We start from the raw sequence: 56,517 nt of genomic DNA, 5'->3' as shown, positions 1-56,517 counted from the left end.
TCCTCCTCCGCCGCGTGCCCTGGGGCACCTGCACGGGACGGCGCGTGCCCGCGACGAAGATGTTCCAGTGGGCGGCCGCCGAGTTCGAGGGGGTGCTCCACCACGCCAACGCCGGCGTGCACAAGGGGCACCTCATCGCCACCAACACCAACCCCTTCGAGTTCCTTACCCCCGCCACCGAGCCCGAGGCCACCATCGTGAGGCGGATGAAGACGGGGTTCATGACGGGCAAGGGTGGCGGGCAGAAGCGGCGCGTCCCCGGCGGGCGGGGAGAGAAGGCGCCCGCGCCGGGCGGGTCCGAGGACGAGTTCCTCGAAGGGCTCTTCGGCGAGGGCGGCGGCGAGGGGGGGATGGGGTCGCTGGGCGAGATCGCGGGGTCCGAGGAGACCAGCCAGCTGGTGTTCGCCTTCCTGCGGCCGGACATCATCGACATCACCGCGCGCGAGCTGTACGACGTGACCACCGAGGGGCAGTCGAGCGGCCACGTGGCCAAGCTTACCGCCGACGCCGCGCTGCTCACCCGCATCACCCGCTTCCCCTGGACCGTGGGGCCCCACTTCAACACGCCTCTCCCCCTGACCAGCCCGCTGAACACCACCGAGGAGATCTGCTTCGGCGTCACCGACTTCGCCAAACGCCCCGGCGTCCTCCAGTACCGCGTGGTCAAGATCCCCCGGAAGCGCAGGAAGAAGGAAAAGGAGAAGCAGAAAGAGAAGCAGAAGCAGAAGGAGAAGGGCGGGCCGTCGGGGGGACGGAACTTCGGGCTGGGGATCGGCTTCGGCGGCTCGGGCTCGGGGAACGTGGCCGTCGGCATCTCGGTGGGCGAGGGGAAGTCGTTCGCCACCGTCAGCGGGGGCGTGGCCGTGGGCTCCGGCGGCGCCTCGGCCGCCACCGTCAGCGGCGGCGTGGCGGTGAACGCGCAGGGGGTGAGCACGCTGTCCGCCAGCGGCGGGATGGTCACCGACTCGCAGGGCGCCACCGGGCTGAGCGGCAGCCTGGGCACGGCCGAGGGCGTCACCGGGGGCTCGGTGGCCACGGCTTCGAAGGGGAGCGCGAAGGACGTCACCGGCGGTGCCGCCGGCGTGATCGCCGAGGGAGACGTGGAGGGGGTGACGGGCGGCGCGGCCGGACAGATCACCCAGGGCGACGCGAAGGACCAGACAGGAGTGTCCGCCGGCGGGCAGGACGGCGGCGTCCAGGGCGAGGAAGGCGGCGATGCCGGCGTTCCCGGCGGCGAGCAGGCCGAGGGCGGCGAGCCGGACGACGCGGGCGTCTCCGGCGGCGGCCGTGGGCGCGGCCAGCGGCGCGGCGGCGGCGAGGGCGGCGACGGCGGCGAGGGTGGGGAGGGTACGCGCGGGGGACGGCGCGGGAAGCGGGAGGAGGGCGAGGGAGAGGGTGGCGAGGGGGCGCTGCGCGGGCGCTTCCGCCGCGAGGCCGAGCAGCAGGCCGAGCTGCGCCAGGCCTTCGAGGACGCCGCCCGGATCGACGCAGTGCTGCGGACGGCCACCCCCGCGCAGCTCGACTTCCTGCAGAAGGTGGCCGCAAGGCAGCCCGACGGGGTCCTGCGCGTCGCCGGCCCCGAGTGGGTGCAGGGGCTGCTGGACAACACCGCCAGGCTGTCCGCCGACGAGCTGCAGAGGCTGGCCGCCGCCGGGTGGAGCCCCGCGCCGGACGCGACCCCCGAGGAGCTGGCCAGCTCGATGGCCGAGGCGCTCAAGCGCGCGCCCGACACGGCAACCGCTCCCGACGCCGCGCCCACGGACACCTCCACCGCGACGGCCGACACCTCCACCACGGCCGCCGACACCTCCACGACGGCCGCCACCTCCACCACGGCCGAGGGGGGCGGGCAGAATCCGGCCGCGGGGCAGAAACCAGCCGCCGGCGGCGACCAGCCGGGGAAGGGAAAGGGCGCGACGAGCGGCGCGAAGAAGGACCAGGGCGGCGCCGGCACGGGCGAGCTCCCCGGCACCACCCCACCCCCGGGCGGAGCGGTCACCGTCCGCCCGCTCTCCGAGGGCGAGGAGGCGTCGAAGGTTTCGTCGACCACGGTGAAGATCTCCGCGGTCTCCCGGGAGATCCGCCAGGGGCACGCCTTCACCCAGGGAATGGTGACTACCATCACCGTGAACTTCGAGGGGATCCCCGGCTTCCCGCCCACGAACGTGAAGCTCAGCGTGAAGGTGGTCGGGACCGATCCGCTCGCCTTCGAGGTGCTGAAGGAAAAGGTGCTGACCCGCACGCTGGAGGACGGCACGGAGCTGCGGGAGACGATCCCGGTGGGCGCGCCCATCCAGTTCCCGGAGCTCAGGCCCGCCGGCGCGAAGTGACGAGAGGGGACAGGGGACAGGGGACAGGGGACAGGGAGACGTCCCTCGCGACGCGGAGGGATCTCGTGGAAGAGGATGAAGACGACGTGACCACCAGGCTTCACATCACGCCGCACGCCCGCGACGGGCGCCGGCGCACCGGGAACCCGGGCTCGGGCCGATGACCACCTTTCCCAACTCGCCCCGCCTGCTGAAGGGCGGGATCGTGCTGATCGACCCGGAGACGTCGGCGGTGCTGCGCATCGTCGTGCTGCAGTACAACCCCGACACCCTCACCCGCCGCCTGGCGCCGCAGGCGACCGGCGCCGAGCCCAGCGCCGACCGCACCGAGGCGCTGCGCATCAAGGCCCCGCCGGTGGAGACCATCTCCCTCGAGGCCGAGATCGACGCGACCGACCAGCTCGAGTTCCCCGACCGCAATCCCACCGCGGTGCAGCTCGGCATCCATCCCCAGCTGGCCGCGCTGGAGACCATCGTCTATCCCGCGAGCGCCACGCTGATCGAGAACAACCGCCTGGCCCAGTCGGGGACGCTGGAGATCCTCCCCGTCGAGGCGCCGCTCTCCCTCTTCGTCTGGAGCAAGACGCGCGTCCTCCCCGTCCGCCTGACGGAGTTCAGCATCACCGAGGAGGCGTTCGACCCCACGCTCAACCCGATCCGCGCGAAGGTTTCGCTCTCCATGCGGGTGCTGAGCGTGAACGACCTGGGCTTCAGCCACAAGGGCGGAAGCCTGTACATGGCCTACCAGCAGCAGAAGGAGCAGCTCGCGGCCAAGGCGGGCGGTGCCTTCGGCGCATTGGGGATCGGAGGGATCCCGTGAGCAGCGACCCCGTACGCGCGCTGCTGGCGCTGGCCGGCACCGCCAGCCGCTTCCCGTCGACGAGCCGGTATTCGGGGGTGGAGACGGCGACGTATACGACGACGGACGGCAGGACGGTCGCCTATCTGCGCCGCCGCTTCGTCCCCCCGTCGGACCGCTTCGCGCTGCTGCAGGAGCACGTGGTCCGCCAGGGCGAGCGGCTGGACCAGCTGACCGCGCGCTTCCTGGGCGACCCCGAGCAGTTCTGGCGCCTGTGCGACGCGAACGCCGCGATGCGCCCCGACGAGCTGGAGGAGGAGGGGCGGACGCTGCGCATCACCCTGCCCGAGGGGCTGCCGGGGGGGCTGAATGGCTAGCCCCGTCCGCCTGTCGCTGATGATCGGCCCCGCCGTGCCCGTCCCCGTCTCCCAGGCGGTGCTCGACGCGCTGGTGCGGGTGACGGTGATGACCAGCACCGACGAGCAGGCCAGCGGCTTCGAGCTGACCTTCTCGCTGAGCAAGCGCTCGCCGCTGCAGACGCTCTTCCTCCTTTCCGGCGGCGCGGGGATCCCCCTCGTGCGCGTGGTGATCGTGGTGACGGTGAACGGCACGCCCGAGGTGCTGATGGACGGGGTGATGACGAACCACGAGCTCTCGCCCGGCGAGAGCGGCGGCCCGTCGACGCTGACCATCAAGGGGAAGGACCTGACGGCGGTGATGAACTACTTCGTCTTCAGCGGGATGCTGTACCCGGCCATGCCCCCCGAGGCGCGGGTGGCCATCATCCTGGCCAAGTACATGGCGTTCGGCGTCATCCCCGCGGTGATCCCCAGCGTGCTGATCGACATCCCCATCCCCGTGGACCGCATCCCCACGCAGGAGGGGACGGACCTGGAGTACGTGACCGCGCTGGCCGACGAGGTGGGCTACGCCTTCTACGTCTCCCCCGGCCCGGCGGTGGGAACGAGCATCGCCTACTGGGGGCCGGAGATCCGCATCGGCATCCCGCAGCCGGCGCTGAACGTGGACATGGACGCGCACACCAACGTGGAGCGGCTGAGCTTCCGCTTCGACACGGAAAGCAAGGAGCTGCCGATCCTGCTGATCCAGGAGCCGCGCAGCAAGGCGCTGATCCCCATCCCCATCCCCGACATCACGCCGCTCTCCCCGCCGCTGGGCGCGGTGCCGCCGATCCCCAAGAAGTTCTACATCATCGACGGCACGGCCAAGCTGGGCCCCATCCGCTCGGCGCTGATCGGACTGGCCAAGGCGGCGAAGAGCGCCGACGCGGTGTTCGGGAGCGGCTCGCTCGACGTCGCACGCTACGGGCGGGTGCTGAAGGCGCGGGGGCTGGTCGGGGTCCGGGGGGCGGGGACGCCGTTCGACGGGCTGTACTACGTGAAGAGCGTGACCCACACCATCCAGCGCGGCGAGTACAAGCAGGACTTCACCCTGGCTCGCAACGGGCTGGTGTCCACCCTTCCCAAAGTGCCCGCATGATCGGGAACATGATCGGGGCCATGACCGGGACGAAGCGCTTCTATGGCAAGTACCGGGGCACGGTGATCAACAACGTGGACCCGCTGCAGCAGGGGCGGATCCAGGCGATGGTCCCCGACGTCACCGGCCCCATCCCCAGCAGCTGGGCGATGGCGTGCGTGCCCATCACCGGCAAGCAGTACGGGATGTGGGTGCTGCCGCAGATCGGCACCGGGGTGTGGATCGAGTACGAGCAGGGCGACCCCGACTATCCCATCTGGAGCGGATGCTGGTGGGGCTCGGCCGCCGAGCCGCCGGCGCTGGCGCTGGCGTCGCCGCCCGGCGTGCCCAGCATCGTGCTGCAGACGCAGGCGCAGAACACCCTGATGATCAGCGACGTCCCCGGCGCGGCCGGCGGCATCCTGCTGAAGACCAACACCGGGGCGATGATCTCCATCAGCCAGACGGGGATCATCATCTCCAACGGCCAGGGCGCCAGCATCGTGATGGCCGGGCCTACGGTGACGGTGAACCAGGGGGCGCTGGTGGTGACCTGACGGTCGGGGAAGCGGGGGAGAGGCCGGCGCGGGCCGCCGGGACCCTCACCCCCCAGCCCCCCTCTCCCGACAGCAGGAGAGGGGGGAGACCTCAGCGACGGGTCTGGCGGCGGTGCGGGTGGCGGGGATCGGCGCGGCCGCGGGTGGCCCCCTCCCCCGGCCCCTCCCCCGCTACGCAGGGGAGGGGAGAACTCAGCGCGGCGGCGGAGGCGGCGCGGAGCGCGAGACAGGTGGGAGCGATTGCGTCGCACGCGAGGTGGGGGGGCGCAGACAGTCGCGCCGCGCGCGCGAAGTTACCCCCTCCGGTTATCGGGAGGGGGTACGCGGCCCCAGCCGCGGGGGGAGGGTCCCGCGGGGAGTCCGCGCGGTAGAGGGAAGGTGGAATCGAGTCAAGGAGGATCGAGATGCCGGGACCGCTGGTGCACGTCGGGGCGACGATCATGTGCCCGCACGGGGGGAGCGTGCAGGTGGTGCCCGGGAGCCCGCGCGTGATGGTGAACGGGACGCCCGTGGCCACGATGTCGGACTCGTATCCGGTCGCCGGGTGCCCGTTCCAGATCCCCGTGGGCGCGGGGACCAAGCCGCAGCCGTGCATCCGCGTGCAGTGGATCACCCCGGCCGCGCGGGTGATGGCGGGCGCGCCGGTGATCCTCCAGGCCAGCGCCGGGATGTGCTTCAGCGCCGAGGGCATTCCGCAGGGGCCGCCGACCGTCGCGGCCGTGCAGCCGCGCGTCACGGGGATGTGAGATGAACATCGACTTCCCGTTCCACACCGACAACCGCGGGCGCACCGGCGGCACCACCGCCGACGACCACGTCCGCGACCTGATCGAGCAGGTGCTGTTCACCACCCCCGGCGAGCGGGTGAATCGTCCCGACTTCGGCTGCGGCCTGCTGCAGCTGGTGTTCGCCCCGGTCAGCACCGAGCTGGCGGCGACGACGCAGTTCCTCGTGCAGGGCGCGCTGCAGCAGTGGCTCGGCGACCTGATCCAGGTCGAGGGCGTCCAGGTCGACGCCGGCGACGGCCGCATCGAGGTGACCGTGCAGTACACCATCCGCCGCACCGACGAGCGCACGCAGGCGACGTTCAGCCGCGAGGCGTGACGGGAAGTGCTGAGTGCTGAGTGCTGAGTGCTGAGTGCTGAGTGCTGAGTTGGTGGTCGGAGGATGCTGGGTCATAGGTAGACGGGCTCTCCCCCGCGCGCCACGAGCGCAGCGAGCCCGTCCCTCCCCCAGTCGGTTTTGGGGGAGGGACAGCCGCGAAGCGGCAGGGAGAGGGCCCGCGGCAGGGAGAGGGCCCCACCGGGAGAGGGCCCCGCCGGGAGAGAGCCCGGGGAAGGCAGACGGGCCCCACGCCGTCAGAAGTCCCGACCGGTTTGTCGATGAACGCGCGCGTTGAGGCTGCCGTCGCACGGACATATCCGCGGCGCCGCGGCCGAAACCACCCTCCGTTTCCGCGAACGGGCGAAGGGAGATGAAAAGCCAGCTCTACTGCCCCAGCGAAACCCGCCGCGCCCTGGTGCGCCAGGACGGCACGCTGAACGGGATCGACTTCCTCGAGGTGGTCGACCAGCAGAGCGTGCCCCCGCGCCAGCAGACGCTGCTGGTGCACACCTTCCTCGACTGCACCGCGCTCACCGCCGCCAACGTGCGCATCGAAGGCGGCGTGCGGGTGAAGGGCGTGGGCGTCTCCTGGGCCTTCCCCGCCTCGGCCGTCGACGCGGGGCAGCCCAGCGTGCAGGAGAAGAACCTTCTCCAGAACCTCATCGACGAGCTCGACGATCCCACGCGCGTGCTCATCGTCCGTACCGATCGCGCGGGCGACTTCTCCACCTACACGCTGCGGCTGGTCGACTCGGGCCCCGGCTCGGCCGACCTCCCGCCCGAGGGGTTCGATCCCCAGCTCAGCGAGGTGCGGTTCTCGTTCAAGGTCGAGTGCCCCAGCGAGTTCGACTGCCAGACCGACGACCGCTGCGCCGAGCCGGCCGCCGCCCCGCCGCCCATCGACTACCTGGCCAAGGACTACGCCTCGTTCCGGCGCCTGATGATGGACCGCATGGCCGTCACCATGCCGGGGTGGACGGAGCGCAACACGGCCGACCTGGGGATCGCGCTGGTCGAGGTGCTGGCCTACGCGGCCGACCACCTGAGCTACTACCAGGACGCCGTCGCCACGGAAGCCTACCTGGGGACGGCGCGGCGGCGCGTCTCGGTGCGCCGGCACGCGCGGCTGGTCGACTACTTCATGCACGACGGGTCCAACGCGCGCGCCTGGGTGACCTTCGAGGTAGAGCCCGGCGGCGGCGCCGACGGCGCCATCCTCGGCGCGGGGACGCAGCTGCTGACCGAGGCGTCGACCCCGCTCACCACCGACGTCACCGGCGAGGACCCGGCGCGCACGGCCGAGGACGCGGGCGCGCTGGTGTTCGAGACGCTGCACAACGTGACCCTGCGCGCCGCGCACTCGCGCATCCGGCTGCACACCTGGGGCGACGACCGCTGCTGCCTCCCCAAGGGCGCCACCCGCGCGACGCTGCTGCGGAGAAACGACGGCGGGCTGGTGGATCTCCAGCGCGGCGACGTCCTGGTCCTCGAGGAGGTGCGCTCTCCCGACACCCGCGCCGAGGCCGACGCCGATCCGCTCCACCGCCACGCCGTCCGCCTCACCTCCGTCGTCGAGACCGTCGATCCGCTCTACACCGAGCCGGGCGACAACGAGGGCGACCCCGACCAGCCGCTGCGGGTGCTGGAGGTGAGCTGGGACCAGCAGGACGCGCTCCCCTTCCCGCTCTGCCTGTGGGAGGTGGCCGACTTCGACGACCCCGACCTCGTCTTCCCCGTCTCCGTCGCGCGCGGCAACGTCGTGCTCGCCGACCACGGGCGCACCGTCGAGGCGGAGGAGCTGGAAGACCTTCCCGCCGGCGGGCCGTATCGCCCCCGGCTGCAGCTGGCGCCGCTGACCCGGCAGGCGCGCTTCACCGACGCGGCGGGGCACTCCGTGGCCGTCGACCCCGCGCAGCCCGCCATCTCCGCCCTGCAGTGGGAGATGGGCGACGTGCGCCCCCGCATCACCCTGGTCTCCGCCGAGACGCCGGGATCGACGTGGGAGCCGCGGCCGGACCTGCTGGCCAGCGACCGCTTCGCCACCGAGTTCGTGGTCGAGTCGGAGGAAGATGGGACCACGTTCCTCCGCTTCGGCGACGGCGTCTCCGGCCGCCTCCCCGTCGAGGGCTTCTTCGCCACCTACCGCGTGGGGAACGGGCGCGCGGGGAACGTGGGCGCCGAGGCCATCACCCGGCTCGTGGATGCGCCCGACGGCGTGCTGCGCGTCCGCAACCCCCTTCCCGCCTCCGGCGGCGAGGACCCGGAGCCGCTGGCCGACGTGCGGAAGTACGCGCCGACCGCCTTCCTGCGGCAGGAGCGCGCCGTCACCGAGGCCGACTACGCCGAGGTGGCCCAGCGTCATCCCGAGGTGCAGCGCGCGGCGGCGACCAGGAGATGGACGGGGAGCTGGTACACCATGTTCGTGAGCATCGACCGCCGCGGCGGGTGCGAGGTGGACGACGCCTTCCGCGAGGAGATGCGCGGCTTCATGGAGCCCTTCCGCCTGGCCGGGCACGACCTGGAGATCGACTCGCCGCGCTTCGTCCCCCTCGACGTGGTCCTCTCCGTCTGCGTGAAGCCCGGCTTCTTCCGCAGCGACGTGAAGCGCGCCCTGCTCGAGGTGTTCGGCAGCGGCACGACGGCCGACGGGCAGCGCGCCTTCTTCCATCCCGACAACCTGACCTTCGGGCAGCCCGTGTACCTCAGCCGCCTGATCGCCGCGGCCATGGCGGTGCCGGGCGTGTCGTTCGTGCAGCCGACCACCTTCCGCCGCTGGGGGCAGCCCGCGCGCGGCGAGCTGGCCGCGGGCGCCATCACCCTCGACCGGCTGGAGATCGCGCGGCTCGACAACGACCCCAGCCTTCCCGAGAACGGGAAGATCGACTTCAAGATGGAGGGTGGCCTGTGAGCGACGCCGACCCTCGCGCCGCCGACTGCGGCGCCGCCCTGGACACCTGCGGCTGCTGCGGCGACGCCACCGACGCGGCGTCGGGCGGGCAGACCGCGACGGCGATCGACAACCCGCCCGGGCTCCCCGCGCTGGCGTACCGCATCGGCACGCAGCCCGTCTTCCTCGAGCGGATGCTTCGCCGCCTCGTCTCGCAGGCGGTCACCTCCGACACGGGCGAGGAGCTGCGCCCCCTCTCCCGCCTCACCACCCGCGCGGCCGACGACCCCGCCATCGCGCTGCTCGACGCGTGGGCGACCACGGCCGACGTGCTCACCTTCTACCAGGAGCGCGTCGCGAACGAGGGCTTCCTCCGCACGGCCACGGAGCGGCGGTCGATCCTGGAGCTGGCGCGCACCATCGGCTACGAGCTGAACCCCGGCGTGGCCGCGTCCACCGAGCTGGCCTTCACGCTCGAGAGCGCCACGGTCGCGCCGCTGACCTCCGCCTCCCCCGTCCCCGCCGTCGTGGAGCTGGCGGAGGGGCTGAAGGTGCAGAGCGTGCCCGGCCCCGGCGAGACGGCGCAGACCTTCGAGACGGTGGAGACCATCGAGGCGCGCCCCGAGTGGAACCTCCTCCACGCGCGCGCCACGAAGACGCAGGGGCTGGAGCTGGGCGAGACGGCGCTCTGGCTCGACGGGATCGCCACCGGGCTGCAGGTGGGTGACGCGCTCCTCCTCGTCGGCAGGGAGCGCGAGAGATACGGCGGGAGCGAGAACTGGGACTTCCGCTTCGTGGCCGCGGTGGAGACCTATCCCGCCACGCCCACGCCGACTTCCCCGCCCGATCTCTCCGCGGGGAAGACGAAGGTGACGTGGACGGAGGGGCTGGGCTTCAGGTCCGGCACCCGCCGAGTGGAGCCGGCGGACGATCCCAAGGTCTACGCCTTCCGCGCCCGCGGCTCGTTCTTCGGCTTCAACGCGCCCGACTGGCGCGCGATGCCGGGCGTCATCAAGGCCGAGTTCGATCCGTCCGCCTCCGACCTGAACACCGCCACCGGCGCCTACTCCGGCTCGCTGACGGAGTGGCCCGGCTTCGAGGCCGAGGGCGCCGACAACGTGGTGGACCTCGACGCCGCCTATCCCAGGGTCGTCCCCGGGAGCTGGATCGTCCTCTCCAAGAGCAACTACACCGAGCTCTACCGCGTCGCCACCGCGGTCCCCGCGTCGCGCACCGACTTCACGCTCACCGCGAAGGTGACGCGGCTGACGCTGGACGCGATGGAGCACCTCTCCTGGTTCCCGCGCCGCGAGACCGTGGTCTTCCTGCAGAGCGAGGAGCTGCGGCTGACCGAGGCGCCCGACACCTCGCTGGTCGGGGGGACGACGGTGGAGCTGGAGGAGCTGGTCGACGGGCTCACCGCCGCGCGCACGCTGATCGTCTCCGGGCAGCGCCGCCGCGCGCGGGTGGACGGCCTCGCGAAGGGGCTGGTGATGACGTCGGCGGACGGGACGGCCACGAAGCTCAACCCCGGCGAGGTGCTGTGGATGACGGCGCCTTCGTCCACGTCCACCGCCGGCGCGGTCACCTGGAGCCTGGTGAACCGCTTCGGCGTGGAGGGCACCGTCACGGACGCCTCCGGCCGCATCGCCGAGGAGGACGCGGCCGCGGACGACGAGCTGCTGAGCGAGGTGGTCGCGCTCGCCGAGGCCACGGACGACGGGGTGCGCACCACGCTGCGGCTGGAGGGCACGGGGATGCAGCGCTGGTACGACCGCGGCTCCGTGCGCATCTGGGCCAACGTCGCCATGGCCACGCACGGCGAGACGGTGAGCGAGGTCCTGGGCAGCGGCGACGGCTCGCAGGCCAACCAGCAGTTCACCCTCAAGCGCCCGCCGCTCACCTACGTCTCCGCCGCGACGGCGACGGGGGTGCAGACCACGCTCGAGGTGCGGGTGAACGACCTGCTGTGGACCGAGGTCGACGCCTTCAACGAGAGTGGCCCGCAGGACGAGGTCTACACCGTCCGCCACGCCGACGACGGCACCGCCACGGTGATGTTCGGCGACGGGATCCGCGGCGCGCGCCTTCCCACCGGCTCGGCCAACGTCACCGCGACGTACCGGACGGGGATCGGCCCCGACGGCGAGGTGGGCGAGGGGACGCTGACGCTGCTGCAGAGCCGTCCCCTCGGCCTGAAGGAGGTCACCAACCCCATCGCCGCCAGCGGCGCGGGCGCGCCCGAGGAGCTGGAGGACGCCCGCGCCAACGCGCCGCGCACCGTGCTCACCCTGGGCCGCATCGTCTCGCTCAAGGACTTCGAGGACTTCGCCCGGGCGTTCGCCGGCATCGGCAAGGCGCGCGCGGTGGCGCTGTGGAGCGGCGAGCGGCAGGTGATCCACATCACCATCGCCGCGGCGACGGGGGGCGAGGTGGCGTCGGACAGCGACGTCTACACCAACCTCGTCGCCGCCATCCACACCTACCGCGAGGGGAGCGAGCGCGTGGTGGTGGACAGCTACACCCCGCGCGCCTTCACCCTCGACGCGGCGGTGATCGTCGATCCCGCCTTCATCGCCGCCGACGTGCTGGAGGCGGCCGAGGCCGCGCTGCGCGACGCGTTCTCCTTCGCCGCGCGCGACTTCGCGCAGCCCGTGACCGGCGCCGAGGTCATCGCCGTGATCCAGGCGGTGGACGGCGTGGTCGCCGTCGACCTCGACAAGCTGGACCTGGTCGGCGGCTCGTCGGGCACCACGCTACCGGCGGCGAAGGTCCTGTCGTCCCAGACCACCCGCTTCTCCGGCACGACCATCCTTCCCTCCGAGCTCCTGCTGCTGGACGACAACGGCGTCACCCTCCGCGAGGTGCCCGCATGACCGACACCGGCACGGAGCGCCTGTACGCGCTCCTTCCCGCCGTCTACCGCCTGCGCGACGCGGACGAGGGATATCCGCTGCGTGCGCTGGCGGCCGTGATGGAGGCCGAGCTGACCGCGGTCGAGGCCGACATCGCGCAGCTGTACGAGAACTGGTTCGTGGAGACCTGCCAGGAGTGGGTCGTCCCCTACCTGGGCGACCTGCTGGGCGTGCGCGGCCTGCGCAACGCGGCCGGCGGCTCGTTCACCCAGCGCGCGCGGGTGGCCAACACCATCGGCTACCGGCGGCGGAAGGGGACCGCGGCGGTGCTGGAGCAGGTGGCGCGCGACGTCACCGGGTGGCCGGCGCACGCGGTGGAGTACTTCCAGCTCCTCGCCGGCACCCAGCATCTCGCCCACGTCCGCCCGGGGATGGGGGGGACGGCCAGCCTGCGCGACTCGTCGTCGCTCGAGCTGGTGAACGGCCCCTTCGAGCAGGTGGCGCACACGGGCGAGGTGCGGCACATCGACAACGGGCGGGGGCGATACAACATCCCCGACATCGGCGTGTTCCTCTGGCGGCTGCAGAGCTATCCCGTGCTCCGCTCGCGCCCGCGGCTGGTGACGGCCGAGGCCGACGCCGGCTTCACCTTCCACCCCGTGGGGCGCGAGGCGCCGCTCTTCAACCGCGCGCGGACCGAGACGGCCATCAGCCACCTGGCCCGCGAGGAGGACGTTCCCGCGCCGCTGCGCCGCCGCGCGCTGTACGACGAGCTGCAGGCGCGCCGCGCGGCGCTCTCCGCCGGGGCCGAGGTGGTGGAGACGTACTTCGGCGACGACCCCGTGGTGCAGGTCTTCTTCGACGGCAACCTGCTCGTCCCCGAGCAGGTGATGGTGTGCAACCTGGACCCGTGGCGCCGCCCGCCGCAGCAGACCACGGTGCTGCCGGGGAAGGGCGCCACCGACACGCTCGTCTCCATCGACCCCGCGCTCGGGCGCCTGGCCGTCTGCGAGGGCGTGGACCTGCCGGCGTCGCTGGAGGTGAGCTACGCCTACGGCTTCCCGGGCGACCTGGGCGGGGGCCCGTACGACCGCCGCGAGAGCGTCGAGGCGTGGGCGAAGCTGATCGGCCGGCCGGTCACCTGGCAGGCGGGGGTGACGGCGGACGCGTCGGCCGAGCCGGGGGTGCTGTTCGAGACGCTGGTCGACGCGGTGGCCGCCTGGAACGCGCAGGGCCCGGGCACCGTCGGCGTGATCGCGATCATGGACAGCCGCAGCTACGAGGAGAACCTCACCGGCGCCGGCGGCCGCATCGACGTTCCCGAGGGGTCGCATCTCCTCATCGTCGCCGCGGGGTGGCCGGAGCCGGAAGAGGAGGGCGGCGCGCGGACGCCGGGGCGGCTGGTGCCCCAGGATCTCCGCCCCCACCTGCAGGGCGACGTGCAGGTGCGCGGCCTCATCCCCCAGGCGGTGAACCCCGACGACAGCGCCAACCCGGGGAGCCTGACCATCGACGGGCTGCTGATCGAGGGGGGGATCACGGTGGTGCAGGGGAACCTGGGGATGCTGCGCGTCTCGCACTGCACCCTGGTTCCCGGCGAGGGCGGCATCTCCTGCAACACCGGCAACGCGCGCCTGGCGGTGACGGTCACCCGCAGCATCACCGGGATCCTCGACATCCAGGGCGCCGCGCGGTCGCTCACCGTGGAGGACAGCATCGTCGACGGGGAGAACCAGCTGACCAGCCTGCGCGGCCCCGACGTGCGGCTGGACGCGGTGACGATCTTCGGCGGCGCGCGCGCGATCACCCTCGAGGCCAGCAACACCATCTTCGCCCGCACGGTGACGGTGGAGCGGCGGCAGACCGGGTGCGTGCGCTACTCCTGGGTGCCCACGCAGAGCCGCGTTCCCCGGCGCTTCGAGTGCCGCCCCACGTCGGGCGCCACCGCGCGCGCCGAGGAGCCGCAGTTCACCTCGCGCACGTACGGGCACCCCGCGTACGCGCAGCTCTCCCTCGCGTGCCCCCGCGTGATCGTGGAGGGGGCCGACGACGAGGGCGAGATGGGCGCCTTCCACTTCCTGCAGCAGACCCAGCGGATCGCCGACCTGCGCGCCGGGCTGGGTGAGCACCTCCGCGTCGGCCTGGAGGCCGGCCTCTTCTTCGCGACCTGAGGAGATCCCCCATGAAAGGCGACCTCACCCGGGCCACCTTCCGCCCCGAGCGCCACTTCGCCAGCGTGCGGATGCAGCAGGGCCGCGTGCTGCTCGACGCCGACTGGAACGAGCAGGCCGACATCGACGCGCACCGGCGGCACGTCACGGCCGGCGACCTGATCGGCCCCAGCGGCGGCCCGCTGCACGCCGCCGCGTTCGCCGTCCGGCTGGCGGCCTCGCTCTCCAGCGGCGAGACCAACGACCTGACGGCGCGCGGCATCATCGCGCCGTACACGGGCGACGTGCTGCTGGGCCCCGGGCGCTACTACGTCGACGGCATCCTGGTGGAGAACGAGCAGATCGTGTCGCTCCGCCACCAGCCCGACGTGCCGGGGACCGGCCCCGCGCTGGCCACGGGACGGCACCTCGTCTACCTGCACGTCTGGGAGCGGCACCTCACCTGGCTCGACGACCCGCTGCTGCGCGAGGTGGCGCTGAACGGCCCCGACACCGCCACCCGCTCGCGCGTCGTCTGGCAGATCGGGAGCGTCCCGGTGGCCTCGGGGACGAGCTGCCTGGCCGCGGTGCCGGACTACGAGACGCTGATCGCCCCCAGCACGGGCACGCTGCGGGCGCGCGCCGCCGCGGGAAGCAGCCAGCAGGGCCCCTGCGTGGTGTCGGCCGACGCGGGATACACGCGGCTGGAGAACCAGCTCTACCGCGTGGAGGTGCACCGCGGCGGGGCGGTGGGCACGGCGACGTTCAAGTGGAGCCGCGACAACGGCGCCGTGGTCACCTCCGTCCAGGCGGTCAACGGGCAGGACGTCACGGTCGGCGAGGTGGGGCGCGACGCGCTCCTCTCCTTCGCGCCCGGGCAGTTCGTGGAGGCGCTCGACGACGCCGACGAGCTGGCCGGAACGCCCGGCGACATGTTCGAGATCGTCTCGGTCGACGCCTCTACCGGCGTGATCCGGCTGAACGCGGCGCCCACGCTCGACCTCGCGCTCCATCCCAAGCTGCGGCGGTGGGACGGCGGCGCGGCGGCCAACATCACCACCAGCGCGTGGATCCCGCTGGGGCAGGACGGAGTGGAGATCCGCTTTTCCAGCGGCGCCACCTACCGCGCGGGCGACTACTGGACCATCCCGGCCCGGACGACAACGGGCGACGTGGAGTGGCCCGAGGACGGCACCGGCGACCCCATCGCCCGCCCGCCCGCGGGAATCGTGCACCACTGGGCGCGGCTGGCGATGGTGGACGTGAATGGCGCCGGCGTGGTCACCGCCTTCTCCGACTGCCGCAACCTCTTCCCGCCCGTCACCGAGCTCACCGACTTCGAGTACCTGGGCGGCGACGGGCAGGAGGTGATGCCGAACCTGACGCAGGCGCAGGTCGGCACCCGTGTCGCGCTCCCCTCCCCGCTCCGGGTCGGCGTCTCGAACGGGAGATGGCCGGTGGTCGGCGCGCGCGTGTTCTGGGAGGTGCTGGACGGCGACGGGCGCGTGCAGGGCTCGGCCGCGGCGGGGACCACGGCCGAGTCGTTCACCCAGAGCGACGGCACGGCCACCTGCACCTGGTCGCTGCTGCCGACCAGCGGCGTGAACCGCGTTCGCGCCACGCTGCGCGACGTGGCCAACAACCCCGTCGGCCTGCCGATCGTCTTCGGCGCCAACGTGAGCGTCGCGTCGCAGGTCGCGTACGATCCGCGCACCGTGTGCGGGGGCACCGCGCCGCCGGTGACCACCGTGCAGGCCGCGCTCGACCGGCAGATGCAGCTCCTCCGCCTCTTCTACGCCGGCGGCGACGGGCAGGAGGCGCTGCCGGCGGCCACGCTCCCGCAGCCGCTGCGCGTGTCGGTGGCCAACGCCTGCGGCGCGGTGCAGGGCGCGACCGTCACCTTCAACGTGGAGAGCGGCGGGCGGGTGGCGGCGACCTCCGCCGGGGTGCCGGCCGGGAACACCACCGTCTCCATCAACACCGACGCCAACGGGATCGCCGAGGCGTTCTGGCGGCCGGCCGACGACGCCGCGCGCCGGTCGCAGCAGGCCAACGCGGTGCTCGCGTCGGCGCCGCCGGGAAGCAACCTGCCGCTGGGGTCGCCCACCACGGTGCGCTTCAACGCGCGGGTGCTGGTGGCGGGCGACGTGGGGTACGCGCCGAGCAGCAACTGCAACCTGCCCGCGAGCGTGAACACGGTGCAGGCGGCGCTGGACCAGATCTGCTCCGGTCTGGGCGCTCCCACGCAGCGCGTGGTGGTCACCGACGTGCGCATGGCGGCGATGCAGGTGCGGCACGACGCGGTGATCCCCCCGTACGTCCTCTCCACCTCCGGCTTCGACATCCTCTGCGACCAGTCGATCTTCGTGTCGTCGTCGCGCGCGGCGCGGCTCACGGTGTACCTGCCCCCGCCGCAGTCCTTCTACGGCTACGCCAGCGACTCGGGGTACGTGCCCTTCGACGTGAACGCGAACGTCTTCACCAACGGGACTACGCTGCGCTGGCGGGCGGTGGACCCCGGCGCGGTGGCCTTCCTGAACGGGCTGTACGGCCAGTTCAACTGGCGGTACATCCCGGCCCGGCTCACGGTGTACGGGAACCTGGTACGCAGCAGTGCCGACCAGAGCGTGTACCTGGACGGCGACCTGTTCGCCGGGCCTCCGCTGGGCACCCAGTTCCCCACCGGCAACGGGGTGCGGGGGGGAAGCCTGGAGATCTTCTTCTGGCTGGCGCCGATCTGGGGGTTCTCCCTCGGCGCCGGGGAGCTCACCGCCGCGGGCACCACGCTGGGCACCATCACCCTCGACCGGCCGGCGCCCGAGGGCGGGCTGAGCCTGGCGCTGGCCAGCGAGGACCCCGAGGCCCTGTCGCTGCCGGAGACCATCGTCATCCCCGAGGGCGAAACCACCTTCCAGTTCGAGGCCAGGGTCGCGCCGCCCAGGTCGGGAACGCGCGAGCTCGTCGTCTCGTCCACGGTGTCCGGAGTCTCCTCGCCGGTCGGCACGCTTTCGCAGGGGTTCACGCTCGGGAGGGAAGCCACGACCACCACCTCCCGGCGGACCCGCCGCCAGTAGCGGCCGGCACCTCGCCCACCGCGGCCGGGGAGACGTGGTCTCCCCGGCCGCGGTGCGTATGCGCGGGACCTTTTCCCTTTCTTGCCCCTCTGCGTTTCGGCGATCCCGGGGACCTCGCCCAAACCGATGCGATGCAGTATATTGCGGTCACCGCAACCTGCTACGCCGCCCGTGGGGGCCGCTCCCCGCGCGGTGGCACGATCCTGGTTGTACGGATGGTCTCCGGCAGGCCCGCAGTCTTCCACAACCCGCACCGCAGAGACGCATGCAACGAAAGTGGTTCGCACTCGCCGCGCTGGCCGCCGCGCTGGCGCCGGGCACGGCGCGCGCGCAGGCCGCCCCGCGCGACACGGGGCTGATCCTGTCCTCCGTCGAGGCGGCGGTGAACGTGCCCGTCACGCGGATGAAGAACTTCTCGCTGACCGTGGACCTATCGGACCGCAAGCTGTACCTGATCAGCGACGGCGACGTGGTGCGGACCTTCCCGGTGTCGGTGGGGCAGGAGGGATATTCCACCCCAGCGGGCACCTACCGGATCTCGCACATGATCTGGAACCCGAGCTGGCGGCCGCCGCCGTCGGCGTGGGCGCGCGACCACCACTTCGAGCCGCCCAACTCGCGGGGGAACCCGATGGGGCGGGTGAAGATGTTCTTCCGCGAGCCCGACCTGTACATCCACGGCACGCAGCTCCCCAGCTCGCTGGGGAACGCGCGCTCGCACGGGTGCATCCGCATGCGCAACATCGACGCGGTGGAGCTGGCCAAGATCGTGATGGTGCACGGCGGCGCCGTCCGCGACCAGGAGTGGTACGACGACACCATCGACAAGGCCGACACCTCGCGCGAGGTGCGCCTCCCGCGCCCCGTGCTGCTGCGCGTCAGGAACTGATTCGCGGCAAAGGGAGATGAACAGCGGGGGCGATGCCGGTGTGCATCGCCCCCGCGCTTCGTTTGGGACAGCCTCGCGCGGTTTGCGAGGCTTCCCGTAGTGGTTGCCGCGGCTCAGCCGCCTGGCGACGGGGGTGCTGATCGCGAGCATCCCCGCGGCCGCGGCCGGCCCCCTCCCCCCGGCCCCCTCCCCCGCTTCGCAGGGGCGGGGAGAACTAAGCGCCGACACTGGTTTTCGCGCCACGCACGCGGCGGCCGTCACCCGACCTGGTACGGGAACTGGCCCTCGGGCGCGGTCGTGCCGCCGACGATCGCGGCGCCCTGCCACGGGAACTCGTTCGGCCTCGCCTCCTGCCCGCCGACGATCCAGCCACCCTGCCAGGGCCACTCGCCCGCCGCGGTGCTGCTCGAGCCGCCGAGCTGCCACGGCCACGCGCCGCTCTGCTGGCTCAGCTGCCACGGAAATTCGCCATTCGCCATCGTCCGACTCCTCGTCCGGGTGGGTCGCGGCGCCGCCACGTGCCGCGCCGCACGCGAATCGTCGCGCCGGGGCGAGGGAGATGGGAAGCGGTGCGGGGCGAGCGGCGGTGGCGGGTGACGAGGTGCGGGCGGGGGATCACGGTCCGTGCGTTCCCGTCTCCCCCCGCAGCGTGCGGATGTCGGTGATGAGCTGGGCGACGTCGTAGGGGAGCGAGCCGTCGTACACGCCGCGGATGCGCCGCCGCCCGTCCACCAGCACGAGCGTCTCGGTGTGGACGAGGGTGCCCTGCGTGTTGCCGGTGGTGTCGGAGAGCTCCACGAAGTACGACGCTTCGGCCAGGCGCCGGATCTGCGCGCGGTCGCCGGTGAGCAGATGCCAGCGGCCGCGCACGCCCCGCATCTCCGCCCAGCGCTTGAGGGTGGCGACGCTGTCGATCTCCGGCGTCACGCTGTGGGAGAGGATGGCGACGCCGCTGTCCGCCGCGAAGGCCGTCTGCACGCGCCGCAGGCCATTGCCCAGGATGGGGCAGAGCTGCTGGCAGCGGGTGAAGAAGAAGCTGGCGACGTACACCTTCCCCGCCACGTCGCGCTCGGTGATGGTGCGTCCGTCCTGGTCCGTAAGCCGGAACGGCGCGATGCGGTGGATGCGCTCCGCCGCCCGCGGCGAGATCCAGCGCGGCGTCAGGTCGCGCGAGGTGTAGAACGGCAGGCCGTCCGGCCGCGTCCCCATCCCCATCGCCCCGCCCGCCACGGCCGCGATCGCGGCGATCCCGATCACCCACGCTTTGCCGATCATCGTCTTTCTCCTCTCCCGTCGCCGTGAGGCCGGCCACGCTGATGCTCGATGCGCCTGATCTCCACAGGCCGAAGGATCGATCGCCATCTCGCCCGCCATTGTGGGGAACGCTTCATCGCTGCCGCGGTTGTCCTGCGATCGTGTGGTGCGCGCGATCGGTCCTTCGGCCTGCAATTGTTTCCTGACATCCATTGACGGTGTGGCCGGCCTCACGATGACGTCGCTGTCGTGCGCTGAGTTCTCCGCGCCTCCGCGTCTCCGCGTGAGACAGCTTCGTCAGCGTCCGCGGAGATGCCGTTGTGCTCGCCGGTGCAGCCCTTCGCGCCCATCAGCCCGTAGCGGCGGCCGTCGCGGACCACGTAGCTGGCGCGGAGCGTCCCGTCGGCGAACCACATCCGCTGGCGGCCGGCCTCCTGCCCGGCGCGGTAGCGGACCTCGCGGTACAGTCGCCCGCCGGGGAACCACTCGCGCACCGTCCCCTCCAGCCGCCCGTCGCGGAAGCGCTCGACCAGCCGCGGCCGCCCGCTCGGCCACCACGCGCGGTGCATCCCCTCCTCGCGCCCGCGGCGGAATCCCCCGCGCCAGGCCAGTCTCCCGTCCGCGTACCACCCTTGCGCGACCCCGTCGCGACGGCCGCGGAGGTATGTGGTGGAACTGCGCCGAGTCCCATCCCCATATCGCTCGATGACCTGCCCGCTGAACGGCGCGCCGCGGAAGGTGACGCGGTCGCCGTCGCGACGGAGCGCGGGGTCGGTCGCCTCGACGGCGCGGAGCGGGTCGGCCGCCGGCGCGGGGCGCGCGAGGCCGCACGCGAGCGCGACGGCGGCGACGGCCAGGACGCGACGCATCTACCGGCTCGCGGTGCCGGGCGTGCCGTAGAAGCCGGCGCCGTTGATGTACGGGGCCTCGGCGGTCGCGTGGTAGTGGTAGATGCCGTTGGGGTAGTCGGCCGTGGGGCCGGTGTGGCCGTGCAGGTCGTCGAGGTCGGCGTTGGCCAGCGTCTTCCCGTTCTCCACGGGCCCATAGACGGGGAAGCCGTCGAGCAGGAAGCCGATCAGCCCCTCGCTGCCGCCGGTGCGGGTGAGGTAGAGCGGCTCGGCGTGGTAGTGGTACGAGCCGGTCTGCTGCGGGTGGCCGTTGTACTGGTCGAAGGAGTTGATCTCCATCGTCAGCGGGCGCCCGTTTCCCGCGTACTGGTTGAAGATGGGGACGCCGTTCAGCGCCATCCCGATGGGCCCCAGCGGCGTGGGCGAGGCGCTGGCGGCCTTCTGCGGGTTGCGCGGGATGCGGATCACCAGCTGCTGCTCCTGGATGGTGAAGCCGTTGGACGCCCACTGCGGGTTGGAGCCGTTGTACGCCTCGAAGCGCGAGTCGCCCGGCGACCAGTACGGGCTCCGGTGGTTGGGGACGCCGCGCGAGCGCAGCACGATCTCGCTTCCGTCTGCGGAGATCTCCACTCCGTTGGTGAACTTCTGGAAGACGGCGGGCACGTCGCCGCTGATCGTCGAGGAATCGTCGTCCGTCCCCGCCACCGCGTTCGTCCCGCACGCCAGCGCCATCGCCGCGGCGCCCAGCAGCGCCATCTCCATCACCCGCGATCTCATCTTCATCCCCGCCTCCCTTGGTCGTCGGTCGAAGCATCAACGCCGTTCCACAATCCCCGACAACGCGACGGTGATCGGCATTCCATCGATGGAGAGAGTCTCCGGGCGATGGATGGGTGCGCCTCGACAGAATCGCGTGCCGACGCGGTTATAGATCCTTCGGCCTGCCAGCGCTTGCGCAGACGCTGATTACAGTCTGGCCGGCCTCAGGATGACGTCAGCGCGGGGGCGGCGTTGTGCGCAGCACTCAGGACTCAGGACTCAGGACTTAGGACTCAGGACTCAGGACTTAGGACTTAGGACTTAGGACTTAGGACTTAGGACTTAGGACTCAGCACTCCCCGCTTGGATGGAATCCCCGCACGACATACGTTGTCCAACGATGCGAAGGCCCGGAGCGGCGGCCGCCGCCCGGCCGCGGACCCGGAGCGCGCGGATGCACGCCGACCCCACCGACCAGGAGCTGATCGGCCGCGCGCGCACCGGCGACGAGCGCGCGTTCCGCGTCCTCGTCGAGCGCTACGAGCTGGCGGTCGCGGCGACGGTGATCGGGATGCTGGGGCCGGGCGACGACGCCGACGACGTGGGGCAGGAGACGTTCATCCGCTTCTACCGCGCGCTCGGCGACTTCCGCGGCGACGCGTCGGTGAAGACCTACCTGCGGCGCATCGCGGTGAACCTGTCGCTGAACGCGCTCAAGCGCCGGCGCCGCTTCTCGCTGCGCTTCCTGAGCCGCGACCGCGCGCGCGAGCCGCTTCCCGAGCCGCCCGCCGAGCAGCGCGACGGCGTGGAGAGCCGTGAGGCACAGGCGCGCGTGCGTGCGGCCATCGACCGGCTGGGGCCGAAGCACCGGCCGGTGGTGGTGCTGCGGATGATCGAGGGATGCTCCACGCGCGAGACGGCCGAGGTGCTGGGGCTCCCCGAGGGGACGGTGCTCTCGCGCCTCTCGCGCGCGATGGAGCAGCTGGCGGCCGAGCTCAGGCCGTACGTGCAGGATCGGGAGATGACGGAGGAAAGACGATGAGCGATCGGCTCGATGCGGAGATGCGCGGGGTGGAGGCGCTCCTGCGCGCGCAGCGGCGTGACGCGTTCGCGCCGGGGTTCGCGCACCGCGTGATGCGCCGCGTGCGCGACGAGCAGGCCGCGCCCGGCGCCGCCTTCGCCGCCGCGCTCCAGCGCCAGTTCCTGCGGCTGGCCCCGCTGGCCGCCGCCGCGGTGGTGGCGCTGGCCGCGTGGAACCTGCGCGAGGCCGACGCGCGGCAGTCGCCGGTCGACGCGGCGCTGGGGCTTCCCGCCGTCACCATCGAGGCCGCGTACTCGCTGGAGCCCGTCTCCATGCGCCACGCACCGCCCGCCGCCAACGCGCTGGAGGAGGAACGGGGATGAAGCTCGAGACGCGGACCGCGGTGATCCTGCTGACCACGCTGCTGCTGGGCGTGCTGCTGGGCGCCGTGGCGGGGGGCGCGGTGGCGGCGGGGCGGCGCGAGGCGCTCGAGGGGATGCGGCGCCCCGGCGGGTTCCGCCAGCACGTGGAGGAGGTGATCCGTCCCCGCGACGAGGCCCAGCGTCGCCGAATCGAGCCGCTGATCGACGCCACGGCGCGGCGCAACCAGCAGATCATCGCCGACGCCAACCGCGAGCTGCGCGCGGCGCTGGATTCCATGCGGCGGCGCCTGGCCCCGCACCTGGACCAGGACCAGCGGACGCGGCTGAACCGCTTCCTCCCGCCCCCCTTCGGCCCGCCGCCCCCGCGCCGTGGCGGCCCGCCTCCGGGCGAGCCCGGGTTCCCCGGCCAGGGTCCGCCCCCCGACGGCCGCCCCCCATTCGACGGCCCGCCGCCGAGGTGACGAGAGATGCGTCACGCCCTTTGCAATCACGGAGTGACCGCGACCGGGACGGGAAACGCCCGGACGTGAGCTCCGCCACGCCAGCCGCCGCTGCCGCCGAAGCCCATGCAACCCCTGCGCGTCCTGAAGCGATTCGCCGCCCGCCTGCTGCCGGAACCGGTCAAGGCGGCGGTTCGCGGTCGTCGGTACGGCTATCGGCCGCCCGCGGTCTCTCTCGGCTACAGCGCACGCTTCGACGCGTCCGGACAGGTGCGGCTGGAGATCCACCGGCTCGCGCGCCTCACCCTGTCGCGGCCGGCGTGGGAAGCGTTCCGCTTTCACCTGGAAAGCAACGGCGAGTCGGCGGAAGAGCTCTACGCATTCGTCCAGCACGCCGGCGCCGCGGACGGCGTGCTCTTCGACGTCGGCGCCAACCACGGGATCTTCACCCTGGCCTACTGCGCGGCGCGCCCCGGAAACCGGGCGATCGCCTTCGACGCCGCGGCGGAGCCTCTGGCCGACCTGCGGCGAGCCCTCGCGCAGAACGGGCTCGCCGACCGCGCCGAGATCCGCCAGGCCTGGCTCAGCTCCGCGTCCGGCACGGTGCACGGCTCGATCGACGAAAGCGGCTTCTTCAACACCACGCGCGAAGACCGTTCGCGAGAGGTGGTGAAGACGACGATCGATGCCTTCGTGGAGCGGACGGGAATCCGTCCCAGCATCGTGAAGATCGACGTCGACGGAGAGGAGATCGAGGTGATCGCGGGCGCCGCGCGTACACTCCGTGAGATCCGCCCCACGCTCTTCGTCGAGCTCCATCACGACCTCCTGGAGGCCAGGGGCGAGCGCCCGGGGCGGTTCGTCGGTCTGCTTGTGGACGCGGGATACCGGTTCGAGACCTTGCCCGGCAAGCCACTGGCCCCGCGCGCGATCACCAACACTCCCGCGGCGCTGCTGCGCTTCATCGCCAGGCCATGAATGCCGCGCTGCCCGCGCGCCGGCGCACGCGCCTGACCGGCGTCCTCCGCCTTCGTCCCGCCGCGCGGTGATCGAACGAGAGTCTCGTCCTCCCGCAATGCCCGGCGCCAGCCCGCCGTCACCGGAACCGGCCCGTGCAGCGCACACGAATGCGGCGGGAAGGCGAAGGTTCAGGCGCGGAGAATTCCCCGCATCACCTCCGTGAACCGGTCGATCTCGTCCAGCGTGGTGTAGACGTTCGGGGTGACGCGGATGCCCTCGACGCCGGCCCACTTCGTCGGGCTGGTGATGATGCGGTGCTTCGTCCACAGCTCCTCGTACACCTTCCCCGGCTCGATCCCCTCCACCTGCACCAGCGCGATGGCGTACGCACGGCCGCGCCGCAGGCTGGTGTGCAGCCGCACGCGCGGATGCCGCGCCAGCTCCGCCGCCCACCGGTCGCGGAGATAGGCCAGGCGCGCCGCCTTGTTGTCGATCCCGATGGCGTGGGTGAAATACATCGCCTCGGCGATGGCGAGCGCGTTGGCGGCCGGGTGCGTGCCGACGTCCTCGAACTTGCGGATGTCGGCCCGCTTCGCCTCGTCCGACGCCTGCAGCGGCCAGATCTCCGGGATCCTTTCGCGCCGCACGTACAGCATTCCCGTGCCGTGCGGCGCATACAGCCACTTGTGCAGGCTGGCCGCGTAGAAGTCGCACTCCAGGTCGCCCTGGTGGAAGGGGAAGTGCGCGAACGCGTGCGCCCCGTCCACGATCGCGGAGATGCCGCGGCGACGCGCCATCCGCGCCACGTCGCGCACGGGCAGGACCTGGCCGTTGATGAAGCTCATGTGGCTGACGTGGACCAGCTTCGTCCGGGGCGTGATCGCCGCCTCGTACCGCCGCACCACCTCGCCCGGGTCCTCGATCGGGATCGGCAGATCGATCGTCCGCAGCACGATGCGGTCGCGGCGCTCGCGCTGGCGCCACGTCTCGATCATGTGCGGATAATCCTGCGTGGAGACGACCACCTCGTCGCCCAGCCGCAGGTCGAAGCCCATCTGCAGGATCTGCAGCGCCTCGGTGGCGTTGCGGGTGATGGCGATCTCCTCGGCGTCGCACCCGAACATCCGCGCCAGGCCGGCGCGCACGGTTTCGCGCTGCGGCTCCAGCACGCGCCACATGGTCTGCACCGGCGCCTCGTTCGAGTAGTCGAGGTGCCGCTTCATCGCGTCCTGCACCAGCGCGGGCGAGGGGCTCACCCCCGCGTTGTTCAGGTTGATGATGGAGCGATCGACCGTGAACGCCTGCTGCACCGGCGCCCAGAAGCGCTCGTCGCGCGCGATCTCGTCGGGATCGCCGGTGAAGCGCGCCAGCTCCTCCGCCAGCTCGCGCACCTGCGCGCTCCCGCCCGCCGCCAGCCACGCGGCCGGCGCCGTGCGCCCGAGAGTGGAGAGGAAGTCGCGACGGGTGAACATCGTGTCGGTGCGATGGTGATGAGGGGTGATCGGGACCAACATCGTCCGCCCGGTTTGCGGACGCCAGAGCGGCGGAACCGCAGGGGCCATTTGCTCCGACCGGATCGGTGGGCCGCGGATGGCCCCTCTCTCGGCCTCCCGATGGCGCGTGACCTTCCGCACCTGCGCGATCTGTGATGGCGCGGCGGGTGAAGGCGCTGAAGCTGTACCTGGATTATGAGCCGTTGTCCGCGCCCGAGATGCGGCCGGTGTACGAACTAGCCGTCCAAGCACTCCTGGGCCGACGTGCCACCGAGATCCGCCATCGTTGACCGCTCCCGCTGTCACGCGCATTTTCTCCGAGCACAATTGCGCCAGCACGGCCATACTGATTGGGCTCGCCACTGACCGCGGATCGCTTGAAGGGCTGAATCTGTCGGCGGTGACGCCCTCCTCTGCTTGGGAGCATCTCCGCCGCGAGTGCGGTGAGCTGGCGCCGCTGGCGTTCGAAACCCGTGACGGCGAATTCCATCCTCCCGACCCTTCCACCCCGCCCCCACCTCACGAGGCTCAATGAGTGAAGAGTTTCGCAGCGCACTGGTCACGCATGCGCAGACTGTGGTTGAGCGAGCCGTTCGAGCGCAGTCGGAAGCCGCCACGCAGCAGTACCTCGTACTTCCGTTCCTCCAACTCCTCGGCTACGACCCGCTCGATCCCGACGAGGTCATCCCCGAGGCTCACGCGTCGTTCTCCGACAAGTTCAAGAATCGCGTCGATTACTCGATCTCGGTGAATGGCAACCCGGCCATCGCCATCGAATGCAAGAAGGTGGGCACACTCTCCGAAGCGAACCGCGGAGAGTTGAAGGGCTACTTCAATGCCGTACCGACCGTCAAGCTCGGGATCCTGACGGATGGACTCCAGTTCCAGCTCTATACTGATACAGGGCTGGAGAACTTGATGGACGATCAGCCTTTCGCAGTGGTCGACTTGTCCGAGGTGGCACGGGGACAGGTCGACCCTACTGCGTTCGACGCCCTGAGCAAGCTCCGGAAAGGCACGTTCGACCCGGCGTTCGTCGGGGCAGACGCACGGCGCCGCATTTACACGGCCCAGTATGCCGACGCGCTTGACAAGGCTTTGAGCCGTCCCGATGAGCGCTTTGTACGAACGATGATGGATCTAGCAAACGTCGAGGGGCGGCGGACGAACCGAATGGTCGAAGAGCACGCACCGATCATCCGTGATGCGGCCGAGGCGCTCTTGGACCGAAAGATCCTTGAGCGAGTCGGATTTGCGGATCGCAAGGATCTGGTGAAGATGCGAACCGAAGCAATCCCATCCGCACCTGATCCGGAGCCGGTCGCAACGCCCGCGGCGGACGGAGAGATGGGGGTCGTCACAACCGAAGTTGAGTTGTTTGTCCTTGACTACGTGAAAACCAGGCTGCCATTCCTCGTGGGTGGAGACGAGGTGCTGTTCTCAAAGTTGCAGCACGTTCGGCCCATCGACCACAAGACGGTATTCACCTTGTTCTATCGCCAGGAACGAAAAGGGCGGCTGTTCAACTTCCGCCAAGGCCGCGACCCGCAGTACCGCTTTGACTTTATGGGTGCAGGTGGCGCCACGCTGATCGATACGGATGACCTCGCCTCAATCGATCAGGCCCTGCTCGCGGCGTTCAAGCAACGCGTCCAGGAACTCGGCTGAGGTGGATCTCTGAAGTGAGGAGTGAGTGATGGATGAGGTAGCGGGAACCTGTGACTTCGGGTTTAGGAAAGCGCTGCTCTATCCTGGCTGAACTACGGGGGAGGTGGAGATCACCACCTCGTCCCCCGCGCCGCAGGTCGAAGCCCATCTGCAGGATCTGCAGCGCCTCGGTGGCGTTGCGCGTGATGGCGACCTCCTCGGCGTCGCACCCGAACATCCGCGCCAGGCCGGCGCGCACGGTCTCGCGCTGCGGCTCCAGCACGCGCCACATGGTCTGCACCGGCGCCTCGTTCGAGTAGTCGAGGTGCCGCTTCATCGCGTCCTGCACCAGCGCGGGCGAGGGGCTGACGCCCGCGTTGTTCAGGTTGATGATGGAGCGGTCGACGGTGAACGCCTGCTGCACCGGCGCCCAGAAGCGCTCGTCGCGCGCGATCTCGTCGGGATCGCCGGTGAAGCGCGCCAGTTCCTCCGCCAACTCGCGCACCTGTGCGCTCCCGCCCGCCGCCAGCCACGCGGCCGGCGCCGTGCGCCCGAGCGTCGAGAGAAAGTCGCGGCGAGAGAAGGTCATCGTCCGGGTGCGTTCGGTGATGTCGTAGAATTGTGGCGATGCGGCTGCAGCGCCAGTCCATGGCGCGGCGGCGTCCGTCCACCGTAGCGGTTGACTGTCTTCATTTCCAGCCTATTTTAGTAGGTGGTATTCGTCGACAATTGAGAGGGCAGCGCTGGAATTGGCGGTGGCCTGAAGGGATCGAACGAAATTCCTTCGCCGCAGCCAGGAATTTTCTGCGCCCCTATTCTGCCCTCACGCGGAGACGTCTGCTGGGTGGACACCGCCGCCCGGCCCTTGCCCTCGAGCGTTGAAGAGGGTGCCTTCAGCACGGAGCCCACCGAGATGAAGAAGCTGATGCTGGAAGTGGATAACCTGCGAGTGGAGAGTTTCGCGATCGACGCCGAGTCGCTGGAGCGCGGGACGGTCGAGGGGAACTCCCTTCCCACCAAGCCCCTCTGCTCGCGCTACTGTGCGCCGACCGTTGGCTGCGCCGACACGGCCACCTGCACCGTCGACGTGTGCTGCTGAGCCGCCGAGGCGGAGCCGGCGCCGCACCGTGCGCGGCGCTGATCCCGGCCGGCTTGCGTCCCCGATCAGGAGAATTCTCCCCATGAAGCGTATCGCCTCGATCTGGAAGGTAGCCCTGTTCGGCGCGGCCATCGTCACCTCGCTTGGCTTCGGCGCCGTCCAGGCGTTCGCGGCCCCGCAGGCGCCCGCCGAGAACGCGGCGTCGTGCACCAACACCTACTGCCGCAAGGTGTGCGGCGAGCTGGGCGGCAACTGGGTGCCGCAGTACGGCCGCTGCCTCTGCTGCGGGTGAGCGAAAGCGGATAGCGTGACGGTAGAGCGGAGCCGGTCCCGGCGGGCCCGGCTCCGCTTGGCGTGGTGCTTACATTCTCGAGCATCACCTGGCGCCCGCGACGTCGGGGAGAACGATTCGTCGGACGGGTTGCTGCTCACGCGACCGGGGCGGCGCCCGCGCGGGGTGGTGCCCTGACGCCGGGAGATGTAAGCTGACGGACGCCCGTCACCGGACGGCGCCCGGTTCGCCATACGCACGCCGCCACCCGCGCCCCACCGCGCATGATCTCCCTCGCCCTTCTCAGCACCGGCACGGGACCGCCCGGCTACTTCGTGCAGGCCGCGGCCGTGATCGTGGCCGGCGCGGTGGTGGCCTACGCAGGCGCCCGCGCGGGGCTCGTCACCATCGTCGGCTTCCTCCTGGCGGGGGTGCTGATCGGGCCCAACGGGCTGGGGGTGGTGAGCGACCGCGCCATCGTCGACGCGGCCGCCGAGCTCGGGGTGGTGCTCCTCCTCTTCACCATCGGCATCGAGTTCAGCTTCGAGCGCCTGGCGCGCATCCGCCGGCTGATCCTGGGGGGCGGCACGGCCCAGGTGGTGCTGGCCACCGCGGCCACCGCGGGGCTGGTGGCCGCCACGGGCGCGGGGTGGCGCGCGGCCGTCTTCACCGGCTTCCTGGTGTCGCTCTCGTCCACCGCCATCGTGCTCAAGCTGCTGGCCGACCGCGGCGAGGCCACCCGCGCGCACGGGCAGGTGGGGGTGGGGCTGCTCATCTTCCAGGACCTGGCCATCATCCCCATGGTGCTCCTCCTCCCGCTGCTGGGCGGACAGGGCGGCGGCTCGCCGGGCGACGTGGCGCTGGCGCTGGGGAAGGCGGCGGGGATCATCGCCGCGGTGCTGCTGGTGGCGCGCAGGGTGATGCCGCCGCTGCTGGAGACGGTGGCGCGCACCTGCTCGCCCGACCTCTTCCTCCTCACCGTGGTGGCGGTGTGCTTCGGCACCGCGTACCTGACCAGCCTGGCCGGAGTGAGCCTGTCGCTGGGCGCCTTCCTGGCGGGGCTGGTGGTGAGCGAGAGCCGGTTCAGCGAGCACGCCCTGGGCGAGATCCTCCCGCTGCAGATCCTGTTCAGCGCCACCTTCTTCGTGTCGGTGGGGATGCTGCTGGACCTGGGGTTCCTCGTGCGCCACCTGCCTCTGGTGGCCACCGCCGCGGCCGGGGTGCTGGCCGTCAAGACGCTCACCACCGCCGCCGCCTCGCGCCTGCTCGGCTACCGCCCCGCCGTGGCGGGCGCTGCCGGGCTGCTGCTGGCGCAGGTGGGCGAGTTCTCGTTCGTGCTCGACCGGGCCGGCGCGCAGGCGGGGCTGTCGCCGCTGGGCCGGGGGCAGGCGGGGTCGCAGACCTTCATCGCCGCCACCGTGGTGCTGATGATCGCCACGCCCTACCTGGCCTCGGTGGCCTCATGGCTGGAGGCGCGCCGGCGCGCGCCCGCCGCCGCGACGGACGAAGGCGAGGCGGAGCCGGGGGAAGAGGGGCTGGGGATGGAGAACCACGTGATCGTGGCCGGCTACGGCGCGGGCGCCCGCCGGCTGGCGCGGGTGCTCGACACCACCGCCGTGCCCTTCGTGATCACCACGCTCAGCCCCGAGGGCGCCCGCGAGGCCGAGGAGGCGGGATACCGCGTCCTGCGCGGCGATTCCACCCGGCAGCGCACGCTCGAGCGCGTGGGGGTGGAGCGGGCCAAGGTGCTGGTGGTGGCCGACGACGACGCGGCCACCGCGGCGCGGATCACCACGGTGGCGCGGATGTCCAACCCCACCATGCGCATCGTGGTGCGCACGCGCTACCTGGCCGAGGTCGATCCGCTGGCGCACGCCGGCGCCGACCGCGTGCTGGCCGAGGAGCTGGAGGCGGTGGTGCAGCTGTTTGCCGACGTGCTGCGCGAGTACCGCGTGGCGCCGGAGGAGATCGAGACGCAGGAGGCGGCCGTGCGCGCCGGGGGATACGCGGCGCTGCGCGCGGCCGAGCTTCCGCCGCTTCCCGTGTGCACGCTGGGGGCCGGCTGCCTCGAGTCGCGCACCGTCACCGTCCGCGCCGGCGCCGCGGCGGCGGGACGGCGCGTCTCCGAGCTGGCTTTGTCGTCGTACGGCGTGCACCTGCGCGCGGTGCGGCGCGGCGGCGCGTGGGAGGACGACCCGGCCGGCGACGTGGCGCTGGCGCCCGGCACCGACCTGGCCCTGGTGGGCACCGCCGAGGCGTTCGCGCGCGCCGCGCCGCTCTTCCGCCCGGCCGGGGGCTCGCTTCCGCCGCCGCCATCCCCGCCGGCCCGCGCGTGGGTCGACACGGAGCAGGTGGTGACGCTGGAGCCGGCGCACCCGGGCCGCTGCCCGCACCTGCTGCAGGTCCGCCCGGTGCACCCCGGGAGCCGCGGGTGCGAGGAGTGCCTGCGCACGGGCGACGACTGGGTGCACCTGCGCATCTGCATGAGCTGCGGCCACGTGGGGTGCTGCGACGATTCCAGGAACAGGCACGCCGCCGCCCACTTCCACGCCACCGCGCACCCGGTGATGCGCTCGATCGAGCCCGGCGAGACGTGGGGATGGTGCTACGTGGACCGGCTGGAGGTGTAGGCCGCGCCGGGCATGGATGAAATCACACGGAGGGAACGGAGGAAACGGAGGAACTCATCGCGGCCTCTGTTCCCTCCGGTCCCTCCGTGTGATTCATTGCTGTTGGGGATGTCTTTGAATGCACGACCATTCGGCCGAAGCAGTATGACATGAGAGGCAGGTGATTTCCCACTTGGTACGCTCCCTGCCGTGGCGCGGACGGACCTCTTCCGGCGCGGACCCGTGATCATCGACTGCCACACCCATCTCAACCGCTATCTCCCCGAGCTCCCGGTCTCGCTCGAAGAGCGCCACGCGCTGCTGCGTGCGGAGATGGAGGCGCACGGCGTGGCGTACGCGCTGGTGCTAGCGGCGCACGACGTGACGCCCGACTGGCCGGGCACCGAGGAACTGCTGGAGACCGTGGGGCGCGACCCGCGGCTGGGGATCGTGGCCGGCGTGCGGCACGCGCACCTGGCGCGCGATCTCCCGCACCTGCGCGAATTGCTGCGCGGCGCGCGGGTGAAGGCGCTCAAGCTGTACCCCGGCTACGAGCCGTTCCGCCTCTCCGCCCCCGAGATGCGCCCCGTATACGAGCTGGCCGCCGAGTACGGCGTGCCGGTGATGATCCACACGGGTGACACCTTCGACCCGCACGCGAAGGTCCGCTTCGCCCACCCGCTGGAGGTGGACGACATCGCCGTCGACCACCGCGAGGTGAGCTTCGTCATCTGCCACCTGGGCAACCCCTGGATGCTGGACGCCGCCGAGGTCATCTACAAGAACGCCAACGTCTTCGGCGACCTCTCCGGCTTCACCGTGGGCGACTGGCAGCCGCGCTTCGAGCGGCTGATGGTGCAGAAGGTCGACGAGGTGGTGGCGTACGTGAACGAGCCGTCGAAGCTGATGTTCGGCAGCGACTGGCCGATCTCGGAGCTGGGCGGCTACCTGCGCTTCCTGGGCAAGCTGGACCTGACCGACGAGGAGCGCGACGGGATCCTCTGGCGCAACGCCGCGCGCGTCTTCCGGCTGAGCTTCGAGGTGCGCGTCGAACGAGACGACGAGGGATCGTGATCGGTTCGCGCAGATTCATCCCACGCCCAGCCAATCCTCGCCGGCGACGTAGCCCATCTCCCCCAGGCGCGCGTCGATGAGGTCACGCGCGCCGTGGTTGTTGACGTAGACGAGGACGAACGGCCGCGGGTCGCGCCCGGCGAGCCACTCGGGCGCATGCACGGGGAGGCCCCAGACGCGGTGCCCGATCTTGTCCGGGTCGATGTCGATCCACGTGACGGGCGAGATCCCGCGCTCCATCAGCAGCCGCGCGCGCAGGCGCGAGCGGCGTCCGGCGCCCCACACGGCGATCTCACGGCCGGCGTGCAGCCGCGGGTCGCGCGCGAGATGATCCGCGCGGACGCGGTCGAAGGCCTCACGGGCGTAGCGCGTGTCCACGCGGCTGGTGCGCGCGCCCCGCTCGCGCCAGCGCAGGAGCACGCGCGGCACCTTGCCCATGCGCTGGCCGGCGGCGTGCAGCCGCAGCCACAGCTCGTAGTCCTCCGGGAACGGCCCCTCCGCGTAGCCGCCCGCGGCACGGAGAACGGCCGTGCGCGCCATCACCGACGGGTGCGCGAAGGGCGATTCCACGTACAGGTTGGCGGCGATCTCTTCGGGACGCACGCATGCGTTCTGCCAGCGCACGTACTCCAGGTAGCCGCCGCGCACCTCGTCCGCGGGAAAGAGCTCCACCTGCGTGCCGCACAGCGCGACGTCCGGATGCGCGTCCAGGTAGTCGCGCTGCGCCGCCAGCCGCTCCGGCAGCATCACGTCGTCCGCGTCCATTCGCGCCACCAGCGGCGCGCGCGACTCCGCGATCCCCAGGTTCAGCGCGGCGACCAGCCCGACGCGCCCGGGCCGAACGAGCCGCACGCGCGCATCCTCCCGCGCCAGTCGGCTGACGATCTCCGGCGACGCGTCCGCCGAGCCGTCGTCGATGGCGAGCAGCTCCCAGTCGTCCAGCGTCTGCGCACGGATGGAGGCCAGGCACTCCGGCAGGAACGCCGCCTCGTCGCGGAAGGGGAGGACGATGGAGACGGCGGGATCACCCATCCCGAGATCACCTCATACCGGATTGAACGATCGGCTGTGCATTCGATTGGTAGTGATGAGAATAGGCTCACACGGAGGGAACGGAGGAAACGGAGGATCTGCTCACCATCCTCCGTTTCCTCCGTTCCCTCCGTGTGAGTCATTCTGTTGCTCTGATCGCACAATCGATCCACGGATTCAGGATCACTCTTTCCACGCGCCCAGAAGACGCCGCACGAGCACCAACTGGCCCACGTGGTACGCCGCGTGGTCGACCGTAAGCAGGATCTCGCGGAGGTACGTCTGCCCGTTGCCGTGCGGGATGCGGGCGAACAGGTCGACCGACGGGTCGCGCGCCAGCGCCTGCATCGCCTCGCGGTCGGCGCGGTACGCGGCCACGCTGCGCTCCCACGCCTCGTCGTCCGGCGGGGCGGGGGAGGCGGGCCAGTAGTCCTCCGGCCACCGCATCTCCCCGTAGTCCGGGTTGCGGGAGAAGTCGAGGATGTCGTGCTGGGCCTTGCGGAGGTGCTCCAGCAGCTCCCACGGCGAGTGGGGAAGCCCTTCGGGCCGCCGCCCGCGCAGCTCGGCCGGCAGCCCCTCCACCGCCGCGTCGAAGCCCGCGTGCGCTTCGCGCCACGCCAGGAACTTCGCGAGCTGCTCGCGGAGCGCGGCGTCGTGGTCGCCCGCGCTCACCGGAAGTCCCTCGGGTCCAGGGTGGCGCCGTTCATCGTCCCCTCCACGGCGGCCACGTAGGCGCGCGCGACCTGCTCCGCCGGCATCCCGCCCGACGGGTCCATCCCCATGGCCTGCAACGTCTCGGACACCCACGGCGGGCTCACCACGTTCACCCGCACGCCGCGCGGCGCCTCGAGCGCGGCCGCGCGCACGAACCCCTCCAGCCCCGCGTTCACCAGGCTGACGGCCGCGCTCCCGGGCATGGGGCTCTGCGCCAGCACGCCGCTCGTCACCGTGATCGAGCCGCCATCGCCGGCGTGCTTCAGGCCGTGGCGGACCACGTTGACCTGCCCCATCAGCTTGTTCCCCAGGCTCATCGCGAAATCGTCCTCGCTGAGCTCCTCCAGCGGCTTCCACGCGCCCGAGCCGGCGCAGCACACCACCGCGTCGAACCGCCCGACGGTGCGGTACATCTCCTCGATCGAATCGCTCGAGGTGATGTCCACCCGCACGTCGCCGCCGCTGCGGGCCGCGCGGACGACTTCGTGGCGCGGCGCCAGCGCGTCCGCCACGGGGCCGCCGATCGTCCCCGTCCCGCCGATCACGATCACCTTCATCCCGTCCCTCCTGCGTTCCGGATCTGCCGCCGAGTGCGAGCGATGACACTCGCCCGCGCGCCGGGGCGATGCAAGGGCGTCACCGCGCGGCGCCGCGGAGGAGCGGGTACGGGTTGAGGTCGCGCCCGTGCCACCAGCGATTGGGATCGGCCACCGTGTACACGCCGAAGTGCAGGTGCGGGCTGCCGCCGCGTGCGTTTCCCGTGTCGCCGACGTAGCCGATCACGTCGCCCGCGCGCACCAGCTCGCCCTCGACGAGCCCCGCGCGGTAGCCCTGCAGGTGCGCGTAGAAGTAGATGGTGCGCTCGTCGCTGCCGCGCTGGTAGAGGGAGATGCCGCCGAGCGCGCTGGTGTCGCGCCTGACGATCACCCCCGGCGCGGCGGCCAGGACGGGCGTGCCGCGCGGCGCCATGATGTCGATCCCCAGGTGCCGGCGCCCGCCCGAGCGCCCCGCGCCGAAGCTGTCGCGCAGCTCCGGCGCGCGCACGCCGGCCACGGGGATGACGAGGCGCGGCGGCGTCTCGGCACGCCGCATCTCCTCGCGGGTGGCGAAGCGGACGACGAGCGCCTTCCCGGTCACCGCGAGGTACGTCACCACCCCCGCCAGCAGCGCGCCCTCCACGAGCGCGGCGGCGACGACGACGGTGCGGAGCGTCAGGCGGATGCGCATGGCAAACGACGCCAGGCGCAGGAACCGAGCCGACATCGGCGAGAATCGCCCAGGCCGGGCCGTGCTGGAGAGATTCGCTTCCGACGCGGGTCCGCAGTTGGGGCATCCTCAGCCGGTTGTGCGTCCGGTGGCCATCCAGTCGCGGGAGGATTCCAGAGAAAACCGGGGCTGCGATGCGGCGAGATCGTACGAAGCGCGGCGTGAAAACGGTATAGGATCCGAAGGTTCGTGGATTCGCCGTACACACTCCGTCCGCGTCCCACCGAGTTCGTTGACGCGAAATAGGGTCGCATATAGTGTGTGACCACGGGCGGCCTCATCTCCGCCGCGCTGCGCGTCTTCCCCTTTACGGAGCGAGACATGACCAGGCCAGCGACCATCCCGCTCACCAGCCTTGCCGACGCGGCGTCGATCGGCGTGGACATCGCGCTGCAGGAGCGGGCGAACGCCAGCGATCCCAGCATGGAGCCGATCATCATCGGGGCGCCGATCCCGCCTCCGAACGCCTGATCTCCAGGCGGATCCTCGCGCTTTGACAACGGCGCGGGCGGACTCAACGTCCGGCCGCGCCGTTGCTTCCGGAATCCCGGCATCCATCGAGGCTCCTGCGTCCACTCGATCCGTGGAGAAGCTTTTCCCCTTCCAGGCGCAAATGGCGCGAGGACGGCTGTTGCAACGGATTTGCGGAACCGTACGCAAAACCCGGAGAAATCCCGGTAATACAAACGTTTACGATATGCGATGGCCAATCCGGCGCGCGGAGGCGAAGAACGTCGGGTCAGCGCGCTTGACGAGAAAATCGGGCGTATTTAGAGTGCGACCACGGCTCGCCGGCACCCTGCGGCCGTTCGCGGTTCCCCCCTCCTTCCCGGAGCAGCGAAGATGAGCAGACCTACCGTCGTACCCGTCACCAGCCTCGCCGACGCGGCATCGGTCGGAGTGGACCTGGCCCTGCAGGAGCGCGCCAATGCGACCACCAGCGGCTCCACCCTCCCCCCCGGCACCACCGGCATCTGGCAGGATCCGTCGACGACCGAGCCCGTGGTCTCCTGAGCGCGGGCGGCATCATCCCTCGCTCCGGGCGAGACCGCCGGGGCGAGGGCCTCACGCCGGGGAGCGGCCCGTCCTGGCCGAACCCGGTCTCCACCTCCGGAGCTCCGCATGTCCGCGACCACCGCCCCCGTTACCGCCGAGCCCGCCGCGGCCCCCGCGCAGGGGTGCGCCCCGCGCGCCGACGGCTCGCCCACGATGTGCCCCAGCGCGCAGCCGCACATGGAGGGCGCGTTCGTCTTCGGCGTGCTGGGCGGAACCGTGGAGGAGCGGCGCGTGGGCTACCTTCCCGAGCGCGTGCCGCTGACCGACGAGGTGACGGCCATGGCCGGGCCGGTGCGCGTCACCGAGGTGTTCCGCATCGCCGCGCCGTGCGCCGAGGGCGCGTGCAAGCACTTCGACGGGCACGACTGCCGCCTGGCCACCAAGCTGGTGCAGCTGACCCCGCAGGTGACCGAGGCGCTTCCCGCCTGCGCGGTGCGGCCGGACTGCCGCTGGTGGAAGCAGGAGGGGAAGCGCGCCTGCCGCGTGTGCCCCGCCGTGCGCACCACCGCGTACATCATGACGGACGAGGAGCGCCAGGCGTCGGACCCCACCTTCCTTCTCCCGCAGATGGCGGCGGGGTGAGGCGGCGCCGGGCGGCGCGGCCGGACAAGCGAAGGGGCCCGGGTGGATCGACCCGGGCCCCTTCTGCGCGCGAGGGCGCGGCGTGTCACCAGCGGTCGCCGCCGCCGCCATAGCCGCGGTCACCGCCGCGGCCGCCGCCACCACCGCCGTAGCCGCCACCGCCGCCGCCGTAACCACCGCCACCGCCACGGCCGCCGCCGCCACGTCCGCCGCCTCCACCGCCACGGCCGTAGCCACCGCCGCCGCCTCCCCCACCGCCACCCTCACCGCCTTCGGGCGCGTCGAGACGAACCACGTTCTCGGCCGCGGGCCCCTTGGTGCCCTGCACCACCTCGAACTCCACCGCCTCGCCCTCGTTCAGCGTGCGGAAGCCCGAGCCCTGGATCGCGCTGTGGTGCACGAAGCAGTCCTTCTCGCCGTTCTCGCGGGTGATGAAGCCGAACCCCTTCTCGGGGTTGAACCACTTCACCGTCCCCCTCTCCCTCGCCATAGCCGGTCACCCTCTGGAGTGTGTGTTGTGCAGCCGCCGCTGCGGAGCGAAAGCGTTCCTGCCGCGCATTGCGTGCCAACGCTCCACGACAGGCGAGTTCGAAGGCGCGTCAGGGGTCCTTCCACACGCAAGGTCGGTCGAAAACGTCCGCCCGTCAACCATGCAGTTTCGCCATTTTCCCGCGTGGGACATGCAAAAACGCATTTCTGGCAACTGTCCAGCCCACGCAGGCGTAAAACGGGCGCCACCCTCCATCCCGCGCTCGTCGTGGCCGCAGAACGACTTGCGCGTGCTTCCGCGTCGCGATCAACACGATGCGCGACTTCGCGATGACCTAATCCTCCCCGGCCGCGGCTGCTTTCACGCGGTGCCCGAAATCGCCCCCACCACGATCATCTCCGGGTCACACTCTCGCACTCCCGCACTCCCGCACTCCCGCACTCCCGCACTCCCGCACTCCCGCACTTTCGCACTTTCGCACTCCCGCACTCCCGCACTCCCGCACTTTCGCGCTCAGCTGGACAGCGGACACGTCCCCGGCACCGGCAACGGCGCGGAGACCGGTGGGTCGGGATAGTACTGGATGGTCTGCTGGACGCTCTCGGCGACGCTGTCGCCGGCGATCATCTGCACCAGCTGCAGCGCCTCGTCGAGCCCGGCCGAGATCCCCGCGCCGGTGACGCGCACCGCGCCTCCGCCGGTGCCCGGATCGACGACGAAGCGCGGGAAATCGCCGTCGCCGCCGATCACCGTGATCCCCTCGAACTGGCAGAGGCAGGGGAGGAAGGCCCAGTGCGTCGTCGCCTGGTAGCCGTCGAGCAGGCCGGCGCTGGCCAGCACCAGCGCGCCCTCGCAGACCGACGTCACCCAGCGCGCCTGCTGCGCCCAGCCCCGCAGCGTCTCGAGCAGGTACTCGTCCGCCATCGCCGCCTGCAGCCCGTCCAGGCCGGCGCCGGGGACCCAGATCACGTCGACGGACGGCACCGCGTCGAAGGTGACGTCGGGGAGGATGCGCGTGCCGTCGCGCGTGGGCACCGGGTCGTCGCTCTCCGCGGCCAGCAGCACCTCCACCGGGCCCGCGGCCGACCAGCTCTCGGCCATCCAGCTGAAGATCTCGCGCGGCGCGGCCACGTCCATCAGGTCCACGGCCGGGTAGAGGGGGATGACGATGCGGAACGGGGTGACGGCCGGCGGCATGGGCATTCTCCGGGGATGGGCGTTCGGGTGATGAAGCCGCGTACGGATGCGGCATGAAGGGCACGCGCGCAACTGGATCGCCATCGCGCGAGGAGATCTCCGCTTGTCCCCCGGCGCCGCTGGCGTCAGATTTCGGGCAGCTCCCCTCGCGTTCCCTCGATCTTCCAGGTGATGGCAATTCCCTCCAGCCGATCCGCTCGCGCCGCGCCCAGACCCGTTCGCCTGGGCGGCTCGGTGTCGCTGGAGTGGAAGCTCCCGCTGCTGATGACGGCTTTCCTGGCCGCCGGGCTGGCGGTGATGATCGTACTGACCTGGCGCACCGTCTCGATGCGCGCCGAGGCGATCGTCCGCGACCGCCTGAATCACGCCGTGCGCGAGGTGGCGAAGGGCGCGGAGGCGTCGCTCTCGCAGCGCGCGGCGATGCTGCGCGGCGCGGCGGCCGATGCGGCGGTGCGGCGCGCGCTGATGGCGTCACAGGACGGCGGGGCCGCGGCGCCGGAGATCGCGGCCGCGCGCGCGGTGCTCACCGGGCTGGACGGAGGACGGGATCCCGCGCCGGCGGAGCTGTGGGACCTGACGGGACGCGTGGTCGCGCGGCTGGAGGGCGACTCGTCGACGGCGGCGGAGCGCGCGGCGCTGCTGCGCGCGGACGGTCCCGGCGCCGGCGTGCGCTTCGGGCCGCAGCACCTGGACGGCCGCCGCGTGCGCTTCTGGGCGTACGCGCCGGTGGCGGGCGACGGCGGCGCGCGGGTGGGGTGGCTGGCGCAGGAGCGCGGCATCGGCGGCCCGCGCGACGCCATGCGCATGCTGCGCGAGTTCATGCGCGAGGACGTGCATCTCTACACGCGCAACGCGGACGGGAGCCTGTGGTCCGTGCACCCCGGCGTGCCCGTGGCGGCGCCGGTCCGCCGCGACTCGGCCGGCGAGTCGCTGTGGCACGAGCGCGCGGGCGGGGAGCGCTTCCTTGCCGCCGAGGCCCGCATCGAGGGGACGCCGTGGGTGATGGTGATGGAGAGCCCCGCCGCATGGGTCGTGGCGCGTCCCAAGCGCACGGTGCTCATGCTGGCGCGGATGGGGCTGGTGCTGGCCGCGCTCGGGGGACTGCTCGCCTGGCTGGTCTCGCGCCGCATCACCCGGCCCCTGGCGACGCTGACGGCGGCGTCCGAGGCGGTGGCGGCGGGGCGCTACGACCGGCGCGTGTCCGGCGCCGGGCGCGACGAGGTGGGGCGCCTGGCCGCCAGCTTCGACGCCATGGCGCGGCAGGTGGAGTCGGCGCGGCGCGCGCTCGAGGAGCAGGTGGAGGAGGCCACGGCCGCCGCCGAGGGGCTGGAGGAGGCCAACGCCGAGCTGCGGCAGGCGCGCGACGACGCCGAGCGGGCGCGCGCCGAGGCCGAGCAGGCCAGCCGCGCCAAGGGCGACTTCCTGGCGGTGATGAGCCACGAGCTGCGCACGCCGCTGAACGCCATCGGCGGCTACGCGCAGCTGATCGAGATGGGGATCCACGGCCCGGTGACCGACGCGCAGCGCGAGGCGCTGGAGCGCATCGCCCGCAGCCAGGCGCACCTGCTGACGCTGATCAACCAGGTGCTGAGCTACGCCCGGGTCGACGCGCGGCAGGTGCAGTACGTGGTGTCCGACGTGCCCGTGGCGGAGATGCTGGCAGAGGTGGAGTCGCTGGTGGCGCCGCAGGTGGCCGCGTCGGGGGTGGCGTTCCACCGCGATGCGGCCGAGCCGGCGCTGGCCGTGCGCGCCGATGCGGACAAGGTGAGGCAGGTTCTCCTCAACCTCCTGGGCAACGCGGTGAAGTACACGCCGCCCGGCGGCACGGTGGCGCTGGAGTGCGAGGCCGACGAGCGCGAGGTGCGCATCCGCGTGCGCGACACCGGCACGGGGATCCGCGCGGAGCGGCTGCCGCACATCTTCGAGCCGTTCGTACAGGGCGAGCGCGCCCTCAACCGCCCGGACGAAGGCGTGGGGCTGGGGCTGGCGATCAGCCGCGAGCTGGCACGGGGGATGGGCGGCGAGCTGAGCGTGTGGAGCGAGCCCGGCACGGGCTCCGCCTTCACCTTCACGCTGCCGCGCGGCGTGCTGACCATCCCCGTGCACGGCATTGGCATCGGCGGACCGGTCACCGTATCCTCCTGATCCGGTTCGACGGGTCGGAAGAAGAGGGCAGGGCAGCGGAAGCGCATCCGCTGTCCTGCTTCGTCGTGCGCATAATGATACCAAATCTCCGGATTAATGATGCATCGGAGGAAGGAATGTCATTCCGAAGGCGCTGCGCCGCCCTGTCCTCCATGCCGAAGCCGTGGCGCCTGAGGAATCTGTGGCCGGTTCCCGAGCCACAGGCCGCCTGTCGCTCGGACGCATGCCACAGATTCCTCGGGCGCCGCCTGGCATCCGTGCGATTGGAGATTCGGAGCAGCGGCGCCGCTCGGAATGACATCTGATCCGAATGCACAATCAATTGCGGCAGCCGGGCAGGCGCGCTTCGTCACACCGGCTGCAGCGGGCGATGGGGCCCGGGCGGGAGCTCGACGCGGATGGCGTCGCCGGGGCGGACGCGGCCGCCAGCGATGACGACGGCCATGATGCCGCCTTTGCGCACCAGCTCGCCGTGCTCGTCGCGATCGAGCACGGCGGACATAAGCCCGGGCTGGAAGCGGTCCAGCTGCACGCACGGGTTGCGCAGGCCGGTGACCTCCACCACCGCCTCGTCGCCCAGCCGCAGGCGCGTGCCGGTGGGAAGGGCGAGCAGGTCGACGCCGCGCGTGGTGACGTTCTCGCCCATGTCGCCGGGGCGCACGGTGAAGCCGGCGTCGCGCAGCTCGTCGTGCAGCTCGGCGTGGACCAGGTGCACCTGGCGCAGGTTGGGCTGCGTGGGGTCGCGCGCCACGCGCGAGCGGTGCTTCACCGTCACGCCCAGGTGCGCGTCGCCTTCCACCCCCAGGCCGGCGAGCAGGCGGATCACATCCGCATTCGGCTTGCTGAAGGTGTGCGCCGGGCTGACGCTGACCGCCGTCACCGTCGCGCTCGTCATCCCCATCTCCATTTCTGCCATTCGATGCCGTCAGCCGCGCCGGACGCGCCAGCCGCCGTCTAGGAGCGGGACGGTGGCGCAGCACGGGCCGCCGTCGCGCGCGGTGCCCGCGATGCGCGCCTCGAGGACGGCTCCGGGGGTAGCGAGCGCTTCCTCCACCAGCGCGGGGGTGATGCCGGCCGTCTTCACCTTCGCGCGGCGCGTCCAGCAGCTCCCCGCCTGGCCGGCCGACGTCCCCGAGCTGACGTAGATGAAGCGGTCCGAAGGCGACCCCTGCGCGAACGGGCCGAGCAGGTTCACCGTGCCGTCCCCGCGCGGCGCGGCGCGAACCGTCAGCTCGAACGCGATCTCGTCTCCCGAGACGCAGGCCGGCGGGAGCAGCCCGTCGCGGCCGCGCTGTACGGCGAAGGTCACGCCGGGCGGCGGCCGCAGCACGACGATGCGGAGCGGGAGCTCGCGTTCCATCTCCTTGCTCATCGCGCGACTCCCATCTCGGCCGCCCAGGCGTGGCAGGGGTGGAAGAAGAGGGCGGCATCGCGTGCCGGATCGAGCCAGGACATCTCGTCTTCCGCGGGATGAATCACATCTCCAACTAGCTCGGCAAGGACGAACACCGCCGCCATCTCGTACCAGCATCCCTCGTCCGCCGCGTGGAAGTGCTGCGTCGCGCGGGCGATCCGGTCTCCCGGGCGCGCCTCGCGGCCCAGCTCCTCGCGGATCTCGCGCAGCACCGTCTCCTCCGGCGTCTCGCCGGCGAGCGAGCCGCCGCCGGGGAGCCAGAAGCGGCCACCGCGGCCACGGACGGCCGCGACGTGCCCCTCTCCATCCACGATCACGGCGTACGCGGCGTGGCGCGGGCGGGACGCCACCTCGCCGGGCGCGGCGCCGAAGGTGCGCGCGGGGAGCTCCGTCTCGGCGCGCATCACGGGCGGACGAGGTCGAAGACGAGGTAGTACGGCACGCGCGCGGCGTCCTCCAGGTCCGGGCGCGCGCGGATGGCGTCGTCGGTGGGACGCGGCTCGCGGAGCGCGCGGAGGTGGAAGCCGGCGTCCAGGATCCAGCCGAGCCAGTCCTCCAGCGTGGCGTGCAGCGCGGGCGTGGTGAAGTCGTACGCCCAGCCGCTCCACGCGTACTCCAGCGGCCCGCGCTCGAAGTAGCGGTCGATGCAGAGCCATCGCTTGGTGCCGCGCTCGTCCTTCTCCCAGCGGCGGAACGGCGTGTCGCTGCACGGGTGGGTGATGGAGGCCACGAAGCGCCCGCCCGGCCGCAGCGCCGCGCGCACGCCGCGGAGCACGCCCGGCACGTCGGCCATGTCCTGCAGCGCCACGCACGACGTGGCCAGGTCGAACGACGCGGGGTCGAGGCCGGCGACGACCTCGGCGGCGTCGCCTTCGAGATAGTCGATGCCGAGCGGCGCGGCGATCTCTTCGCGCCGCGCGTGCTCCAGCATCCGCGGGGAGAGGTCGACGCCGGCGACGCGCGCGCCGCGCTTCGCCATCTCCCGCGCGAAGTAGCCGCTGCCGCAGCCGACGTCGAGCACGCGCAGCCCGCGCACCTCGCCGCACAGGGCCACCTGCTGCGGGCCGAGGAACTCGTAGCGGTAGAAGTCGCGCCCGGAGGCCTGGCCCTGCGCGTACGCGTCGGCCGCGCGGTCCCAGGCGTCGCGGGCGGACGCGGCGTCGAAGCGCGCGGTGGGCTCCGGCATCGGGTTCGGTGGGCGGGGGAGCGGTGCGTCAGCCGTGGAAGTCGCCGGCCGCGCGGGCCGATTCCTGGCGCACGCGCTCGGCGTGCAGGCGCTTGCGCATGTTGGTGGCGGTCACGCCGAGCTGCTCGAACACGCTGTGGTGATGCCGGCTGTTCGCCGATTCGGTGGACAGGCGGTGCCGGGGATCGTGCGCGTCGAGCCACGCCAGCTCGTCGCGGCTGAGCCGCGCGATGCGGTCGAGCATCTCCATGTCCTCCAGGCTGTCGGCGGCGTGCGCGGCCGCGGAGAGCGCGTGGAAGGCGGTCTCGTGCTCGCGCAGCTCGAACGCGGCGCGCTGGATCTCGAGCAGCTGCTCGAGGAGGGGGCGAATGGCTTCCTTGATGGGCATGGCGAGGCGTGCGGGTCTGGTGGTTCCCGGCTCGTCGTCAGAGCGCTGCGGAACTCGTGCCGTCGTGCGTCACCCCGCGTCCAGCGCGGTGGGATGCGCCGGCTGGTACAGCCCGATCGCGGCGCCGCTGGGGAGGCGGAGCGTGGTGCTGGCGCCCCAGTCCGCCGCCTGCGCCGGCGCGAGCGCCACGCCGCGGCGCTCCAGCGCCGCCATCTCCGCCGCCAGGTCGTCGCACATCAGGTACAGCACCGTTCCGGCCAGCGGGGTGCCGCCGTGCGCCTGCGCGAACGCGCCGTCGGAGGGGTGGACGCCCAGCTCCGCGGGCGGCAGGCGGAAGATGAGCCAGCCGCCGCCCAGCTCCACGTGCCTCCATCCCAGCACGTCGCGGAAGAAGGCGCGGTCCGCGTCGGGATCGGTGCTGTAGAGCAGGAAGTGCGCGCCGTAGATCATCTTCCTTCTCCCGGGGAGAGGATGAGCGACGCGCTCAAGCATACGCGCGCACCGTCTCCGCGCCAGAGTTTCGGGGGGATGCGCGGGATGACACTGGTGCTGCCCCGGCCGCCGTGAAAGCCTCGGTGATACCTTCGAACGATGTCATCCTGAGGGAGGCGCCGCGCCGAGACCGCGTCGGCACCGAAGCTGTGCGCCGACCGAAGGATCTACTTGCCCCCACGGTCAGGCCGGCTCATCGCGCCGGCATCCGTTCGCGCCAGGCAAGATCCTTCGGGCGCGGCAAACGATGGCGCAGACGCGAGTTGCGGTGCCCGCGCCCTCAGGATGACACCGTGGGTGTCCTGCGCATCATCATCACTCCATCCTTGCCATCCGATTTCGCGGCTCGAAGCGGATGGGGAGGCTCGACGGGCCGTGCACGTGAAAACCCTCGCGCGGCTCCCAGTCGTCGCCGGCGGTGATCTCGATCTCGCCCAGGCGGTCGAGGAGGTGCGCGAGGGCGACGCGGCCCTCGATGCGCGCCAGCGCCGCGCCCATGCAGAAGTGGATGCCGTGCCCGAACGCCACGTGCGGGTTGGGGTCGCGCGCCACGTCGAAGCGCGCGGGCTCGGCGAAGCGCGCCGGGTCGCGGTTCGCGGCGCCGATCCACGCCAGCACCAGCGCGCCCGCCGGGATGGCGCGGCCGCCCAGCTCCACCTCGCGCTTCGCCCTGCGGAAGACGGCCTGCACGGGCGAGCGGTAGCGCAGCACCTCCTCGACCGCGCCGGGGACGAGCGCCGGCTCGGCGCGGAGGCGCGCGAGCTGGTCCGGGTGCGCGGCGAGGGACAGGACGGCGTTGGAGATGAGGTTCGCCGTGGTCTCGTGGCCGGCCAGCAGGAGGAGCTCGAAGAAGCCCAGGATGTCCTCCTCCGCCAGCCGCTCGCCCTCGATCTCCACCTCCACCAGCCGCGTCAGCAGGTCGTCTCGCGAATTTCGCCGCCGCGCCTCCAGCAGCGGGGGGAGGTACGCCGCCATCTCGTCGTGCGCGGCGACGAAATCCGCCACCGCGCGCGCCGCCGCGTCGTCGTCGGCCACCGTGTGCGCCATCGCCACCATCGCGTCGGTCCAGCGCCGGAAGCGGGGACGGTCCTCGGCCGGCGCGCCCAGCATCTCCGCGATCACCAGCAGCGGCAGCGGGACGGCGTAGTCGGCCACCAGGTCCATCTCCCCGCGCTCGATGGCGGGATCGAGCAGCCCGCGCGACAGCTCGCGGATGCGCGGCTCCATCGCGGCCACCGCGCGCGGGGTGAAGGCGCGCATCACCAGCCCGCGCAGGTGGGTGTGCCGCGGGGGATCGGAGAAGATGAGCCACCTCGACGTGCGCGGCGCGTTCGGCGCGACCACCGAGCTGAACACGTCGGCGTCGTTCAGCGCGCGCCTGACGCTGTCGTAGTCGAACAGCATCCAGTGGCCCGAGCGCGGCTCCTGGAACACCGGCGCGGCGGCGCGCAGCCGGTCGTACAGCGGATAGGGATCGCGGCGGGTCTCGGGGGAGAAGATGTCCATCGTCGCGGCCTCCATCGCCGTGATCGGTCGGGGGTTGATCGCGCCGCCGCTACCCGCGCCCGAACGCGCGCAGGGCGACGGCAACCACCTCGCGCGCCAGCGGCTCGTCGACGGGCGCGCCGGACATCAGGAAACGGTAGAAGAAGGGCGCGCTGACCACGTCCGTGGCGAGCGTCACGTCCAGGTCCGCGCGCAGCTCTCCGCGCGCGACGCCGCGCTCGAGCACCGCGCGCATCGCGTCGCGCCAGGTGGCCTCGAAGCCCGAGCGGATCGCGTGGGCGATGCGCTCGCTCCGCGCCATCGCCGCCACCAGGCCGGAGAGGAGCGCGCCGCTGGCCGGGTCGCCGTACATCCCCAGCGCCACGCGCATCATCCCCATCAGGTCGCCCTCCGCCGTTCCCGTGTCGGGGACGGGGATGGACGCCACGATGCGGCCGATGGCCTCGATCACCAGGGTCTCCTTGTCCTTCCAGCGCCGGTAGACGGTGGCCTTGCCCACGCCCGCGCGCGCGGCGATCGCCTCCATCCCCACCGCGTCGTAGCCGATTTCGCGGATCAGCGCGACCGCGGCGCGGAGGATCGCGTCGTGCGCCTCCTCGCTGCGCGGCCGCCCGGGTGACCGGGTCGCCGCCTCTTGGATGGGAGATTCGATACGGATGCGTTCCATAATCCAAGTTTACGTTTTCAGATTACGGAACGCAAGTGTATCGTATCTGGAGATGCGAAAGGCCGGAGCAGCGTCCGGCCTTTCGCGTCACCGCCGGCACGATCGCGCGGCGGTGGTCAGGTCGCGCAGGTGCAGCAGCCCTGGAAGCAGTGGCCCACGCCGCCGTTCTCGGGGAACCAGGCCAGGCACTGGCTCTCGCAGTTCGCCTGCGACGAGCAGGCGCCGACCAATCCGGCCGACGGGTTGAACGGGCACGTGGACGCCGCCCGCGGCGACGCGCTGAGCTGCGACGCGCCGAACCCCAGCGCTGCCGCGATGGCGACGCCGAAAACGGCCCTTGCTACCCGCGTGGTGTCGAGCATGGCTACTCCTCGTGATGCAAGCTCCCACCGGATCGCGCGGATCATCCGCGCGATCGATGTCGAACGTTTCGCCGCAAAACGAGTGCCCTCAACGGAACGTGCGTGTGAGCTGCGCAACGATGGGCGTATCCGGAAAAAAGCCGCCAGCCGTGCGGGAGGCGGTGCTCCACACGGCCGGCGCGACGCGAAGGATGAGCGGGCTCTACGCGACGATCGACAGCACCACGCGCACCACCCAGACCATCGCCGCCAGCAGCACGGGGAGGAGGGTGAGGCCCACGGAGAAGATGAGGCCCTGGCGGAAGAGGATCGGCCCCAGGTCCGGCGCGCGGCGGCCCCAGACGGCCCGCGCCACCATCTCCGTCACCCACCCCAGCGTGTAGCACCCGTTCGCCAGGATGCCGTAGACTGCCGCCGCGGCCAGGATCCCCAGGTCCACGCCGCCGGAGGTGCGCGGCGGGAGGAAGGAGAAGAGCGACACGCCCGCCAGCGTCACCAGTCCCGCCGCGCCGACCACCTTGTTGAAGAACAGGCGCCGCGACTCCCACCACTTCAGCGACGACAGCGGCGTGCGCCGGATGTCGGGAATGGGATACAGCACCTCGACCAGCTGCGACATCGATCACCTCCACTGAGCTTCGTGCCTCGGGACGGGATCACGATAATGATCCATCGGTCTCACCGTCAAGTACTTTGTGATGCAGAGTTGGTGCCGCCGCGATGGCTTACCATGGCTCCGGCGCCGGCTGTCCATCGACACTCCCGCTCAGGTGGTCGATGCCGCCAGACCTGATACCGGATTGAACGAATGGCTGTGCATTCGATTGGATCTGATGAGAATAGGCTCACACGGAGGGAACGGAGGAAACGGAGGATGATGAGCAAATCCTCCGTTTCCTCCGTTCCCTCCGTGTGAGTCATTCTGTTGGTCTGATTGCACAATTGATCCAAGGATTCGGGATCAGTGCGGCGCCGCGCTCTCCGCGTCTCCGCGCGAGGCCGTCTTTTCCTCTCCGGCCTTGCGCATGTACGCGTCGAGGCCGGTGCGCGCCATCGCGCGGACGCGGGCGTGCAGGAAGGGCGTCCAGCCGAGCAGCAGCCCGGAGGGGCCGAGCGCCTGGCGGGCCCAGCGCCAGAACGAGAACAGGTCCTCGTGGCGGATGATCAGCCCGTCGCGGAAGCCGAACGCCGCGTCGACGTGGTTCAGCACGCGCCGGCCGGTCTGCGTGAAGGTGTAGCGCGCGTCCCAGTGCGCCTCGCCGGCGGCGTCGTTCGCGGAGACGCCGGAGAACGCGATCTCCAGGTCCTTGGCGCGCCCGCAGAGCATCGCCCACATCGCACCCACCTCGGCGCCCTCCAGCTCGCCGAACACGGGGTCGCAGAAGAGGATGTCGGGATGGTAGCACGCCGCCATCCCGGCCGCGTCGCGCGCCCCGAAGGCGGTGTAGAACCGGCGGATCACGGCTTCGTTGGGATGCATGGGCGGATGCGGGGGTGACGGGCGGCCGAAGCCGCGGCAACAACTCCGACAGGCCTCGCGAACCGCGCGAGGCTTCACCTGCTTGCGGGACGAGACGGCGGCGCGGGCGGTCGACGGTCGCGCGAAGGCTGGATTCCGCAGCCTGCGCAGCAGGCTTCCCAATGTTCCAGCCGCGGGTTCACCCGCCCGTCCAACCGCCCGCGCGGAGGCGATCACGCCTCGGGCGGCATGCCGGTCTGCGCCTTCTCGCTGAGGGCCTCGATCCAGGTCTGGTGGCCCTTCTCCATCCGGCGCGGCATCAGCAGGCTGCCGGTGCGGGCGAGCCAGCCGTGCTGCGTCTCCTCGGTCAGGATTCGGGTTCCATCCTCCCGCGGCTCGAGCAGCCAGGCGTGGTACGCGTCCACGCCCATCCCCTTCGCGTCCCAGGCGATGCGCTCGCGCGGCTCGAATTCCACCACGCGCGAGGTCACCGTGACGCCGAAGGTGCGCCAGCGGAAGACCGTCCCCGCCGCCAGGTCCGGTCCATCACCCTCGAGAAACTCCACGTTGGCCGAGTTCTCGTACCACGTGGGCCACCGCGCCGCGCGCACCAGCCACGCCCACACCGCCTCCACCGGCGCCGGCGACACGATCTCGTTGGTGACGAAGACCGGCGTGTTGTCGGGGTGGTACCGCTCGGGCCAGCGGATCATCGCAAACAGGGGGAATGGGGATTCTACCGCTGGGAGATGACGAGCGTCGCGGTGGGCCCGCCGTCGTACTCCGACGGGTCGGCTTCCACCAGGCGGACGATGCTCGCGCCCACCGGTTCGCCGCTGCCGCGCATGCCGACGACGAGCTCGCGCCGCGAGCCGAACCCCTGGCGCACGGTGAGCGTCGCGTACGGCTCCTCCGTGCTGCCGTTGGTGAACCAGTGGTGGCCGACCGCGTCCAGGCGGATGGAGAGCCAGCTCCCTTCGACCATCACCTTCTCGCCGCGGCGGAGGGTGAACCGGTGGCCCGGCTCCACCCACGGGCCCCGGAACGCGTACGCGACGCCGGCCACCAGCACCGCCGCCGCGATCCATCGCCCCATCGACCGACGCCGCATGGCCACCTCCCGGCCGGGCGTGGAGACTCCCCGGAGAAGTCGCGGATGCCTCTCCCTGTCGCCCGCGTGCGAGGACGGGCGCGCGGGCCTCACGCCGACGCGCCGGCGGAGGCGCGGAATCCGCTGAGGCAGGCGCGCAGGCGCTCCTGCAACAGGAGCGAGAGGGCCGCACGCCCCGCCTCGGCCGCGCGCGCGTCGACCGCGGCGGAGCGGTCGATGGCCTCCATGCAGACCGCGCGCACCAGCTCCATCTCGCGCTCGATCTGCGCTTCCGTCCACCCCAGCCGCTGCCGCTGCGCGCCGTGCAGCTCGCCGATCAGCCGCTGGATGCGGCTCCCGTCGGCCAGCAGCTCGGTGGGCTCGCCGGCGGCGCCGCCCAGCACCGCCAGCGAGTTGGCCACGTCGATCACCAGCGTGCCCAGGTGGTCCGATACGTCCACGTCGGTCATCTCCGGCCCGATCGCCAGCGCCGGATCGGCGCGGGCGAGGCGCACGAACTCGTCCACCGTGGTCGTCACCTGCCGGAGGAGCGCCTCGGCCGCGGCGCCCAGCCCCTGCCGCGCGGCCGCCCGCGCTTCCGTGCCCGCTTCGGACCCGGCCGGCGCGCGTCCGGCGGGCGACGGCTCCGCCCGTGCGTCCGCGCCTTCGCCGCGCGCGCCGGGCGCGGGCGCACCGGCCGCGGGCAGGCGCAGGGTGAAGACGGCGCCGCCGCCGCCCTCGGCGCCGTGCCCCTCCACCGTCACCTCGCCCCCCATCATCCGCGCGAGGCGGCGGCTGATGGGCAGCCCCAGCCCGGTGCCGCCGTGCGGCCGGGTGAGCCCGGCCTCGCCCTGCACGAAAGGCTGGAAGATCCGCTCGGCGTCTTCGGGGCTCACGCCCGCGCCGGTGTCGCTCACCCGGAAGCACAGCCACGCGCCGCCGTCCTCGCCGCCCTCGGCGCGGCACTCCAGCGTCACGCGCCCGCCGGGGGGCGTGAACTTGATGGCGTTGGACAGCAGGTTCACCAGGATCTGCCTCACCCGGTACTCGTCGCCCAGGTAGCGCAGGTCGCCGGCGTCGGCGGTCAGGTCCACCAGCGTCAGCAGCCGGCCTGCGGCCTGCGGCCGCACCAGCGACAGCGCGCTCCGCGCGGTTTCGGCCGCGCGCACCTCGTCGCGGGCCACCACCATCCCCGCGGCCTCGGTCCTGGAGAAGTCGAGCACGTCGCCCACCAGCCGCAGCAGGTGGCGGCTGCTCTCCTGGGCGCGGGTGACGTAGGAGCGCTGCATCTCGCCCAGCGTGCCGCTGATATCCATCTCCAGCAGCTGCAGGTAGCCGATGATGGCGTTCAGCGGGGTCTGCACCTCGTGCGTCATGGTGGCCACGAAGACGTCGCGGGCCTTCAGCGCCTCCTCGGCCACGTCGCGCGCCTCGCGCAGCTGCTCCTCGGCCTGGAGCGCCTCCTCCAGCGCGGCCTCGGCGTCGGCCGCGGCGGTCTCGGCGGCGTCGCGGGCCTCGATCGCCTGGGCGTGCAGGTGCGCGTTGTCCACCGCCATGGCGGCGCGGCGCGCCAGGTCCTCGGCCATCACCACGTCGATGTCGCCGAAGCGCCGCTGCGTCTCGGCGGTCACGAAGGTCATGGCGCCCAGCACGCGGCCGCGCGCCACCATCGGCACGATCACGTACGAGCGGATCCCCAGCGCGCGCAGGAGCGCCCGGTGATGGTCGTCGTGCGCCAGGGCCACCAGCGCCGCGTCGGGCACGTCGAACACCATCTCCGGCCGCCCGGTGCGGATCACCCGCGGCGCGCCGATCAGGTCGCCGGCGCGCGGGGGATAACGCAGGTGCAGCTCGCGCGCGATCTCCTGCTTGGCGGCGTCGGGGTGCAGCACGGCCAGGCGCCGCAGCTCGCCCTCGGGCGTCAGCACGTCCACGATGCACCACGCGTCGAGGTAGGGAAGCGACATCCCCGCCACCGTGGTCAGCGTGGTCTCGTAGTCGAGCGAGTCGGCCAGGCAGCGGCTGACCTCGGCCAGGAACGAGAAGCGGTCGCGGCTGGCCCGGGCGGCGTCGCGCTCGTGCTCGGCCGTGCGCCGCGCCGCCCGGTCCCTCGCGTGGCCGGCGTCCCGGGGCGCGGAGACGTCGTCCCGCGCGGCCTGCTCCGTGTCCGGCCGGTCTGCTTCCACGTGACGGTCCCCGCAGTCGCCAGGGTGTGCCGGAAGGCGAGGGGCCGCGGCCGCCGTCGCGCGGCGGCCGGGCCGGTGAGACCCGCACCAGCAAATAGCTATCCGCGTCCGCGCCGGGTCAATGCCGTTTGTCGTCGCCGGAATGGCAGATCTGGTCGATCACCACCGCGCTCGCGAGGATGAGCACGTCGTCCTCGCCCTCGGCCACCTCGATGCCGTAGGTGTCGCCGAAGCTGAACCACTTCATCGACACCGTGGCCACCGTGCGCCCGCCGCGCCGGAAGGTGTACTCGTGGTCGAAGAAGTCGCCCTCGGCCTCCAGGTCGTCGGGCCCGGGCACGTCGACCGTGAACTTGTGGTGGAAGAAGGAGAAGAGCTGCTTCTTCACCACCGCGGCCAGCTGCCCGTTGCGATGGATCTCGTAGGTGGGGCCCCAGGAGAGCAGCTTCTGCCTGATGTACGCCAGCTCGTTCCCCTGCATGTCCTTGAACGACAGCTGGTTGCCCAGGCTGAACGCCTTCCCGTCCACGAAGAACACGTCGCGGCCGTGCTCGTCTCGCACGTGGAAGTCGTCGCCGAACGACAGTAGCCGCTGCTTCATCACGTATCGCATCACCATCTCCTGGAGTGTGTTGCCAGACCGAGGTCCCGGGACACTCTGGTGTCATCCTGAGGGCGGCGCCGCGCCGGATTCGCGTCCGCACCGAACGTTGGCGCCGACCGAAGGATCTACTCGCTTTTCGCACGGACCTGCTCGCTCGAGCGGATATCCGTCCCGCCATGCAAGATCCTTCGGGCGCGCAGAGTTCTTCGTGGACGCCACAGGCGGTACTCCGCGCCCTCAGGATGACAGGCGATGAGCGCGTCCTGCAGGTTCAGCAACACCCTCCGGGGCGACCGTCAGCGGTTCCCCGGCGCCGACGCGGGGGCGGCGCCCTCCGGCACCGGCTCGGCGGAGACGATGAGGTCCACCGTGTCGCGCCGCGCGCACTCGGGGTCGCCCTCGCACGACGCGGCCAGCACCCACGTGCGCATCCGCGACAGCCGCACGCGCCGGCCGACCAGCTCCTTCCGCTCGCACACCGCGAACGCGGCCTCCTGCGGCGACCTGGCCACGCCCGTGCCCTCCAGGTCCACGTAGCACGCGCGGTCGCCGCCCGTCAGCCCGCGGATCGTCACCACCTCCGCGCCCGTGCTGTCGGGGTTGCTCGCCGCGGCAGACGACGCCGTCGCGGGCGCGGCGACCGCGGTGGCGCGCGCCTGCTCGCCCAGCGCGCGCGTCTCCTTCGCATCCCCGCCGCACGCGGCCGCGGTCAGCGCCAGCACGACGGGCGCGGTGAGATGCAGGGAGATGCGGCGGCGGATGCGGAGCGGTGTCATGGGCGATCGAGGGGATGACGGGTGGGCGTGCAGGCGTGGAATGGCAACGTTACGGACGCGTCCCCGCATCCGCAATCGCGGCGCATGGAGGCGCGGCGTCCCGGAGCGGCGTGGGGCGGAGCGTCCGGGGGCGTCCGGCCAACCTTCGGCCGGACGCCCCCGGGGATCGATCCCTCGTTCTCCAGGCCGGGTGAGCGTCCACCGGCCGGTGTCCATCAGCCGTGCTTCCAGCCGATCAGCTTCAGCTTGCCCTGTCCGCCGCGGATGGCGGAAACCAGGTGGGTCTGGTACACCTCGGCCAGCGCCACCTCGTCGGCGGGGCCGGCCGGCGCCGTGTCCTCGAGCGCGAGCTGCTGCGACGAGTCCGTCGTCCAGGTCCGCAGTTCGAGGTTGCCCCCGCCGTCGCGCACCCCCGTCACCAGCCGGTCGGTCTCGAAGGCGGTGCCCACGCGGCCGATGGCGACCTTGCTGACCGACGCTCCGCCCGGGGCGCTGGAAAGCCGGTGGATGGTCATCGTGGTGTCCATCCCGACCGACCAGTCGATCACCTTCAGGCCGCCCGAGTCGTCGCGCACGGCCGTGGCGATCACCGCCCGCTCGTTCACCAGGCCCGGGTCCACCAGCGAGGTGAAGTATGCGCCCACCACCTCCGAAACCGCGCCCGCCGAGGCGTCGTCGCGCCGCTCCACCTGCCAGCCGTCGGACGACACGGACCACGAGATCACCCCCAGGTCGCCGCCCGCTTTGCGGACCGCGGTCACCACTCCGTATTTGGTGCCCACCACGGCCACCTTGTCGATGTCGATGTCGGTGGCCACGCCGCGGCGCTCGATCGTCGACCCGTCGGCCGCCACCTTCCACGCGGTCAGCTTCAGCTTCCCGCCTCCGGTACGTATGGCGGTGACCACCAGTCCCCGGGCGACGCACACCGCCACCTCGTCGGCCGCTACGTCCGTGACGGTGTCCTGCGGGGTGACCTGGTTGCCGTTCTGCGCGACCTTCCAGGCGGTGAGGCTCAGCTTGTCGTTGCCGTCGCGCGAGGCGGTCACGAACAGGTCCGGGGCGAGGGTGACCACGGCCACCCGGGAGACGGCATCTCCGGACGCGTGGCCCAGGTTCTCGATCTGCTGCGCGCCCGCGCCCCCGCTGCCGTCCGACACCTTCCAGACCTGCACCTTCAGCTTCCCGCCGTCGGTGCGGACCGCGGTGGCCACGAAGCCGAGGCCGAGCGTGCTCATGGCCAGCCGGGTGATGGCGGTTCCGGTGGTGTCGCCCTGCCTGATGAGCTGGTTTGCCATGGTGATACCCTCCTCCCGAGCGGGATGCGAGGACGAAAGGGACGCCAGGAACGGGTTTCCTGCGTCCCGCGGGACACGCTCCTCCTCGCGAACGGGGGAGGAACGCGTCTCTCCATGCGACGGGTTGCGTGGGAGCGTCCCGGTCGAAGGGCGGGACGCGAGGAGGCGCCGGGCGCACCGTTCCGGACGCCGTGGGAGCGCCGCCGGAGACCGGGCCTTGCCTGGATTCGTGGTCGGATGCGGCTGAAAGGAGTGGTCGTGCAGCCGCGGGCGTGAGGAGCGGGGCGGGAGGGAGGATTCGCTCCGTCCCGCCTCACAGGCATATCCCGCACCGGCGGCGGAACGATCGGGTGAAATGGTGGAGATCCCGCTCGTGCCGTGCGATTCACCCGTCGCGCCGCCCTCGGACGTTTCCGCTCCGGGATCGCACTATGGGACGGGGCCGCCTCGGTGGACCGGGGCGGCGATGGGGCGGGAGAATCTGAGCGCGGCACGGCGAAGATCGGTGCGGGGGCGCGCGCGTCCGCCTGGCGTCCGGATGCCGGCCGTGGCGCTGGGAGCCGGGTGCACGGTTGCCGCCGCTCTCCACGTGCCTTAGGATGGACGCGACCACGACAAGCGTTCCCGCCCGAGCCCGTCCGGCATCCCCCGCCGCACGGCGCGCGGCGGCGTGGAGTCGCCGGAAACCTTCCCACCGACGAGGTCGCTCCCCATGCGACGCAATCCCATCTCCCTACGACTCACCCCGGCCGCGCTGGCGCTGTCGCTGGTGCTGGCGGCGTGCAGCGACCGCGATCCGCTCGGCCCCACGCCGCGCGAGCCCGGCGGCCCCGCGTTGCGCGACGTCAGCGCGCAGGCGTGGAACGGCAACATCCGCATCGGCGTCGTCCCCGCCGCCGGCTCGGTGGACATCGGCGCCGCGGCGGCGTACGAGATCCGCGACCGCGTGACCGGCGCGCTGCTGATGAGCGGGAGCAACGGCTCGGCCACCGTCACCCTGCAGTCCGTCATCCGCTCGTGGTATCGCCTGCAGGTGATGTGCGGCAGCGCCGCCGCCGTCGCCACGCGCAAGGCGGCGGCGGAGGCGAAGGGGTATCCGACGATGACGGAGTTCGTCCCCGCGGCCAACTGCACGCGCCTGTTCATCGGCAAGTTCGATCCGCCGCCGGCCAACACCTTCGCCGCGCGGACGGCGTTCAAGAACCAGCTGATCGCCGAGGGGCTGGCCGCCGCCGACGCCTTCTACGTGGTGAAGGCGGACCCCGGCGTCACCGTCTACCGCGTCGCGCGCGGCGCGCAGACGGTGGACGCGAACAATCCCGTCTACCTGACCTCGTCCGACGGGCTCGTCACCATCGCCGGCGTCGTCTATCGCGGGCAGGCGGAGGTGCGGGTGAACGCGGCGGGGACGCTGGCGGGGATCAACCAGCTGCCGATGGAGGAGTACCTCTACGGCGTGGTGCCGCGCGAGCTGGGGCCGACGGTCTTCCCCGAGCTCGAGGCGCTGAAGGCGCAGGCGGTGGCGGCGCGCACCTACGCGCTTTCCGGGCTGGGCAAGCGCGCGTCCGACGGCTACGACCTGCTGGCCACCACGAGCGACCAGGTGTACGGCGGCTACGCGGCCGAGCACCCGATGTCCACGCAGGCGGTGGACGAGACCGCGGGAATCGCGGCGACTTACGACGGCAAGCTGATCACCGCGCTCTACTCGTCGACGACCGGCGGGCACACGGCGGACAACGAGGAGGCGTTCAACTCCGCGCCGGTGCCGTACCTGCGCGGCGTGCCCGACGCGGAGCGCGGCCAGGCGTTCGAGCACGTGCCCTCGCTGGAGGTTTTCCGCAGCCACGCCAACGCCGCCTCGCTGCGCAACGCGAAGGAGGGTGACTTCGAGAGCGACTGGGCGCGCTTCCACCGCTGGACCTTCGAGTGGTCGGCGGAGGAGATCAGCGAGGTGATCTCCGCCTACGCGGGGCAGCCGGTGGGGCGCGTGCTTGCCATCAACGTCACCCAGCGCGGGCCGTCGGGCCGGGCGATCGCCATCGAGTACGTGACCGAGGCGGGCACCTTCACCGACACGCGCGACCACATCCGCACGTCGCTGAAGTTCATCAACACCAGCGGCCAGCTGCAGTCGCTCCTCTCCACCCTCTTCTACATCGAGCCGGTGCTGGACCGGAAGACGGGCGAGGTGGACGGATTCGTGGTCTACGGCGGCGGCTTCGGGCACGGCGTGGGCCTGTCGCAGACCGGCGCCGTGGGGATGGCCGAGAAGGGCCGCGCCTACGACGAGATCCTCAAGCACTACTACCAGGGCATCGAGCTCACGAAGTGGTATTGAGGACCGGTTAGGATGAAGACGAACGGCCCGGAGATCGGATCTCCGGGCCGTTTCGCTGGCTGATTCCAAAGCTGACGTCATCCTGAGGCCGGCCAGACTGTAACCAGCGTCGGTGCAAGCGTTTGCAGGCCGAAGGATCTATAGGTAGTGACTCCCTTTGACATGGACGAATCGAACAGATAGCTTCTCGCGCCTGGGTTTCGCTGGCTTCCCCAAGCCTGGAGAGGGAGATGGCGCGCCAACGCACGAAGCAGAGTGAGCCGTGCCCGCACTGTGGAGGCACG

Annotated in this window: 54 protein-coding genes and 1 pseudogene (1 of these 55 only partly in view); 26 read left to right on the top strand and 29 right to left on the bottom strand. The window is 71.8% G+C overall.

Going from position 1 to position 56,517, the window contains the following annotated elements; all coding sequences use genetic code 11:
- From VF092_08395 to VF092_08340, 12 genes are all read left to right on the top strand, one after another.
- A protein-coding gene (locus VF092_08395) for a DUF4157 domain-containing protein (protein ID HEX6747307.1) crosses the window boundary here: on the top strand, positions 1–2,330 show its 3' portion. It extends 646 nt beyond the left edge of the window; the window shows 2,330 of its 2,976 coding nt (coding positions 647–2,976); the start codon falls outside the window, past its left edge; it ends in the stop codon at positions 2,328–2,330.
- Between the two features lie 160 nt (positions 2,331–2,490).
- Entirely contained in the window at positions 2,491–3,150 is a 660-nt protein-coding gene (locus tag VF092_08390; protein HEX6747306.1) for a hypothetical protein, read from the top strand.
- Positions 3,147–3,506: a hypothetical protein gene (locus tag VF092_08385; GenBank protein HEX6747305.1), complete on the top strand. Its 360-nt coding sequence runs from the start codon at positions 3,147–3,149 to the stop codon at positions 3,504–3,506. The genes VF092_08390 and VF092_08385 overlap by 4 nt, the downstream gene beginning before the upstream one ends.
- Entirely contained in the window at positions 3,499–4,629 is a 1,131-nt protein-coding gene (locus VF092_08380; GenBank protein ID HEX6747304.1) for a hypothetical protein, read from the top strand. The genes VF092_08385 and VF092_08380 overlap by 8 nt, the downstream gene beginning before the upstream one ends.
- Positions 4,626–5,165 (top strand): phage baseplate assembly protein V, encoded by a 540-nt coding sequence (locus VF092_08375; protein ID HEX6747303.1) that lies wholly within the window; start codon positions 4,626–4,628, stop codon positions 5,163–5,165. The genes VF092_08380 and VF092_08375 overlap by 4 nt, the downstream gene beginning before the upstream one ends.
- Before the next feature lie 404 nt (positions 5,166–5,569).
- Positions 5,570–5,911 (top strand): hypothetical protein, encoded by a 342-nt coding sequence (locus tag VF092_08370; GenBank protein HEX6747302.1) that lies wholly within the window; start codon positions 5,570–5,572, stop codon positions 5,909–5,911.
- 1 nt (position 5,912) lies between these two features.
- Positions 5,913–6,269 carry a GPW/gp25 family protein gene (locus VF092_08365; protein ID HEX6747301.1) on the top strand — a complete coding sequence of 119 codons (357 nt, stop codon included), beginning with the start codon at positions 5,913–5,915 and terminating at the stop codon, positions 6,267–6,269.
- A gap of 370 nt (positions 6,270–6,639) precedes the next feature.
- On the top strand, positions 6,640–9,177 hold the full coding sequence (locus VF092_08360) for a putative baseplate assembly protein (protein ID HEX6747300.1): 2,538 nt from the start codon (positions 6,640–6,642) through the stop codon (positions 9,175–9,177).
- Positions 9,174–12,032 (top strand): putative baseplate assembly protein, encoded by a 2,859-nt coding sequence (locus tag VF092_08355; GenBank protein ID HEX6747299.1) that lies wholly within the window; start codon positions 9,174–9,176, stop codon positions 12,030–12,032. The genes VF092_08360 and VF092_08355 overlap by 4 nt, the downstream gene beginning before the upstream one ends.
- Positions 12,029–14,182 (top strand): phage tail protein, encoded by a 2,154-nt coding sequence (locus VF092_08350; GenBank protein HEX6747298.1) that lies wholly within the window; start codon positions 12,029–12,031, stop codon positions 14,180–14,182. Before VF092_08355 ends, VF092_08350 begins: the two co-directional genes overlap by 4 nt.
- Before the next feature lie 11 nt (positions 14,183–14,193).
- Positions 14,194–17,235, top strand: a complete 3,042-nt coding sequence (locus tag VF092_08345) for a DUF6519 domain-containing protein (protein ID HEX6747297.1) — start codon at positions 14,194–14,196, stop codon at positions 17,233–17,235.
- Between the two features lie 265 nt (positions 17,236–17,500).
- Positions 17,501–18,124: a L,D-transpeptidase gene (locus VF092_08340; GenBank protein ID HEX6747296.1), complete on the top strand. Its 624-nt coding sequence runs from the start codon at positions 17,501–17,503 to the stop codon at positions 18,122–18,124.
- A 257-nt stretch (positions 18,125–18,381) separates the two neighbouring features.
- Here the strand turns inward: VF092_08340 and VF092_08335 are convergent, their stop codons facing one another.
- From VF092_08335 to VF092_08320, 4 genes are all read right to left on the bottom strand, one after another.
- A complete protein-coding gene (locus tag VF092_08335; protein HEX6747295.1) occupies positions 18,382–18,603 on the bottom strand; it encodes a hypothetical protein in 222 nt (73 codons plus the stop codon).
- Positions 18,604–18,739: 136 nt separating this feature from the next.
- Entirely contained in the window at positions 18,740–19,399 is a 660-nt protein-coding gene (locus VF092_08330; GenBank protein ID HEX6747294.1) for an SCO family protein, read from the bottom strand.
- A gap of 209 nt (positions 19,400–19,608) precedes the next feature.
- Complete coding sequence (locus VF092_08325) at positions 19,609–20,247, bottom strand: hypothetical protein (protein HEX6747293.1); 639 nt, start codon at positions 20,245–20,247, stop codon at positions 19,609–19,611.
- Positions 20,248–21,009 carry a YHYH protein gene (locus VF092_08320; GenBank protein ID HEX6747292.1) on the bottom strand — a complete coding sequence of 254 codons (762 nt, stop codon included), beginning with the start codon at positions 21,007–21,009 and terminating at the stop codon, positions 20,248–20,250. It abuts the gene before it with no gap.
- Positions 21,010–21,439: 430 nt separating this feature from the next.
- Between VF092_08320 and VF092_08315 the strand changes: the two genes are divergently transcribed.
- The 4 genes from VF092_08315 (at position 21,440) to VF092_08300 (ending at position 23,807) form a co-directional block, all read left to right on the top strand.
- On the top strand, positions 21,440–22,027 hold the full coding sequence (locus VF092_08315; GenBank protein HEX6747291.1) for a sigma-70 family RNA polymerase sigma factor: 588 nt from the start codon (positions 21,440–21,442) through the stop codon (positions 22,025–22,027).
- Positions 22,024–22,389 carry a hypothetical protein gene (locus VF092_08310; protein ID HEX6747290.1) on the top strand — a complete coding sequence of 122 codons (366 nt, stop codon included), beginning with the start codon at positions 22,024–22,026 and terminating at the stop codon, positions 22,387–22,389. Before VF092_08315 ends, VF092_08310 begins: the two co-directional genes overlap by 4 nt.
- Complete coding sequence (locus tag VF092_08305) at positions 22,386–22,850, top strand: hypothetical protein (protein HEX6747289.1); 465 nt, start codon at positions 22,386–22,388, stop codon at positions 22,848–22,850. The genes VF092_08310 and VF092_08305 overlap by 4 nt, the downstream gene beginning before the upstream one ends.
- A 105-nt stretch (positions 22,851–22,955) precedes the next feature.
- Positions 22,956–23,807 carry an FkbM family methyltransferase gene (locus VF092_08300; GenBank protein HEX6747288.1) on the top strand — a complete coding sequence of 284 codons (852 nt, stop codon included), beginning with the start codon at positions 22,956–22,958 and terminating at the stop codon, positions 23,805–23,807.
- 170 nt (positions 23,808–23,977) lie between these two features.
- Here VF092_08300 and VF092_08295 read toward each other — a convergent pair whose 3' ends face one another.
- A complete protein-coding gene (locus VF092_08295; protein HEX6747287.1) occupies positions 23,978–25,261 on the bottom strand; it encodes an aminotransferase class V-fold PLP-dependent enzyme in 1,284 nt (427 codons plus the stop codon).
- 552 nt (positions 25,262–25,813) lie between these two features.
- Here VF092_08295 and VF092_08290 point away from each other — a divergent pair.
- A complete protein-coding gene (locus VF092_08290; protein HEX6747286.1) occupies positions 25,814–26,950 on the top strand; it encodes a type I restriction endonuclease in 1,137 nt (378 codons plus the stop codon).
- On the opposite strand, the gene VF092_08285 is transcribed toward VF092_08290, so the two are convergent.
- Positions 26,922–27,518, bottom strand: coding sequence for a hypothetical protein (locus VF092_08285; protein HEX6747285.1), 597 nt, complete (start codon positions 27,516–27,518; stop codon positions 26,922–26,924). The two genes, VF092_08290 and VF092_08285, sit on opposite strands and share 29 nt — an antisense overlap.
- Before the next feature lie 324 nt (positions 27,519–27,842).
- Here VF092_08285 and VF092_08280 point away from each other — a divergent pair, with 324 nt between their 5' ends.
- From VF092_08280 to VF092_08265, 4 genes are all read left to right on the top strand, one after another.
- Positions 27,843–28,028, top strand: coding sequence for a hypothetical protein (locus VF092_08280; protein HEX6747284.1), 186 nt, complete (start codon positions 27,843–27,845; stop codon positions 28,026–28,028).
- A gap of 82 nt (positions 28,029–28,110) precedes the next feature.
- Positions 28,111–28,320, top strand: coding sequence for a hypothetical protein (locus VF092_08275; GenBank protein HEX6747283.1), 210 nt, complete (start codon positions 28,111–28,113; stop codon positions 28,318–28,320).
- A 263-nt stretch (positions 28,321–28,583) separates the two neighbouring features.
- Positions 28,584–30,929, top strand: a complete 2,346-nt coding sequence (locus tag VF092_08270; protein ID HEX6747282.1) for a cation:proton antiporter — start codon at positions 28,584–28,586, stop codon at positions 30,927–30,929.
- A 222-nt stretch (positions 30,930–31,151) separates the two neighbouring features.
- A complete protein-coding gene (locus tag VF092_08265) occupies positions 31,152–31,982 on the top strand; it encodes an amidohydrolase family protein (GenBank protein HEX6747281.1) in 831 nt (276 codons plus the stop codon).
- Positions 31,983–31,997: 15 nt separating this feature from the next.
- Here the strand turns inward: VF092_08265 and VF092_08260 are convergent, their stop codons facing one another.
- The 4 genes from VF092_08260 to VF092_08245 form a co-directional block, all read right to left on the bottom strand.
- Complete coding sequence (locus VF092_08260; protein ID HEX6747280.1) at positions 31,998–33,014, bottom strand: glycosyltransferase; 1,017 nt, start codon at positions 33,012–33,014, stop codon at positions 31,998–32,000.
- Positions 33,015–33,197: 183 nt separating this feature from the next.
- Complete coding sequence (locus VF092_08255) at positions 33,198–33,686, bottom strand: DinB family protein (protein HEX6747279.1); 489 nt, start codon at positions 33,684–33,686, stop codon at positions 33,198–33,200.
- Positions 33,683–34,285, bottom strand: coding sequence for a short chain dehydrogenase (locus VF092_08250; GenBank protein HEX6747278.1), 603 nt, complete (start codon positions 34,283–34,285; stop codon positions 33,683–33,685). Before VF092_08250 ends, VF092_08255 begins: the two co-directional genes overlap by 4 nt.
- 79 nt (positions 34,286–34,364) lie before the next feature.
- A complete protein-coding gene (locus VF092_08245) occupies positions 34,365–34,991 on the bottom strand; it encodes a M23 family metallopeptidase (GenBank protein HEX6747277.1) in 627 nt (208 codons plus the stop codon).
- A 324-nt stretch (positions 34,992–35,315) separates the two neighbouring features.
- On the opposite strand from VF092_08245, the gene VF092_08240 reads away from it, so the two are divergent.
- From VF092_08240 to VF092_08230, 3 genes are all read left to right on the top strand, one after another.
- Positions 35,316–35,465: a hypothetical protein gene (locus VF092_08240; protein ID HEX6747276.1), complete on the top strand. Its 150-nt coding sequence runs from the start codon at positions 35,316–35,318 to the stop codon at positions 35,463–35,465.
- A gap of 372 nt (positions 35,466–35,837) precedes the next feature.
- On the top strand, positions 35,838–36,008 hold the full coding sequence (locus tag VF092_08235; GenBank protein HEX6747275.1) for a hypothetical protein: 171 nt from the start codon (positions 35,838–35,840) through the stop codon (positions 36,006–36,008).
- 108 nt (positions 36,009–36,116) lie between these two features.
- Entirely contained in the window at positions 36,117–36,632 is a 516-nt protein-coding gene (locus VF092_08230) for a hypothetical protein (GenBank protein HEX6747274.1), read from the top strand.
- Between the two features lie 283 nt (positions 36,633–36,915).
- Here the strand turns inward: VF092_08230 and VF092_08225 are convergent.
- A pseudogene (locus VF092_08225) lies at positions 36,916–37,122 on the bottom strand (cold-shock protein).
- Between the two features lie 513 nt (positions 37,123–37,635).
- Positions 37,636–38,319: a DJ-1/PfpI family protein gene (locus VF092_08220; GenBank protein ID HEX6747273.1), complete on the bottom strand. Its 684-nt coding sequence runs from the start codon at positions 38,317–38,319 to the stop codon at positions 37,636–37,638.
- 171 nt (positions 38,320–38,490) lie between these two features.
- Here VF092_08220 and VF092_08215 point away from each other — a divergent pair, with 171 nt between their 5' ends.
- Positions 38,491–40,464, top strand: coding sequence for an ATP-binding protein (locus VF092_08215; GenBank protein HEX6747272.1), 1,974 nt, complete (start codon positions 38,491–38,493; stop codon positions 40,462–40,464).
- A gap of 349 nt (positions 40,465–40,813) precedes the next feature.
- On the opposite strand, the gene VF092_08210 is transcribed toward VF092_08215, so the two are convergent.
- The 17 genes from VF092_08210 to VF092_08130 all read right to left on the bottom strand — a co-directional run bounded on the left by VF092_08210 (position 40,814) and on the right by VF092_08130 (position 53,892).
- Positions 40,814–41,359, bottom strand: coding sequence for an MOSC domain-containing protein (locus VF092_08210; GenBank protein HEX6747271.1), 546 nt, complete (start codon positions 41,357–41,359; stop codon positions 40,814–40,816).
- Positions 41,360–41,389: 30 nt separating this feature from the next.
- Positions 41,390–41,836 (bottom strand): DUF5990 family protein, encoded by a 447-nt coding sequence (locus VF092_08205; GenBank protein HEX6747270.1) that lies wholly within the window; start codon positions 41,834–41,836, stop codon positions 41,390–41,392.
- Positions 41,833–42,282, bottom strand: a complete 450-nt coding sequence (locus VF092_08200) for an NUDIX domain-containing protein (protein HEX6747269.1) — start codon at positions 42,280–42,282, stop codon at positions 41,833–41,835. Before VF092_08200 ends, VF092_08205 begins: the two co-directional genes overlap by 4 nt.
- Positions 42,282–43,064 (bottom strand): class I SAM-dependent methyltransferase, encoded by a 783-nt coding sequence (locus VF092_08195; GenBank protein ID HEX6747268.1) that lies wholly within the window; start codon positions 43,062–43,064, stop codon positions 42,282–42,284. Before VF092_08195 ends, VF092_08200 begins: the two co-directional genes overlap by 1 nt.
- Before the next feature lie 28 nt (positions 43,065–43,092).
- Positions 43,093–43,452 carry a hypothetical protein gene (locus VF092_08190; protein HEX6747267.1) on the bottom strand — a complete coding sequence of 120 codons (360 nt, stop codon included), beginning with the start codon at positions 43,450–43,452 and terminating at the stop codon, positions 43,093–43,095.
- Positions 43,453–43,521: 69 nt separating this feature from the next.
- A complete protein-coding gene (locus tag VF092_08185; protein HEX6747266.1) occupies positions 43,522–43,902 on the bottom strand; it encodes a hypothetical protein in 381 nt (126 codons plus the stop codon).
- A gap of 357 nt (positions 43,903–44,259) precedes the next feature.
- The gene (locus VF092_08180; protein ID HEX6747265.1) at positions 44,260–45,465 is read right to left on the bottom strand and encodes a cytochrome P450; all 1,206 of its coding nucleotides are present in this window, start codon (positions 45,463–45,465) and stop codon (positions 44,260–44,262) included.
- 34 nt (positions 45,466–45,499) lie between these two features.
- The gene (locus VF092_08175; protein HEX6747264.1) at positions 45,500–46,117 is read right to left on the bottom strand and encodes a TetR/AcrR family transcriptional regulator; all 618 of its coding nucleotides are present in this window, start codon (positions 46,115–46,117) and stop codon (positions 45,500–45,502) included.
- Positions 46,118–46,233: 116 nt separating this feature from the next.
- A complete protein-coding gene (locus tag VF092_08170; protein ID HEX6747263.1) occupies positions 46,234–46,479 on the bottom strand; it encodes a hypothetical protein in 246 nt (81 codons plus the stop codon).
- Between the two features lie 202 nt (positions 46,480–46,681).
- Complete coding sequence (locus VF092_08165) at positions 46,682–47,098, bottom strand: hypothetical protein (protein HEX6747262.1); 417 nt, start codon at positions 47,096–47,098, stop codon at positions 46,682–46,684.
- A gap of 342 nt (positions 47,099–47,440) precedes the next feature.
- Positions 47,441–47,959, bottom strand: coding sequence for a nuclear transport factor 2 family protein (locus VF092_08160; protein HEX6747261.1), 519 nt, complete (start codon positions 47,957–47,959; stop codon positions 47,441–47,443).
- A 212-nt stretch (positions 47,960–48,171) separates the two neighbouring features.
- Positions 48,172–48,651 (bottom strand): SRPBCC domain-containing protein, encoded by a 480-nt coding sequence (locus VF092_08155; GenBank protein HEX6747260.1) that lies wholly within the window; start codon positions 48,649–48,651, stop codon positions 48,172–48,174.
- Positions 48,652–48,674: 23 nt separating this feature from the next.
- A complete protein-coding gene (locus VF092_08150; protein HEX6747259.1) occupies positions 48,675–49,049 on the bottom strand; it encodes a hypothetical protein in 375 nt (124 codons plus the stop codon).
- 89 nt (positions 49,050–49,138) lie between these two features.
- Positions 49,139–51,214 (bottom strand): ATP-binding protein, encoded by a 2,076-nt coding sequence (locus tag VF092_08145; GenBank protein HEX6747258.1) that lies wholly within the window; start codon positions 51,212–51,214, stop codon positions 49,139–49,141.
- Positions 51,215–51,332: 118 nt separating this feature from the next.
- Complete coding sequence (locus tag VF092_08140; GenBank protein ID HEX6747257.1) at positions 51,333–51,827, bottom strand: LURP-one-related family protein; 495 nt, start codon at positions 51,825–51,827, stop codon at positions 51,333–51,335.
- Positions 51,828–52,114: 287 nt separating this feature from the next.
- Positions 52,115–52,594, bottom strand: coding sequence for a hypothetical protein (locus tag VF092_08135; GenBank protein ID HEX6747256.1), 480 nt, complete (start codon positions 52,592–52,594; stop codon positions 52,115–52,117).
- A 215-nt stretch (positions 52,595–52,809) separates the two neighbouring features.
- Complete coding sequence (locus tag VF092_08130) at positions 52,810–53,892, bottom strand: hypothetical protein (GenBank protein HEX6747255.1); 1,083 nt, start codon at positions 53,890–53,892, stop codon at positions 52,810–52,812.
- Positions 53,893–54,604: 712 nt separating this feature from the next.
- Between VF092_08130 and VF092_08125 the strand changes: the two genes are divergently transcribed.
- Entirely contained in the window at positions 54,605–56,233 is a 1,629-nt protein-coding gene (locus tag VF092_08125) for a SpoIID/LytB domain-containing protein (protein HEX6747254.1), read from the top strand.
- Positions 56,234–56,517 lie beyond the last annotated feature (284 nt).

Origin of the sequence: Longimicrobium sp. (genome assembly GCA_036377595.1) — a bacterium.
In the GTDB taxonomy this organism is placed as follows: Bacteria; Gemmatimonadota; Gemmatimonadetes; order Longimicrobiales; family Longimicrobiaceae; genus Longimicrobium.
The sequence above is the reverse complement of the archived record's forward strand: the minus strand, read 5'-3'. Positions and strand labels throughout refer to the sequence as shown.

Bases quoted from the DNA above. Each gene is read 5' to 3' on its own strand.
- VF092_08390 (HEX6747306.1), top strand. From the start codon at position 2,491: ATGACCACCTTTCCCAACTCGCCCCGCCTGCTGAAGGGCGGGATCGTG.
- VF092_08380 (HEX6747304.1), top strand. From the start codon at position 3,499: ATGGCTAGCCCCGTCCGCCTGTCGCTGATGATCGGCCCCGCCGTGCCC.
- VF092_08375 (HEX6747303.1), top strand. From the start codon at position 4,626: ATGATCGGGAACATGATCGGGGCCATGACCGGGACGAAGCGCTTCTAT.
- VF092_08370 (HEX6747302.1), top strand. From the start codon at position 5,570: ATGCCGGGACCGCTGGTGCACGTCGGGGCGACGATCATGTGCCCGCAC.
- VF092_08365 (HEX6747301.1), top strand. From the start codon at position 5,913: ATGAACATCGACTTCCCGTTCCACACCGACAACCGCGGGCGCACCGGC.
- VF092_08360 (HEX6747300.1), top strand. From the start codon at position 6,640: ATGAAAAGCCAGCTCTACTGCCCCAGCGAAACCCGCCGCGCCCTGGTG.
- VF092_08350 (HEX6747298.1), top strand. From the start codon at position 12,029: ATGACCGACACCGGCACGGAGCGCCTGTACGCGCTCCTTCCCGCCGTC.
- VF092_08345 (HEX6747297.1), top strand. From the start codon at position 14,194: ATGAAAGGCGACCTCACCCGGGCCACCTTCCGCCCCGAGCGCCACTTC.
- VF092_08340 (HEX6747296.1), top strand. From the start codon at position 17,501: ATGCAACGAAAGTGGTTCGCACTCGCCGCGCTGGCCGCCGCGCTGGCG.
- VF092_08335 (HEX6747295.1), bottom strand. From the start codon at position 18,603: ATGGCGAATGGCGAATTTCCGTGGCAGCTGAGCCAGCAGAGCGGCGCG.
- VF092_08330 (HEX6747294.1), bottom strand. From the start codon at position 19,399: ATGATCGGCAAAGCGTGGGTGATCGGGATCGCCGCGATCGCGGCCGTG.
- VF092_08325 (HEX6747293.1), bottom strand. From the start codon at position 20,247: ATGCGTCGCGTCCTGGCCGTCGCCGCCGTCGCGCTCGCGTGCGGCCTC.
- VF092_08320 (HEX6747292.1), bottom strand. From the start codon at position 21,009: ATGAAGATGAGATCGCGGGTGATGGAGATGGCGCTGCTGGGCGCCGCG.
- VF092_08315 (HEX6747291.1), top strand. From the start codon at position 21,440: ATGCACGCCGACCCCACCGACCAGGAGCTGATCGGCCGCGCGCGCACC.
- VF092_08310 (HEX6747290.1), top strand. From the start codon at position 22,024: ATGAGCGATCGGCTCGATGCGGAGATGCGCGGGGTGGAGGCGCTCCTG.
- VF092_08305 (HEX6747289.1), top strand. From the start codon at position 22,386: ATGAAGCTCGAGACGCGGACCGCGGTGATCCTGCTGACCACGCTGCTG.
- VF092_08300 (HEX6747288.1), top strand. From the start codon at position 22,956: ATGCAACCCCTGCGCGTCCTGAAGCGATTCGCCGCCCGCCTGCTGCCG.
- VF092_08295 (HEX6747287.1), bottom strand. From the start codon at position 25,261: ATGTTCACCCGTCGCGACTTCCTCTCCACTCTCGGGCGCACGGCGCCG.
- VF092_08290 (HEX6747286.1), top strand. From the start codon at position 25,814: ATGAGTGAAGAGTTTCGCAGCGCACTGGTCACGCATGCGCAGACTGTG.
- VF092_08285 (HEX6747285.1), bottom strand. From the start codon at position 27,518: ATGACCTTCTCTCGCCGCGACTTTCTCTCGACGCTCGGGCGCACGGCG.
- VF092_08280 (HEX6747284.1), top strand. From the start codon at position 27,843: ATGAAGAAGCTGATGCTGGAAGTGGATAACCTGCGAGTGGAGAGTTTC.
- VF092_08275 (HEX6747283.1), top strand. From the start codon at position 28,111: ATGAAGCGTATCGCCTCGATCTGGAAGGTAGCCCTGTTCGGCGCGGCC.
- VF092_08270 (HEX6747282.1), top strand. From the start codon at position 28,584: ATGATCTCCCTCGCCCTTCTCAGCACCGGCACGGGACCGCCCGGCTAC.
- VF092_08260 (HEX6747280.1), bottom strand. From the start codon at position 33,014: ATGGGTGATCCCGCCGTCTCCATCGTCCTCCCCTTCCGCGACGAGGCG.
- VF092_08250 (HEX6747278.1), bottom strand. From the start codon at position 34,285: ATGAAGGTGATCGTGATCGGCGGGACGGGGACGATCGGCGGCCCCGTG.
- VF092_08245 (HEX6747277.1), bottom strand. From the start codon at position 34,991: ATGTCGGCTCGGTTCCTGCGCCTGGCGTCGTTTGCCATGCGCATCCGC.
- VF092_08240 (HEX6747276.1), top strand. From the start codon at position 35,316: ATGACCAGGCCAGCGACCATCCCGCTCACCAGCCTTGCCGACGCGGCG.
- VF092_08235 (HEX6747275.1), top strand. From the start codon at position 35,838: ATGAGCAGACCTACCGTCGTACCCGTCACCAGCCTCGCCGACGCGGCA.
- VF092_08230 (HEX6747274.1), top strand. From the start codon at position 36,117: ATGTCCGCGACCACCGCCCCCGTTACCGCCGAGCCCGCCGCGGCCCCC.
- VF092_08220 (HEX6747273.1), bottom strand. From the start codon at position 38,319: ATGCCGCCGGCCGTCACCCCGTTCCGCATCGTCATCCCCCTCTACCCG.
- VF092_08215 (HEX6747272.1), top strand. From the start codon at position 38,491: ATGGCAATTCCCTCCAGCCGATCCGCTCGCGCCGCGCCCAGACCCGTT.
- VF092_08210 (HEX6747271.1), bottom strand. From the start codon at position 41,359: ATGACGAGCGCGACGGTGACGGCGGTCAGCGTCAGCCCGGCGCACACC.
- VF092_08205 (HEX6747270.1), bottom strand. From the start codon at position 41,836: ATGAGCAAGGAGATGGAACGCGAGCTCCCGCTCCGCATCGTCGTGCTG.
- VF092_08200 (HEX6747269.1), bottom strand. From the start codon at position 42,282: ATGCGCGCCGAGACGGAGCTCCCCGCGCGCACCTTCGGCGCCGCGCCC.
- VF092_08195 (HEX6747268.1), bottom strand. From the start codon at position 43,064: ATGCCGGAGCCCACCGCGCGCTTCGACGCCGCGTCCGCCCGCGACGCC.
- VF092_08190 (HEX6747267.1), bottom strand. From the start codon at position 43,452: ATGCCCATCAAGGAAGCCATTCGCCCCCTCCTCGAGCAGCTGCTCGAG.
- VF092_08185 (HEX6747266.1), bottom strand. From the start codon at position 43,902: ATGATCTACGGCGCGCACTTCCTGCTCTACAGCACCGATCCCGACGCG.
- VF092_08180 (HEX6747265.1), bottom strand. From the start codon at position 45,465: ATGGAGGCCGCGACGATGGACATCTTCTCCCCCGAGACCCGCCGCGAT.
- VF092_08175 (HEX6747264.1), bottom strand. From the start codon at position 46,117: ATGGAACGCATCCGTATCGAATCTCCCATCCAAGAGGCGGCGACCCGG.
- VF092_08170 (HEX6747263.1), bottom strand. From the start codon at position 46,479: ATGCTCGACACCACGCGGGTAGCAAGGGCCGTTTTCGGCGTCGCCATC.
- VF092_08165 (HEX6747262.1), bottom strand. From the start codon at position 47,098: ATGTCGCAGCTGGTCGAGGTGCTGTATCCCATTCCCGACATCCGGCGC.
- VF092_08160 (HEX6747261.1), bottom strand. From the start codon at position 47,959: ATGCATCCCAACGAAGCCGTGATCCGCCGGTTCTACACCGCCTTCGGG.
- VF092_08155 (HEX6747260.1), bottom strand. From the start codon at position 48,651: ATGATCCGCTGGCCCGAGCGGTACCACCCCGACAACACGCCGGTCTTC.
- VF092_08150 (HEX6747259.1), bottom strand. From the start codon at position 49,049: ATGCGGCGTCGGTCGATGGGGCGATGGATCGCGGCGGCGGTGCTGGTG.
- VF092_08140 (HEX6747257.1), bottom strand. From the start codon at position 51,827: ATGCGATACGTGATGAAGCAGCGGCTACTGTCGTTCGGCGACGACTTC.
- VF092_08135 (HEX6747256.1), bottom strand. From the start codon at position 52,594: ATGACACCGCTCCGCATCCGCCGCCGCATCTCCCTGCATCTCACCGCG.
- VF092_08130 (HEX6747255.1), bottom strand. From the start codon at position 53,892: ATGGCAAACCAGCTCATCAGGCAGGGCGACACCACCGGAACCGCCATC.
- VF092_08125 (HEX6747254.1), top strand. From the start codon at position 54,605: ATGCGACGCAATCCCATCTCCCTACGACTCACCCCGGCCGCGCTGGCG.